The sequence below is a fragment of the Paraburkholderia sp. BR14320 genome (assembly GCF_040948665.1).
GTDB lineage: Bacteria > Pseudomonadota > Gammaproteobacteria > Burkholderiales > Burkholderiaceae > Paraburkholderia > Paraburkholderia youngii.
Map to the genome: position 1 here is coordinate 1 of NZ_JBFPKG010000060.1, position 43,398 is coordinate 43,398.

36 protein-coding genes and 1 pseudogene are annotated in these 43,398 nt (G+C 63.4%); 24 read left to right on the top strand and 13 right to left on the bottom strand.

Annotated elements, in window-relative coordinates; genetic code table 11:
• Positions 1-45: 45 nt before the first annotated feature.
• The 4 genes from AB3X89_RS33830 to tssB form a co-directional block, all read right to left on the bottom strand.
• A complete protein-coding gene (locus AB3X89_RS33830; RefSeq protein WP_368587147.1) occupies positions 46-993 on the bottom strand; it encodes a hypothetical protein in 948 nt (315 codons plus the stop codon).
• A gap of 50 nt (positions 994-1,043) precedes the next feature.
• On the bottom strand, positions 1,044-3,380 hold the full coding sequence (locus tag AB3X89_RS33835) for a type VI secretion system Vgr family protein (RefSeq protein ID WP_368587148.1): 2,337 nt from the start codon (positions 3,378-3,380) through the stop codon (positions 1,044-1,046).
• Between the two features lie 99 nt (positions 3,381-3,479).
• Positions 3,480-5,036 carry a type VI secretion system contractile sheath large subunit gene (gene tssC / locus AB3X89_RS33840; protein ID WP_368587149.1) on the bottom strand — a complete coding sequence of 519 codons (1,557 nt, stop codon included), beginning with the start codon at positions 5,034-5,036 and terminating at the stop codon, positions 3,480-3,482.
• Between the two features lie 76 nt (positions 5,037-5,112).
• Positions 5,113-5,625: a type VI secretion system contractile sheath small subunit gene (tssB, locus tag AB3X89_RS33845; protein WP_368587150.1), complete on the bottom strand. Its 513-nt coding sequence runs from the start codon at positions 5,623-5,625 to the stop codon at positions 5,113-5,115.
• A 607-nt stretch (positions 5,626-6,232) separates the two neighbouring features.
• On the opposite strand from tssB, the gene tssK reads away from it, so the two are divergent.
• The 6 genes and pseudogenes from tssK to tssE all read left to right on the top strand — a co-directional run bounded on the left by tssK (position 6,233) and on the right by tssE (position 13,940).
• A complete protein-coding gene (tssK, locus tag AB3X89_RS33850; RefSeq protein WP_368587151.1) occupies positions 6,233-7,582 on the top strand; it encodes a type VI secretion system baseplate subunit TssK in 1,350 nt (449 codons plus the stop codon).
• Entirely contained in the window at positions 7,582-8,313 is a 732-nt protein-coding gene (locus tag AB3X89_RS33855; protein WP_368587152.1) for a DotU family type IV/VI secretion system protein, read from the top strand. The genes tssK and AB3X89_RS33855 overlap by 1 nt, the downstream gene beginning before the upstream one ends.
• Positions 8,310-10,064: an OmpA family protein gene (locus AB3X89_RS33860; RefSeq protein WP_368587153.1), complete on the top strand. Its 1,755-nt coding sequence runs from the start codon at positions 8,310-8,312 to the stop codon at positions 10,062-10,064. The genes AB3X89_RS33855 and AB3X89_RS33860 overlap by 4 nt, the downstream gene beginning before the upstream one ends.
• A 101-nt stretch (positions 10,065-10,165) precedes the next feature.
• Positions 10,166-10,651, top strand: a complete 486-nt coding sequence (locus tag AB3X89_RS33865; protein WP_018434322.1) for an Hcp family type VI secretion system effector — start codon at positions 10,166-10,168, stop codon at positions 10,649-10,651.
• A gap of 125 nt (positions 10,652-10,776) precedes the next feature.
• A pseudogene (gene tssH / locus AB3X89_RS33870) lies at positions 10,777-13,500 on the top strand (type VI secretion system ATPase TssH).
• Between the two features lie 14 nt (positions 13,501-13,514).
• Positions 13,515-13,940, top strand: a complete 426-nt coding sequence (tssE, locus tag AB3X89_RS33875) for a type VI secretion system baseplate subunit TssE (protein ID WP_368587175.1) — start codon at positions 13,515-13,517, stop codon at positions 13,938-13,940.
• Positions 13,941-14,295: 355 nt separating this feature from the next.
• On the opposite strand, the gene AB3X89_RS33880 is transcribed toward tssE, so the two are convergent.
• Positions 14,296-14,595 carry a hypothetical protein gene (locus tag AB3X89_RS33880; RefSeq protein ID WP_368587154.1) on the bottom strand — a complete coding sequence of 100 codons (300 nt, stop codon included), beginning with the start codon at positions 14,593-14,595 and terminating at the stop codon, positions 14,296-14,298.
• A 691-nt stretch (positions 14,596-15,286) separates the two neighbouring features.
• On the opposite strand from AB3X89_RS33880, the gene AB3X89_RS33885 reads away from it, so the two are divergent.
• From AB3X89_RS33885 to AB3X89_RS33895, 3 genes are all read left to right on the top strand, one after another.
• Positions 15,287-16,579: a cation:proton antiporter gene (locus AB3X89_RS33885; RefSeq protein WP_368587155.1), complete on the top strand. Its 1,293-nt coding sequence runs from the start codon at positions 15,287-15,289 to the stop codon at positions 16,577-16,579.
• Between the two features lie 413 nt (positions 16,580-16,992).
• The gene (locus tag AB3X89_RS33890) at positions 16,993-17,271 is read left to right on the top strand and encodes a DUF1488 family protein (protein WP_368587156.1); all 279 of its coding nucleotides are present in this window, start codon (positions 16,993-16,995) and stop codon (positions 17,269-17,271) included.
• 19 nt (positions 17,272-17,290) lie between these two features.
• Positions 17,291-18,082 carry a phosphate/phosphite/phosphonate ABC transporter substrate-binding protein gene (locus tag AB3X89_RS33895; protein ID WP_368587157.1) on the top strand — a complete coding sequence of 264 codons (792 nt, stop codon included), beginning with the start codon at positions 17,291-17,293 and terminating at the stop codon, positions 18,080-18,082.
• Positions 18,083-18,115: 33 nt separating this feature from the next.
• Here the strand turns inward: AB3X89_RS33895 and AB3X89_RS33900 are convergent, their stop codons facing one another.
• The 4 genes from AB3X89_RS33900 to AB3X89_RS33915 are packed head-to-tail and all read right to left on the bottom strand — an operon-like array spanning position 18,116 to position 23,915.
• The gene (locus AB3X89_RS33900; protein ID WP_368587158.1) at positions 18,116-20,185 is read right to left on the bottom strand and encodes a biotin carboxylase N-terminal domain-containing protein; all 2,070 of its coding nucleotides are present in this window, start codon (positions 20,183-20,185) and stop codon (positions 18,116-18,118) included.
• Between the two features lie 52 nt (positions 20,186-20,237).
• Positions 20,238-21,026, bottom strand: coding sequence for an enoyl-CoA hydratase/isomerase family protein (locus AB3X89_RS33905; protein WP_368587159.1), 789 nt, complete (start codon positions 21,024-21,026; stop codon positions 20,238-20,240).
• A 49-nt stretch (positions 21,027-21,075) separates the two neighbouring features.
• Entirely contained in the window at positions 21,076-22,683 is a 1,608-nt protein-coding gene (locus tag AB3X89_RS33910) for a carboxyl transferase domain-containing protein (protein ID WP_368587160.1), read from the bottom strand.
• Between the two features lie 50 nt (positions 22,684-22,733).
• On the bottom strand, positions 22,734-23,915 hold the full coding sequence (locus AB3X89_RS33915; protein ID WP_184225057.1) for an isovaleryl-CoA dehydrogenase: 1,182 nt from the start codon (positions 23,913-23,915) through the stop codon (positions 22,734-22,736).
• Between the two features lie 248 nt (positions 23,916-24,163).
• On the opposite strand from AB3X89_RS33915, the gene AB3X89_RS33920 reads away from it, so the two are divergent.
• From AB3X89_RS33920 to AB3X89_RS33930, 3 genes are all read left to right on the top strand, one after another.
• Positions 24,164-24,901: a TetR/AcrR family transcriptional regulator gene (locus tag AB3X89_RS33920; RefSeq protein WP_368587176.1), complete on the top strand. Its 738-nt coding sequence runs from the start codon at positions 24,164-24,166 to the stop codon at positions 24,899-24,901.
• Between the two features lie 183 nt (positions 24,902-25,084).
• Positions 25,085-25,864, top strand: coding sequence for a DUF72 domain-containing protein (locus tag AB3X89_RS33925; RefSeq protein WP_368587177.1), 780 nt, complete (start codon positions 25,085-25,087; stop codon positions 25,862-25,864).
• Positions 25,865-26,099: 235 nt separating this feature from the next.
• Complete coding sequence (locus tag AB3X89_RS33930) at positions 26,100-27,218, top strand: 3-deoxy-7-phosphoheptulonate synthase (protein WP_281374985.1); 1,119 nt, start codon at positions 26,100-26,102, stop codon at positions 27,216-27,218.
• A 245-nt stretch (positions 27,219-27,463) separates the two neighbouring features.
• Here the strand turns inward: AB3X89_RS33930 and AB3X89_RS33935 are convergent, their stop codons facing one another.
• Entirely contained in the window at positions 27,464-27,742 is a 279-nt protein-coding gene (locus tag AB3X89_RS33935) for an HU family DNA-binding protein (RefSeq protein ID WP_013092091.1), read from the bottom strand.
• A gap of 350 nt (positions 27,743-28,092) precedes the next feature.
• Here AB3X89_RS33935 and AB3X89_RS33940 point away from each other — a divergent pair, with 350 nt between their 5' ends.
• Both AB3X89_RS33940 and AB3X89_RS33945 read left to right on the top strand, forming a co-directional pair.
• Positions 28,093-28,488 carry a hypothetical protein gene (locus tag AB3X89_RS33940; protein ID WP_368587161.1) on the top strand — a complete coding sequence of 132 codons (396 nt, stop codon included), beginning with the start codon at positions 28,093-28,095 and terminating at the stop codon, positions 28,486-28,488.
• Positions 28,489-28,703: 215 nt separating this feature from the next.
• Positions 28,704-30,677 (top strand): putative bifunctional diguanylate cyclase/phosphodiesterase, encoded by a 1,974-nt coding sequence (locus AB3X89_RS33945; RefSeq protein WP_368587162.1) that lies wholly within the window; start codon positions 28,704-28,706, stop codon positions 30,675-30,677.
• Positions 30,678-30,704: 27 nt separating this feature from the next.
• On the opposite strand, the gene AB3X89_RS33950 is transcribed toward AB3X89_RS33945, so the two are convergent.
• Positions 30,705-31,418, bottom strand: a complete 714-nt coding sequence (locus tag AB3X89_RS33950) for a DUF899 domain-containing protein (protein ID WP_368587163.1) — start codon at positions 31,416-31,418, stop codon at positions 30,705-30,707.
• Between the two features lie 288 nt (positions 31,419-31,706).
• On the opposite strand from AB3X89_RS33950, the gene AB3X89_RS33955 reads away from it, so the two are divergent.
• Positions 31,707-32,654 carry a LysR substrate-binding domain-containing protein gene (locus AB3X89_RS33955; protein ID WP_368587164.1) on the top strand — a complete coding sequence of 316 codons (948 nt, stop codon included), beginning with the start codon at positions 31,707-31,709 and terminating at the stop codon, positions 32,652-32,654.
• Between the two features lie 82 nt (positions 32,655-32,736).
• Positions 32,737-34,017, top strand: coding sequence for an MFS transporter (locus AB3X89_RS33960; protein ID WP_368587165.1), 1,281 nt, complete (start codon positions 32,737-32,739; stop codon positions 34,015-34,017).
• Positions 34,018-34,059: 42 nt separating this feature from the next.
• Here the strand turns inward: AB3X89_RS33960 and AB3X89_RS33965 are convergent, their stop codons facing one another.
• The gene (locus AB3X89_RS33965) at positions 34,060-34,665 is read right to left on the bottom strand and encodes a peroxidase-related enzyme (protein WP_368587166.1); all 606 of its coding nucleotides are present in this window, start codon (positions 34,663-34,665) and stop codon (positions 34,060-34,062) included.
• Between the two features lie 164 nt (positions 34,666-34,829).
• Between AB3X89_RS33965 and AB3X89_RS33970 the strand changes: the two genes are divergently transcribed.
• The 8 genes from AB3X89_RS33970 (at position 34,830) to AB3X89_RS34005 (ending at position 42,505) form a co-directional block, all read left to right on the top strand.
• Positions 34,830-35,246, top strand: coding sequence for a cupin domain-containing protein (locus tag AB3X89_RS33970; RefSeq protein WP_368587167.1), 417 nt, complete (start codon positions 34,830-34,832; stop codon positions 35,244-35,246).
• Between the two features lie 268 nt (positions 35,247-35,514).
• Positions 35,515-36,534 (top strand): VTT domain-containing protein, encoded by a 1,020-nt coding sequence (locus AB3X89_RS33975; RefSeq protein WP_368587168.1) that lies wholly within the window; start codon positions 35,515-35,517, stop codon positions 36,532-36,534.
• Positions 36,535-36,780: 246 nt separating this feature from the next.
• Complete coding sequence (locus AB3X89_RS33980; RefSeq protein WP_233853204.1) at positions 36,781-37,002, top strand: hypothetical protein; 222 nt, start codon at positions 36,781-36,783, stop codon at positions 37,000-37,002.
• A 268-nt stretch (positions 37,003-37,270) separates the two neighbouring features.
• Positions 37,271-38,044: a gamma-glutamyl-gamma-aminobutyrate hydrolase family protein gene (locus AB3X89_RS33985; protein ID WP_368587169.1), complete on the top strand. Its 774-nt coding sequence runs from the start codon at positions 37,271-37,273 to the stop codon at positions 38,042-38,044.
• Positions 38,045-38,072: 28 nt separating this feature from the next.
• Positions 38,073-39,407 (top strand): glutamine synthetase family protein, encoded by a 1,335-nt coding sequence (locus tag AB3X89_RS33990; RefSeq protein ID WP_368587170.1) that lies wholly within the window; start codon positions 38,073-38,075, stop codon positions 39,405-39,407.
• A gap of 49 nt (positions 39,408-39,456) precedes the next feature.
• Positions 39,457-40,914: an aspartate aminotransferase family protein gene (locus tag AB3X89_RS33995; protein ID WP_368587171.1), complete on the top strand. Its 1,458-nt coding sequence runs from the start codon at positions 39,457-39,459 to the stop codon at positions 40,912-40,914.
• Positions 40,915-40,995: 81 nt separating this feature from the next.
• Entirely contained in the window at positions 40,996-41,730 is a 735-nt protein-coding gene (locus AB3X89_RS34000; protein WP_368587172.1) for an alpha/beta fold hydrolase, read from the top strand.
• A gap of 43 nt (positions 41,731-41,773) precedes the next feature.
• Entirely contained in the window at positions 41,774-42,505 is a 732-nt protein-coding gene (locus AB3X89_RS34005; protein ID WP_368587173.1) for a DUF2278 family protein, read from the top strand.
• 49 nt (positions 42,506-42,554) lie between these two features.
• Here the strand turns inward: AB3X89_RS34005 and AB3X89_RS34010 are convergent.
• Positions 42,555-43,398, bottom strand: an 844-nt coding sequence (locus tag AB3X89_RS34010) for an MFS transporter (protein ID WP_368587174.1), incomplete at its 5' end; no start/stop codon positions are given.

The following is a 43,398-nucleotide window of genomic DNA, read 5'->3' on the forward strand; positions in this document are numbered from 1 at the left end:
CAAGGAAGGCATGTCGAACAAGGAAATTCACCGCTGCCTGAAGCGCTATATCGTCAGGGAGTTGTACCCGCTCATTCTGGCCGACTTGGCCGATTCGGCCCGCGCTTCTTGACATAGGAGCGTCAACGAATCGTAGCGCCCAAGATGGCCGATCAGTTCCCCCGCCTTCACCGGGACCACTTCGGACGGGCTAGACAACACGACTACCCGGTCTAGTGAAGAATCTGGCATCACCTCCTTGACTACCGGACCACCGTGTTCTTCCCCAAGAAACATCCATCCGCCCACTGCCGGATGAGCGACGCCACCTGCGGTCCCCGGAAAGGGCGATACACCGCTCGCATCTTTAATCAGCCCCCAGTTGCCATCGCGTTTTCCAACGCTAACCTGTGCCCCGTGCGGGAGGATGCAGAGCACCTTGCCATGCGGCTTTGATACCCGGACTCGCAGCCCCCGCTGATCGGCGGGTGCCGACTGGCCACCTGACCCGATTGCGGGACGGTCCTGCGCATAGGTGGTCACCTCGAAGCGCGGCGCCCAGTACTTCGGTCTGGGAAGATGCGCGTCGTTCTCGTAGTCCGCAAAGTCCTGCAGATGTGCGTACAGGCTGTAAAAGGTCAGTTTCCTGTCTTTGGGAAACTCCATTGAATGGCGCACCAATGCGAAACCCGTGCTGTACGGTGCACTGATCGCAGGCTGCCCGTTTCGCGCAGGAATTTCACTTATCGGGTAGATGCGATCGACGCGCCATGCCACCACTTCGCCATCCGCGATACAGCGCACCCCGCCCTTCAGATCCAGTGATGCGCCTGCGCCCGCTTCGGTCACGTGTATTCCGCCGTGCCACATGCCTTTGCCGCTGACCGCGTAGGCGCCGGAAGGCTCCCGCCTCAACAGTTGGTGAAACTCATGCTCATCTATAAAGTCTGCAGGCGGCCCATCCGTGCCTTGGGCCTTCTTGCGAAACGGATACGCAAAAGCAAGCAGTTTCACGGGCGTGCTGGGTGGATTCGACGGTCGAGTCATATTTGCCATGATTGTGCTTATTCAGAAAACCCGAAATTCATGTTTCCCTCGACGTCTTGAAGGGGTGCAGCAGGCCAGCGTGGGAAGGTGAAATTGCCCTGCGCGGAACCTTCGACATCTAGACCGCCCTTGACCTGGACTTCGCCTGGACTCGCGATCTCGATCTTTCCGTTGGCGATCTTTAGATACGCGCCTGCCCCATCACCCAGCGTGATGCCCTTCGACCCAGTAATGATCACTTCGCCTGTTGACGAGCTGACTGCAACGTTGGTAAGCGCCATCAATTCGAGCGCATCACCCTGAGCTTGAATCTGGACTTTTCCCTTTGCCGCGAACAGCCGGATGCCGAGCTTCGCGGCAAACAACGAAATCGCCTCCCCCGCCGCCGCAGTGATCCTCCTGAGCGCGCCAAAGTCGATTCCTTCACCTGCTGTGACGAACATTTGCTTTGCCGCGGCCAACTGCATATGCTCACCACTCACCAGACCAACGCCTTCAGGTGCGCTCGCCACGATCACCGGCTTCCGTAGTTTTGCGATCTTCTGCTCGACGAGCGAACGTTGCTGATCGACTTCGGCCAGCAACGCCTGCGCGGCTCTTGCTGAATCATTGAGAGAGCGCAGGACTTGCTCCGCTTGCTGGAGCGTTGCGTCCGCGTTAGGCATCGTGAGCTGCTCGCCCGTAGCACCGGGCTGTGCTTCGGCGCTAAGCAACACGCCTTTCGCCGCCCGGGCTGACAGATATCCATCTGTCCTCAGCTCGGCGCCGTGACCCCGCTCCCTCCTCTCCCCATCAACCATATGCCCCAGATTAAGCTCACTAGTCTGAAACGGCGTAGCCAGATGGATATGCTCAACCCCTTCCTTATCCTCCATCCGCAGCTCATTCTGCGCCGCGGTCCGAACGATATTGCGAGTGTTGTTGAGGTTATTGACGAGATCCGGATGCAAACTGTCGTGCATCGCCCCGATGATCACCGGCCGATCCGGATCCCCAGCGGTAAACACGATCGCCACTTCCGCCCCATCGATCAACGGAAAGTGATGCCCATAACCATCTCCGCTATACGGCTTCGCGAACCGCACCGGTCGGCTCGTTCCACCCGGGCTCCACTGGTCGAGGTCGAACGGCAGCACGATCACATACCAACCTTGCTCGGTCAGATACGCATACTTATAGTTGCCAGGCGACGTAACCCGTGCCGGCAAGATCCCATCGATGGCAGGCCGAGAAATCGACGTCATTGAAGTCCGCCACACTCGATCGGACGGGATCCCTTCGAATGTCACCTGATACGCGTGGTCACGAGCGCCCCGTGACTTCACTGAAGTCACGAAGATTCCGTGCCTCACATCGGCTGGATTCGGATGGATCGACATGACCTCACCAGCCTCGAGCCAGAACGGATTCCCCGTGCCCGTAAAAGCAACCTGAGCGGCCAGATGCGCCTCATGCCGCAACTGGGCAATTCGCTGCCCCTCTCCAGGTGTTTCGTAGTGCTCGCCCCAGTGGTAGTCGACCCCGTTCGTCGTGCTGTCGCCGCGTACTGTGTTCTCGTCGACAAGCAACGACACACCGGCCTGGCGATGGTTATAGTCATGCAGCCGCACCGCTTCGGTCACTCGCCGCGTTCGCCGCTTGAGCGAGGTGATCGCATCCGCGCCGACACTCTCGAGCCCCGAATCGCGCCGCAACGGCACGGTTCGCTGCTTGCGTGCGTACGCATCGAGATCGTCGCCGAATACGATCATCGCGCGGTCTTTCTTCTGCTCCCACCGGAACCACATTCCTTCCCGCGCGCAGAGCCTCTGAATGAATCTGAAGGTCGTCTCGTGATACTGCGTGACGTACTCATGGCGCTTGTACTGCCCACGCAACTGAAACACGAAGTCAACCCCGCTGCGATACCCGTAGTGGCGTAACGTATCGGTAATGATTTCCTCGACCGACTGTTTCTGAAACAGCCGGCTCGTCACACCGCGATCGAGATCGGCGAGTTTCGGTTCCAGCACGACCCGATAGCGCGTTTCATCAACCGAGGTGTCGAACTCGTCGAACTGCGTCACGATGCCGTGAATCGTGTGCGCGGGCGGCCTCGCGCTGAACCGCCCGGCGTTCTCGCCAAACATCTTGCGCAGATAGTCGATATCCGGATCTCCCGGTTCAATGGCGAACCGCGCCGGACGTCCCAGCACCTGATCCATCGGAATACCCGCTACCGGGCTTGTGAATTCGATCTCGTACTTGTACAACTGGCTGACCTGATCGACACCACTGAATCTCAAGACGGAGAACGGCGCGGGATGCGGCGCCAGCTTCAATTCATAAGCCTGCAACGGCGATACCATCGACATGGAATTCCTCTTGAATGCGCAGCGTCACGACGTCGCCGGAGGCAACCGCTAACGACCGCTCTGGCAACTCCCCCGAAAACTCTTGCAAAAAACTCCCGCTCAGTTCTTCGCCTTCGGCATCTGCGACACCAATGACAGACCGATATCCATGCCCTCGACCTGGAAGTGCGGGATGATGAAGAGCTTGATGCGGAAGAAGCCCGGGTTGTCGTCGATGTCTTCGACCGTCACCTTCGCTTCACGCAGCGGGTGCGACGCCTGCAACTCATCACCCGGATCCTTCATCTCGGTCACGAGACCCTTGATCCAGTTGTTGAGCTCGAGTTCCAGCAGCCGTCGATCCTTGGTCGTTCCAATGTTTTCTCGCTGAATCAGCTTCAGGTAATGCGCGATGCGCGATAGCAGGAAGATGTAAGGCAACCGCGCGTTGATGCGGCTATTGGCAGTCGCTTCCCTAGTCTCGTACAGCGCCGGCTTCTGTGTCGAATTCGCCGAGAAGAAACACGCGAAGTCGTGGTTCTTGTAGAACGACAACGGAATAAAGCCGAGATTCGCAAACTCGAACTCGCGCGTTTCCGGAATCAGCACCTCCGTCGGGATTTTCGGCTGCACGCCAGTGCCGAGGTCATACAGGTGGACCGGCAGGTCCTCGACTTTGCCGCCCGCCTGCGGACCACGAATCTGCACGCACCAGCCGTTGTTCACGAAGCTACGGGTCATGTTCGCCGCAAACGCGAACGACGCATTCACCCACAGATAGCGGTCGTGGTCCGGGCCCTTCACCGCTTCCTCGTAGTTGAACGCGCGCACAGGCGTCGTGTCCTTTCCGTAGGGCAGACGACCAAGCACGCGCGGCATCGTCAAGCCGACGTAGCGTGCGTCGTCCGTATCGCGGAAGCTCTTCCACTTGATGTACTCGGCACGATCGAAGTAGTTGCCGATATCCTGGATCGCCGCGACTTCTTCCATTGACTTCTTGCCGAAGAACGCCGCGCCGACCGAGCCGATGAACGGCATGTGCGCCGCCGCCGCGACCTTCGAGATATTGCGCAACAAAGCCACGTCCTGCGGCGAATTCGCAAACTCGAAGTCACTGATCAGCGCGCTGATCGGCTGGCCGCCCGGCGTGTCGTATTCCTCGACATACGTGAGGCGATACAGGCCGCTCTGGATCAGCTCAGGCGTGTCTTCGAAATCACGTTGCAGTGCATCTTTCGACACGTCGAGCACCTCGATACGCGCGTTCTTGCGGAAATCCGTGCGCGACACCAGCATCTTCAAACCACGCCAGCGACCTTCGAGCGCCTGGAACTCGGGCGTGTGCAGCACAGCATCGAGCTGGCGGCTGATCTGACGATCGAGCTGGCCGATATGAAAATCGAGCAGCGATTTGTCGAGGCGCTCGACCGGCTGGCTCGATTGCGCAACGAGCTCGAGAAACGCGCCGATGCCGCGCGCGATGCGCTCGTCGGCCGACGCCTCGGACAGCATGTCGTTGTCGCGGAACGCCTCGAGCGGGCGCGCCTCTGAAACGGGCTTCAGGTTGATCTTGTTGCACAGCGACGCGTAAACGCTGTCGCTGGCGAACGACGCGTCCTGAGCGGCATCCAGCACAACGGTCTCGGTCGCGCCCTGACGCGATTCATTCTGTTCCATTTGTATTCCTGTCTGCGTTTTTGCAGCGATGTAGTTGCAAGGCAGCGAAGGACCTTCTTCGCCCCTTCCCCCGGCTTCAGGCATGGCCTTCCGGCCGGGTCGCGGCCGTCGCGATCTGCGCGAGCTCGCCGCGCAGCCTGTCCGACAGACGCTTGTCCTTCAGGACCTTTTCGAACTCGCGGCGGAACGTGCCGTTGTCGAGCAGATTCGACTTCAGGTCACGCAGCAGATTGCGCATCGCCAGCAGCGCCTGCAACTCGGGAATCTGACGCGCCACCTGCTCCGGCTCAAAGTCCTTTATCGCGCGGAACGCGAGCTTGACCGGCAACTCGGACCCGTCACCGGCGAGCGTGTTCTCGGCGGCGATCTTCAGGTCCGGGGCGTAATCGGCCAACACGGCGTCGAAGTTGTTCTTGTCGATGTTGACCTTCGTGCGCTCAGCCAGCGGCGCCTGCTCGCGTCCCGCGCTGAAATCACCGGCGACCAGCAGCTTCAGAGGCAGCTCGACCTTCTTCTGGGCGCCGCCCGTGTGCAGGTCCAACGTGATTGAGACGCGACTCTTCGGTATTTCGCGCTGAAAGCTGTCCATACGTATTCCCCATGTAGTCCGATTCGATGCGCCCGCAGATCTCGCACTGTCCGACGCGGCGGCTCCCTTCGCGCGAATATCCGGGGGCGCGAATAAATAGATATACGCGACTCACAACGGATTGCGACGACACCCTTCTTCAAGGCTTCGACGCGCGCGACTTTTTTAATGCCACCAATATTAAAGCAGATGTATTGTCGCGACGTCAAAGCCTATTGATAACTCAAAAACAGACAAAATGTGAAAAAGAGTGAAGCAATTCCTGATTCGGAATTATCTGACTACAGCGCCGCTGTCAGCCCATATACTTCCTTGCGCACGTTCAGTGAGGAACCCTCGTCCCGACGGCTGCTCCACGAGTTCAGCGGGAACGAACAATTTCCCGAATTTGTTAATTTAGCTTGCATAGTTTTTAACGCTATCCCAATTAAATATCGCCTCCTCAGGATAAATGCATCCCACATCTCAATATAAAATGTTTGAACTTTTGTGATATTTTTAATTTTGATATAAATATGGGTATACGATTTCCAAATAAGACGTATAGAATCCGCAATCCCGGAGCAATCCGGATTAAATGACCAACACGCGAGAGACCAAAACACCTATGCGGATCGACAAACCGCTCTGGCACGAGGGCCTCATCCTCACGCAGCAGCACTTCCAGCAGCAGGAACGCTGGGCCGGTTTCGCGCTACAGCAGTTCGCTACCTGCGCGCTCGCCGAGCCGTGGGGCATACTCGGCGTCGAGGTCGACGAAGAAGCATTGGCGACGGGCCGTCTGAAGATCACGAGGCTCAAGTTGCGCTTCGCGGACGGCACGCCGATCGACACCACGCTTAGCGACGCTCTGCCCGCCGCGCGCGATCTGACAAAGGGCATGGCCGCCGACCTGCAAAGTGTCGTCGTGCTCGCGGCGCTCGCGTTGCCGGATGCGAACGGCAATAACTGCCGGTTTGACGAAACGTCGCTTGCGCGTCCACGCCGCGCGTATCGCGAGTTCGTCAAGGTCGTCGATCTGAACGGCGGCAGCGAAACCGAGATCGCGTCCGAGCGCCACGCAGTGCGCTTGCTGTTCGAATTCGAACCGCATGCCGACGACACGGTCTGCGCGATCGCACGGCTCACGCGCACCACCAGCGGCCAGTTCCAGGTCGATCATCGCTTCGTGCCGCCGTGCCTGACGCTCGGTAGTCACCCTCTGCACCTCGAGCGCATTAATCGTCTGGCCGATATCCTGCAGGCGAAGAGCGTCGTGCTCGGCGCGCGTCGCAACGAACGGCTCGAGCAGGTCGCCGAATATGGTGTCGCCGACGTGCAACTGTTCTGGCTCTTGCACTGCATTCACGCGGCGTGGCCGCAGTTGCGGCTCTATGCGACGCATCCGCGACGCTCGCCCGAGCAGCTGTACATGACGCTCGCGCAACTCGTGGCCACTTTGATCACGTTCTCGACGCGCGCCCAGCTCGCCGACATTCCCCCCTACGACCACGCGCGCGCCGACGAGGTGTTCACGAAGCTCGAGGCCACGATCCGCGAATTGCTCGATGCGATCATTCCGTCGCGTGTCGTGTCGATCGGCCTCACGCGCAAGAGCGCGACCACGTGGGCGGGTCAGTTCCTCGAAGAGCGTATCGTCGAAGGCGCGGCCGACTGGTATCTGTCGGTCAGCGCGCCGATGCCGGCGTTCGAGCTCGCCGAGCAGTTCCCGCGTCTGTGCAAGATCGGCGCGCCCGACGACGTCGAGCACATCGTCAACTCGGCGCTGCTCGGCATTCCGCTCAAGGCGGTAGCGCGCGTGCCGGCCGCGATTCCGGTGCGCCTCGATAACCAATACTTCGCGCTCGATGCGGCGAATGCCGCGCACGCGAAGATGCTCGCCGCGCGCGCTTGCCAGATCTATCTGCCGGCGTCGGTGCCCGACGCATCGCTCGAACTTTACGCGGTACTGCGCTGATGAACGCCCTGCCCCGAAACGCCACCAAAGTGGCGTTGCCCGATAGCATGGCCGGCGCGGCCCGGGTCACGCGTGAAGGCATTCGCGATCTGCTGCGAGACACCGCGCTGCTCGTTACGACCCTCACGCCCGGGGGCCACGTGGAACACGCAACCGACTTCCGCAATCGTTGCGGATTGCTGATCGCGAACTTCTCGACGGAACTCGAGCGGCGCGGCTATGCGGACGAAGTCCGCCGCGAAGCGTTGCTCGCGCAATGCGGGCTGCTCGATGAAGTCGCGCTGCGCTATCTGCCGGCAGAGAGCCGAGCGGCGTGGGAACTCAAACCGCTGCAAGTCGAGCTGTTCAACCTGCACGACGCGGGCGAGCGCGTGTTCGAACGGCTCGAGGCTCGCATGCGTGAAGCGTCGCCGCACGTCGACCTGCTCGAATGCTATGCGGCGATTCTGAGCCTCGGCTTCATCGGCCGGTTTGCGCGCGACGGCGAAGCGGAACGTGCGGCGTTGATGACCTCGCTGCATGCGCAGCTGGAAGACCTTCGCCCGGCGCCCGCATGTACCTTCATTGCCGATCGCCCTGATCGCCGTTTGTCCGACTGGTTTTACCGGCTCTCGCCATGGACAACCGCGGGGCTCGCATCCGTAGTCGCCGCCATCGTCTGGGTGGTGTGGTCGACCGCGCTCGACGCACAGCTAGCGCAACTCGTGGAAACGAAGGTCACCCGGCCGTGAAGTCCGATCTGCGCATCCTGCCTGAGACGCCGGCGCGCACGCCCAAGCGTGCGTATGAGGGGCTTGGTTATCCGTTGCGCGCGATGCTCGTGTTCGCGGCCGCGCTGGCACTCGCGGTGATCTGGTTCGTGCTGCCGGGAGGACGTGGCGTCGCTCCGGTGCTGACGACGGCCGTCGCCTTGCTCGTGTGCGCACTCGTCGGATGGCGCACGCTGTGGCTGTCCAGCGCGCGCGAACGCAGCGCGCAAGTGTTGGCCGCGCTCGGCGCCGCGACCGCCGAGATTCCGCCGAAGCTGCGCACCTGTATGCCGCTTGTGCTCGTCACCGGCGACGGTCTGCCGGCTCTGTTCGATCGCAACGACGAGGAGCGCTTCGCACATGTGGGCGACGGCGCTATCTGGTTGCGAGTCGATGATCCGCAGCAGTTGCCGCGTCTCGCGGTGGCGCTCAGGCAGTGGCGCGACGGACGTGCGCCAGATGGCGTCGTGCTGTCGGTGGCGCCCGCGCTGCATGTCGGGCCCGACATGCTCACCCAGAAGCTGCGCGTCGTGCGCCATTGCGTCGCCGATGCCGCCCGCACGCTAGGCACGAGCCTGCCCGGCTATCTCGCGGTCTATCAGCGGCTGACCACACGCCCGCCCGGTTTGTCGATGCCTGCGTGGTACGGGGTGTCGTCGGCGAAGCGAATCGTCGATGCCGAGCGTTTCGAACTCATCGTCCGCGCGGCCGAAGCCGAGACTCAGCGCCTGCCTCGCGACGCGGGCACTGGCACGGCTGCCACCACTGCTACAGGTGCCGCGCGCGCGGCGGCGCTCGCGTCGCTCGTCGGCTGGACGCAGCGCGTCGTTATCGGCACGTTGACCGACCGGATGCATCCCGCCACGCCGTGGGAATTGTTCGGAGCCGGTTGGATCGATTGCGGTCCGGCAAGCGGTTCGGCCGATCCGTGGGAACGCGACGTGCAGAGGCAAACCTGTGTGACACGCGCCATCGTCGGCGCATCGCCGCTGCCGTGGCCGCTGCCGCAACCGCTGATCGAAGCAACCCCGCGGCGCTACTGGAGGTCGCCGCGCCGCATCGCCGGCGCGCATGCGCTGACCCTGCTCGCCTGCGCGGCGGCCGTCGCATCGTGGTCCGCCGCGGAAAACAACGAAGCGCTGCTCGACCGCATCGGCGCCGATCTCGGCCGTTATTCAATGATTTCGGCCGCGCACGACAACGCGAAACGCGACGCACTGCACGCGCTCGTCGTCGATCGCGATCAGCTCGACCGTTACGCGCGCATCGGCGTGCCGTTGCGACTGGCGTTCGGCATGTATCGCGGTGCACAGGTGCTGCCAGCGCTCGACACCGCGATCGCATCGTACGTGCCCCCGCCTGCGCCGCCGGCGGTCGTCATGCTCGACAGCATGTCGCTATTCGACAGCGGCCGCGCTCAGCTGAAGCCTGGCTCGACTCGCGCGATGGTCGGTGCGCTCGAAATGATCAAGGCGTATCCGGACAAGCGGATTCTGGTCGCCGGGCACACCGACAACGTCGGCAATCCGCAGAGCAATCTGAAGTTGTCCACCGCACGCGCGCAAGCCGTGCGCGACTGGCTGATCGACGTGTCGGGAATCGCGCCGACGCAGTTTGCGATTCAGGGCTATGGGGATACGCGGCCGATCGCAAGCAACGCGTCGGACGACGGACGCGCGAAGAACCGGCGTGTCGAAATCACGCTCGTGCCGGACGCTCGCATCACCCAATAACACTACAGTCTTTCGCCCCCGAAGCATCGCGCTTCGGGATTCAGAAGCTCGGGGGCTGCTCCGGGCGGTTTTCGCAGTAGAAAAATCAAGGAGTGGAAGGTATGGCAATTCCGGCCTACATGTGGCTCAAGGACGACGGCGGCGCTGATATCAAGGGGTCGGTGACGGTGCAAGGCCGCGAAGGCAGCGTCGAGCTCGTCGCGTTCGATCACGGCGTGCATATCCCGACCGACGGCAACACCGGCAAGCTGACCGGCACCCGCGTGCACAAACCCATCACGCTGACAAAGGAAACCGACTCGTCGACGCCGTACTTGTACAAGGCGGTCACGAGCGGTCAGACGCTGAAGTCGGTCGAGATCAGGTGGTACAAGATCGACGACGCCGGCAAGGAGAAGGAATACTTCAACACGAAGCTCGACAACGTGAAGATCGTCGCGGTCAAGCCCAAGATGTTCGACATCAAGAACCCAGACTACGAGAAGCACAACCACCTGGAAGACGTCGAGCTGCGTTACGAGACGATCACGTGGTCGTACAAGGACGGCAACATCATCCACAAAGATACCTGGAACGAGCGTTCCTGATTTCCGCGTGATATGCGAGACCAGCGCGTCGACGCGCCCTTACCGGTCCGCGGGGCGGGCTGGTCCTTTTTCATCGGCGAGTGCACCGCGTGCTCGCCGCTTCCCTCCGTGACCGGACTGCCGACATGAGCTTGCGCGACGACCGAAGAAGCGCCTTTGGGGACACCACTCAGCTGCTGCGCCGACTGAACCCACACTGCGCGCAGGCGCTCGAAGCGGCCGCCAGTCTTTGCCAGACGCGGCTGGCTGACGAGATCACAGTCGAGCACTGGCTGCTGAAGCTGATCGAAGCCGGCGACGGCGACATCCCCGCTATCGTGCGGCATTACACGATCGACATCGACGCGCTGTGGGATGCGCTCCTCGGTGCAATCGATCGTCTGCCGCGCAATCTGCGCGGCAAGCCCGCGCTGTCGCCGCAGCTAGCGGCACTGCTTGCGGATGCATGGTTTCACGCGTCTTCGGAGAGCGACCGCGCGCGAATCCGCTCCGGGAATCTGTTGCAGGCGATCGTCGATACGCCCCATATACTGCGCGCGCAGCATGCGTGGCCATTGCTTGTCGTCAGCAGCGCGCAAATTGAGCGTTTGCTGCCGCGAATTGCGCATCAGTCGTGTGAAAGTGACTTCGAAATCGAAAGCGGAAGCGAAGATGACGAACGGCAACCCACGCGGCCGCAACCTTCGGCGACCGCCTCGGTGGCGAACGTCGTCTCTCGCACAACGGAGGCAACACCTGCCAGCGCCGACGCCCTCGCCCGCTTCGCGCTCGATCTGACCGACAAGGCGCGCCGCGGTGACATCGATCCGGTATTCGGGCGCGACCGCGAGATCCAGCAGATGGTCGACGTGCTCGCGCGCCGTCGCAAGAACAATCCGATTCTCGTAGGTGAGCCGGGTGTCGGCAAGACCGCGCTCGTCGAAGGGCTCGCGTTGCGAGTCGTCGAAGGAAGCGTGCCGAACGTGATTCGCGACGTGCGCATCCTCACGCTCGATCTCGGCTTGCTGCAAGCGGGCGCCGGCGTAAAGGGCGAATTCGAGCAACGCCTGAAGAACGTGATCGACGAGGTTCAGGCTTCGGCCGTGCCGATCCTGCTGTTCATCGACGAAGCTCACACGCTGATCGGCGCCGGCAACGCCGCGGGCGGCGCCGACGCCGCGAACCTGCTGAAGCCCGCGCTCGCGCGCGGCGAATTGCGCACGATCGCGGCGACCACGTGGTCCGAATACAAACAATTCTTCGAGCGCGACGCCGCGCTGGAACGCCGCTTCCAGATCATCAAAGTCGACGAACCCGACGACGACGCGGCCTGCCTGATGCTGCGCGGGCTGAAAGCCCGCTACGCCCAGTACCATCACGTGCACATTCGCGACGAAGCACTGATCGCCGCGGTCAAGCTGTCGCGTCGCTAGATACCCGCGCGGCAGTTGCCGGACAAGGCCGTCGATCTGATCGACACCACCGCCGCGCGCGTGCGCATGGGGCTCGACGCACCGCCGGCCGAGTTGCAACGCGCGCGTGCCGTTGCCGCCGCGCTGCAGCTCGAACACGCGACGCTCGCAGACGACGAACGCGCCGGCATCGACGACGGCGAAGCACGCCGCGGCGCGCTGGGCGCCGCGCTCGCGAACGCGAAGACCGAACTCGCGGCGCTGCAGGCACGCTACGAACAGGAACTCGAGCTCGTCCAAACGCTGCATCGCCAACGCGATAGCGACGCTGTCACGCGAGATCCCACCGCGTTCGCGCAGGCACGTCGCGCACTCACGACCGCACAAGGCAAGGCCCCGTTGATCTTCGCGGACGTCGACGCCCAAGCGATCGCACGTGTCGTCTCTGAATGGACCGGTGTGCCGGTTGGCAGCCTCGTCGAAGACGAACTGCAAAGCCTGCTGACGCTGGAAACGCAGCTCGCGACACGCGTCGTCGCGCAGCACGACGCACTCGCCGCGCTGTCCGAAAGCCTGCGCACCGCCAAGGCGGGGCTCAAGAATGAACATGCGCCGCTCGGCGTGTTTCTGCTTGTTGGGCCATCGGGCGTCGGCAAGACCGAAACTGCGCTCGCGCTCGCCGATCTGCTGTTCGGCGGTGAAGCCGCGCTGACGACGATCAATATGTCTGAGTATCAGGAGTCGCACACGGTCTCACAACTGAAGGGCTCGCCGCCCGGCTATGTCGGCTATGGACGCGGCGGCATTCTGACGGAGGCGGTGAGGCAGCGTCCGTATAGTGTCGTGCTGCTGGACGAAGTCGAAAAAGCGCACCGCGATGTACTCGACATGTTTTATCAGGTGTTCGATCGCGGCATGATGCGCGACGGGGAGGGGCGCGAGATCGACTTTCGCAACTGCGTGATCCTGATGACGTCCAATCTCGGCAGTGCGCAAATCGATGAGACGACCGCGGAAAACCCCGGCGTCTCGCACAACGAACTGCTCGAAGCGATTCATCCGCAGCTCGTCGGCCACTTTCAACCGGCGCTGCTCGCGCGCTTCCAGACGCTCGTGTATCGCCCTCTCGATGCGAGCGCGCTGGCCTCGATCGTGCGCCTGAAGCTCGCTAAAGTCGCGCAGCGTCTACACCGCCAGCACGGCGTCGAACTGAGCTGCGACGAAGCGCTGATCGATGCGATGGCCGAGCTGTGTCTCGCGCGCGATTCGGGCGCGCGCAATGTCGATGCGTTCCTGAATCAGCGCATTCTGCCGACGGTATCGCGCGAACTGCTCGCGCGCATGGCATGCGGAATCGCGCCCGCCAGGATCTTGCTGACCAGTTCCCCCGAAGGCAATCTGACGATCGATATTGTCGATCGCGAAGAAGCCGTCGCTGAACATTCAGCGCACGGCTGACGGTGCGCCACTCGATGCCGGCGGGGCCGTCCCTCTACGACATGCTGCTCGGCCAGATCGGCGGCGAGCCGCTCGACGCCTACGACGACCGCACGCTCGAATGCCTGAGCGTGCAGCAGAACGTGCAGCGCATTCTGAACACGCGCGCGGGCGCGTTGAAGCACCTGCCCGACTACGGTCTGCCGGACATGACGAACATCTACAAGGCGTTGCCGTCGTCGGCGCACGCGCTGAAGCAGCAGATGGAAGCGACACTGCTTAAATACGAACCCCGTATTCGCGCTATCGACATCGACATCCTCGAGGACGATGATCCCGGCGTGCTGGTCAGTTTCGAAATGACGTGTCATTTGAAGAAGGCCGGGCTCGTGCGCTTCGGCACGTATTTCGAGCCGCCAGGGCGGCTGCATGTACGACGGCGGATGCGGGGGCGCGGGTAATCAATGCTACGCGCATCCGATTGAGACATTTGTTCACAACTACTAGGCGGACAACTCGCTATAGTGGGGAAGGTCGATCACGGGTCCGATCGACCTTCCCCGGACAGGCATTGAGTCGGTCCTTCGGCAGCCTCGATCGCGCTTCGCGTTCGAGGCTTTTTTCTTGTCTTTTCTCATGCCGATGTGGCAGTGCGTCGTCGAGCGCCCGCTATTTCAAATGGGCAAAAAAAATCCCGCACAGGGGGAGCGGGATTAAGACAACAGGACGCTGAGGAGACGGGCACGTCCTGCCTGGGACCCACACGCACCGCAGAGATACGCGCGGTTATCTCTTATTTCCACGCTTGCCACGGCCTCAGGCCGCCTTGCGCGCGAGGAGGCCATCACCCATCACGCTCACCACATCGTCAACGACCCGAGTGGCGGCCGCGAATCCAGCCGCCAGTACTTCCCACAAATCGGTCGCCGAACGACCGGGCAGCGGACCGACGCGAAAAGCAGTCGACCACTCGCCGCCGATCAGCCGCGTCTTCAACGTAACGTTCGCCACGTACGCACGCCGCGCAGTGACACCGCCGACATGTGAACACGTATGCGTTGCGTGCAACGCGTTGACCACGATGTCGAATCCACGATAACGATAGGTTTGCTCCATACTCTTCTCCGTCTTCAGCCATTTCTACACAACAGCATTTCGCCATGTGTCGATGCTGCATCATTCTCGACTCGCAATTGTGAAAAATTGTCAGATCTTCGGCGGTTTTCGGTTAGGGCTTTCCCTGTTTTCGGCGTGCCAATTCCTGCGTCACACATGCGCAATAGTGATCTCATCGGACGACAAAAGCGGATTACAAGTGGATAACGCTAATTCAGATCCAATTGAGTAGACCGTGACGAATCAAGCCATGCGAAAGATCTCGAAATAAAAAAGCTATATCCCAAAATAAAGACCGGAACTCGCACGGCGCTTCAGTGGTCCGAACACTATCATTGCCCATCGTGGGCACCCTTCTGGCGGGCCTAGCCCCAACCGGTTCGCCGTCATCCGCTTGTGGTTCGATAAAGTACTTTGCGTCTGATCTCATCGTCCGTGGAGTTTGAATAAAGCGTCTGTAGCGGCACGTCGCTCTATCGCCAGCGGCAACGTTCGTGTCATTGCAGACCGTAGTTGGTTTATCGGATTGAATGAGCCTGAATAAGGAATTGCTGGTGAAACATCTCGCTGGTTCAATATCGCAATCGTGGCGACTTTCTCTACCTGCCTGTCTTATGCCTCGTCGCGTAAGTCACCTCGCTGCGACGATGATCACGCGTTCGCGCCGCCGCGAAGCGTGGGAGCGTGCACGATGAGCGTCTTCCAGATTGCCGGCGCGCTGTTCGCCATCGTCGCGCTGTTCGGCGTGCTCAACTATCGGTTCATCAGGTTGCCCGACACGCTCGGCATCACCGCAGTCGGTCTCGTCGTCTGCGTCGGCATCTCGGCGCTCGGCTTCTACTATCCGGCGATGGCGATCGCCGCGCGCAAGATCGTCGTGCAGATCGATTTCGCCGACATCGTGTTTCACGGCCTGCTAAGCCTGCTGCTGTTCGCCGGCGCACTGCACGTCGATCTGTCGAAGATGCGCACGCAGCGGCGCGCGGTGCTGATGCTCGCGACGATCGGCGTATTGATTTCCATCGCGGTGGTCGGCTTCGGCTTTTACTACGCGGCGCAATGGCTCGGCCAACCGGTCAGCCTGCTGTGGTGCCTCGCGTTCGGCGCGCTGATCTCGCCGACCGATCCGATCGCGGTGCTCAGCGTGCTCAAGCGCGCCGCGGCGCCCGAAAGCCTCGAAACCAAGATCACCGGCGAATCGCTGTTCAACGACGGCACGGCCGTCGTCGCGTTCGTCACGCTGGTCGGACTCGCGACCGGTGCGAACGAGTTTTCCGCGGGCGCGATCGCATTCGATCTACTGCGCGAAGTCGCCGGCGCGCTCGTGCTCGGCGCGGCGCTCGGCTTCGGCGCGTCGCTGCTGCTGCGAGGCATCGACAGCTATCCAGTCGAGATCCTGATCACGCTCGCGCTCGCGACCGGCGGCTATAGTCTCGCCGAAGCGTTGCACGTGTCGGCGCCTCTGGCGGTCGTGATCATGGGGCTCGTGATCGGCAATCACGGCGCGTCGACATCGATGTCGGAGAAGACGCGCGAGCATCTGTTCAATTTCTGGGACCTGCTCGACGAGTTGCTCAATCTCGTGCTGTTCGGGCTGATCGGGCTCGAAATCATTGCGCTGTCGCTGCGCTTCGAGATCGTTTGGCTCGGGCTCGCGGCGATCCCGGTCGTGCTGTTCGCGCGCGGCGTCAGCGTCGCGATTCCGCTGCTCGCGCTGCAGAAGTTCCGGCGGCTCAGTCCGCATTCGGCTGTGGTACTGACGTGGGGCGGTTTGCGCGGCGGCATCTCGATTGCACTCGCGCTGTCGCTGCCCGAGTTTCACGGACGCGAAATGTTCATCGGCGTCACGTATCTGGTCGTCGTGTTCAGCCTGCTGATTCAAGCAACGACCTTGGGTCCGCTGATCCGCCGGCTCAATTTCTCGGGCGCAAACGTAACCCAGCCAGCCGCGCCGAATTCATCGCCTGCACAAAACGCGCGCTAATCGTAAAGTGGATACCTGCGCGGATCTACACCGCGAGGTTGGTGGGAAAATCCCAAAGACAGTCCGAGACCGGCGCGAGCAGTTCGCGCGCCGATTTCAACGTTAGATTGGAGCCCCCGATTTAAGCGTCTTCTGAGCAATGCCCGCCGTGGTTCCGATCCGCGGCGGCCCACCACGAGGCAGGACCGATGGCGAGGCGAATCGCCGCAGTCTTCCTCCGGCCACGGTTCACGCCGCGGCCCTGGCTCGGGCTTGAACGAGTCCGCCGCCAGTTTCTGGCTTACTTTCCGCCAGCTTCCGGACCGTCGCGCCTGCCGCGGCGCCGGGCATTTGGCCGTCAATGCCGGTTCTCCCACATACCTGGCAGGCGCGGTTTGTCATCCTGTCGATTCAGGCGTTGGAAGGAGTTCGCCATGTCGGTCTATGTCGATGAGGGGTTTCGGCCCTGTGTGACGGAATGCGCGACGGTCGCGTTCCGGGTGTGCTGCGACGAGCGCGCACAGGTTTTTGAAGTCAGCGCCGACGCGCTGGTCGAGTTCTGCGGCGCTGAGAGCCGTCGCAAGGAGGACCTGCTGGTCGCGTTCGAGGATGCGCAGGACGAGATTCTCTCGGTCGCCGCGCAGCGCTGGCAGTACACGCCGAGCGAGCCGGTGCGGCTCGGTCTGGACGATTTCAAATTGGTCAGACATTAGGCGTGCGAGAAACGCCTTCATGAGCTGGATCGCCGCCCTGCCGATGTACAACGTGACACCCGCGCTCGACCTCGAATGGCGCGGTTGGCTCGACGACGTGCTGCGCCGGGTCAAGCCCGCGTGCCGCATCGTCGAACCGGACGAGGAATTGCACGGCTTCTGGCGGCGCCCGAACCTGCTGATCTCGCAGACCTGCGGTTACCCGTTGATGCACGGGCTGCACGCACAGGTCCAATTGGTCGCGACACCCTGCTTCGATGCGCCCGGCTGCGACGGCGCGCATTACTCGAGCGTACTGGTCACGCGCGCCGACGCGCGCTTCGACTCACTCGCCTCGTGCCGCGGCGCGCGCGCCGCCTACAACCAGGACGATTCGAACAGCGGCATGAACGCGTTTCGCCACGCGGTCGCGCCGCTCGCTCGCGCCGGCATGTTCTTCGGCTCCGTACTGCGCACGGGCTCGCATCTCGGCTCGCTGCGCGCGGTCGCTGACAATCGCGCGGACGTCGCCGCGATCGACTGCGTGACTTTCGCCTTCGTGGGCGATGTGCTGCCCGAGCTGGCGCGGCGCGTGCGCGCGATCGGCATGACCGCCGCCTCCCCGGGCTTGCCGCTGATCGCCGCGGCCAATGTGCCGCCGGCCACGATCGCCGCGCTGCGCGATGCATTGAACGAGACGCTGAGCATCCGCCCCGAGCGAGCGAAACGCCTGCGTTTGAGAGGTTTTTCGGCGCTGCCGCTGACCGACTACGCGCGCATCGGCGAACTCGAAAGCGAGGCGCGCGCGGCGGGCTACGCGCGGCTCGCCTGATTCACGCCGTCGCTCATCTTCCACTCGGCGCGCTCATTCAGCCGCCGGCTGCACGTCCAGCACCAGCAGCTGTGCGCCGTCGGCGACCTGATCACCGACCGAATACAGCACCTCGGCGACGGTGCCGGCAGCCGGCGCGCCGATCGTATGCTCCATCTTCATCGCTTCCATCACGATCAGCGGCGCGCCCTTTTCGACCACCGCGCCCGGTTCGACCAGCACCGCGATCACCTTGCCCGGCATCGGCGCGGTCAGACGGCCTTCGCCGTGCTCGGCATCCGCGGCATGCGCGAGCAGGTTCTGCCATTCGAATGCGAGCGTCTCGCCGTGGCAGAACACGTGGAACCTGTCGCCGTCGACGAATACGCGCCCCGTCACGCGCGCATCGCCGATCGTCGCGCGGAATTCGTGGGCGCCCGTGCCGACCGACCAGCTGAAGTCCTCGCGCACGCCGTCGTGTTCGAGGGTTTGCACGAGTGCTTGCGTGTCCCCGTTGCGCGCGAAAACGACTGTGAACGACTCGGGGCTGTCGTCGTTGGCGCGGTCGTCGATCACGCGCCAGCCGAGCGTTTGCGTGTAACCGCTATTGAGCCGCCAGTGCGACAGCGCGTCCCACGGTGACGCGCCGTGCGCGGTGCCGCCCTCGCGCGTCAGCAACGCGGCGCACGCGAGCGCGAGCGCTTCCTTGAACGGCTTCTGTGCCGGCGCGAACAGCGCGTCGTGATGACGCTCGATCAAACCGGTGTCGAGATCGCCGCTCGCGAACGGTTCGCTCGCGACGATGCGCCGCAGAAACTCGACGTTCGTATGCGGCCCGACCACCTCGCACGCATGCAACGCGCGGGAGAGGCGCGCCAACGCCTCCTCGCGCGTCGCGCCGTGCACGATCAGCTTCGCGATCATCGGATCATAGAACGGCGTGATCGTGTCGCCCTCGCGCACGCCGCTGTCGATGCGCACCGGCGCCTTGCGTCCCGGCTCCCCGAGTCCGGCCGCGTCGATCGCGAACTCGACGCCTTCGGGCATGCGCAGATGCTTGAGCATGCCGGTGGACGGCAGGAAACCGCGCGCCGGATGCTCGGCGTAGATGCGCGCCTCGATCGCGTGGCCGTCGAGCTTCAACTGCTGCTGCGTGAGCGGCAGCGCCTCGCCCGCGGCAACGCGCAGCTGCCATTCGACGAGGTCCTGCCCTGTCACCATCTCGGTGACCGGATGCTCGACCTGCAGCCGCGTGTTCATCTCCATGAAATAGAACTCGCCGGTCGGCGTCATGATGAACTCGACCGTACCCGCGCCGACGTAATTGACCGCGCGCGCGGCAGCCACGGCCGCTTCGCCCATCGCACGTTTGACCTCGGCCGACAGCCCCGGCGCGGGCGCTTCCTCGAGCACTTTCTGATGCCGCCGCTGGACCGAGCAATCGCGGTCGAACAGATAGACGGCGCCACCGTGCCGATCGGCGAATACCTGGACTTCGACGTGCCGCGGCCGCGTCAGATACTTCTCGATCAGCACGCGATCGTTGCCGAAACTGCTCGCCGCCTCGCGCTTGCACGACAGCAGCGCGGCCGCGAAGTCCGCGCTGCGCTCGACCACCCGCATGCCCTTGCCGCCGCCGCCCGCGCTCGCTTTCAGCAGCACCGGATAGCCGATCGCGTCGGCCTCGCCCTGCAATAACTGCGGCTCCTGGTCGTCGCCGTGATAGCCGGGCACGAGCGGCACCGCGGCAGCGTGCATCAGCGCCTTCGCGGCGGCCTTCGAACCCATCGCGGCAATCGCTTCGACCGGCGGTCCGATAAAGACGATGCCGGCTGCTTCGCACGCATGCGCGAAGTCTTCGTTTTCAGAAAGAAAGCCGTAGCCCGGATGCACGGCCTGCGCGCCGGTCGCGCGCGCGGCTTCGATGATGCGTTCGATGCGCAGATAGCTTTGCGCCGCCGTCGAGCCGCCGATATGCACTGCTTCGTCGCAGGCGGCGACGTGTTTCGCGTTGGCGTCGGCGTCCGAATAGACGGCCACGCTCGCGATGCCGAGCCGCTTGCAGGTCGCCGCGACGCGGCACGCAATCTCACCCCGGTTGGCGATCAGGATCTTGTTGAACATGAGTGTCTCGATGAAATAGGCGGTACGGGGCGGTTGTTGTCAGCGGGGCATGTCAGTGGCGCCAGCCCGGCGTGCGCTTTTCGAGGAACGACGCAACGCCTTCGCGGCCTTCGGTGCCGGCTCGCGTCTTCGCAATCCGCACTGCCGTGTCCTCGATCAGCGCGTCGCTCAATTCGCGGCCCGCGATGTCCTGCACGAGCCGCTTGCAGGCGCGCACCGCTTGCGGGCCGTTCGCGCACAGCGTCTGCACGAGCTGCGCGACCGTTGCGTCGAGCTGCTCGGCACTGGAGACCACTTCGCTGACCAGACCCAGCCGCAAAGCGGTCGCGCAGTCGAACGCCTCGGCGGTGACGAAGTAGCGCCGCGACGCCTGCTCGCCGAGCGCGCGAATCACGTACGGCGCGATCGTCGCGGGAATCAGCCCGAGCCGCGCTTCGGACAGGCAGAAGTGCGCGCTGTCGAGCGCGACCACGATGTCGCACGCGGCTATCAGGCCCATCCCGCCCGCGTACGCGTCGCCATTCACGCGCGCGATCACCGGCTTGTTGCAGCGATATACCGCCGACAGCATGCCCGCGAGACGCATCGCATCGGCGCGGTTCTCGTCGTCCGAGTAGCCGGACATTTTCTTCATCCAGTTCAGGTCGGCGCCCGCACAGAACGCCTTGCCGTTCGCGGCTAGCACGACCGCGCGCACGTCGTCGCGCGTGTCGAGCGCGGTGAATGCGGCAGTCAGCTCGGCGATCATCGTCTCGTTGAACGCGTTGCGCACGTCCGGACGATTGAGCGTGACGGTCGCGATCTGGCCGGCAACCTCGACTTTCAGCGTTTCGTATTGCATGCGTAGCACTCCTTTGGCTGGCTCTCTCGCCGCGCGGCGCCGCGCGCCGTCACATTCTGAATACGCCGAAGCGCGTGTCTTCGATCGGCGCATTCATCGCCGCCGACAGGCCAAGGCCGAGCACGTCGCGGGTCTGCGCCGGGTCGATCACGCCGTCGTCCCACAACCGCGCGCTCGCGTAGTACGGATGCCCCTGATGCTCGTATTGCTCGCGAATCGGCTGCTTGAACGCCTCTTCTTCCTCCGCGCTCCAGGTGCCGCCCTTCGCTTCGATGCCGTCGCGCTTGACCGTGGCGAGCACCGACGCCGCCTGCTCGCCACCCATCACCGAGATGCGCGCGTTCGGCCACATCCACAGAAAGCGCGGCGAATACGCGCGGCCGCACATCCCATAGTTGCCCGCGCCGAACGAGCCGCCGATGATCACCGTGAACTTCGGCACCTTCGCGGTCGCAACGGCCGTCACCATCTTCGCGCCGTTCCGCGCGATGCCTTCGTTTTCGTACTTGCGGCCGACCATGAAGCCGGTGATGTTCTGCAGGAACACGAGCGGAATCTTGCGCTGGCAGCACAGCTCGATGAAGTGCGTGCCCTTTAACGCCGACTCCGAAAACAGAATGCCGTTGTTCGCGACGATGCCGACCGGGTGCCCCCAGATATGCGCGAAGCCGGTCACGAGCGTCGTGCCGTAGCGCGCCTTGAATTCGTCCAACGCGGAATCGTCGACGATGCGCGCGATCACCTCGCGGATATCGAACGGCTTGCGCGTATCGACCGGAATCACGCCGTAGATGCTGTGCGTGTCGTAGCGCGGCGGCTTCGGCTCCTGCAACGCGAGCGGCGCCGGCTTGACGCGATTCAGATTGCCGACGATGCTGCGCGCGATCCCGAGCGCATGCGCATCGTTCTGCGCGAGATGATCGACGACGCCCGACAGACGCGTATGCACGTCGCCGCCGCCGAGATCTTCGGCGCTGACCACTTCACCAGTCGCGGCTTTGACGAGCGGCGGGCCGCCGAGAAAAATCGTCCCCTGGTTCTTGACGATGATCGACTCGTCGCTCATCGCCGGCACATACGCGCCGCCCGCGGTGCACGAGCCCATCACGACGGCGATCTGCGGAATGCCCGCCGCCGACAGATTCGCCTGGTTGTAGAAGATCCGGCCGAAGTGATCGCGATCGGGAAACACGTCGTCCTGATTCGGCAGATTCGCGCCGCCCGAGTCGACGAGGTACACGCACGGCAAGCGGTTCTCACTGGCGATTTCCTGCGCGCGCACATGCTTCTTCACGGTGACCGGGTAGTAGGTGCCGCCCTTCACGGTCGCGTCGTTGCAGACGATCACGCACTCCTGCCCCGCGATGCGGCCGATGCCGGTGATCACGCCCGCGCCCGGCGCGTCGTCGTTGTACATGCCGTACGCGGCCAGCTGCGACAGTTCGAGGAAAGGCGTGCCCGGATCCAGCAGGTATGCGATCCGGTCACGCGGCAGCAGCTTGCCGCGGCCCGTGTGCTTGTCGCGCGCGGCCTGGCCACCGCCCTGCGCGAGCTGCTCGATCTTCGCGCGCAGATCGGCGACCAGCGCTTCGAGCGCCGCCGCGTTCGCGCGGAAGTCGTCCGAGCGCGGGTTCAGTTTTGATTCGATGATCGGCATGACGTGGCTTCTCCAAAGTGCCGCCTGTTGTTAGGGCTCACGCGCATGCGTCACAGCGTTTCGGCAAACAGCTCCCGGCCGATCAGCATGCGACGGATCTCGCTGGTGCCCGCGCCGATTTCATAGAGCTTCGCATCGCGCCACAGACGGCCGACCGGATACTCGTTGATATAACCGTTGCCGCCGAGAATCTGGATCGCCTCGCCGGCCATCCACGTGGCTTTCTCCGCCGTGTACAGGATCACGCCCGCGCAGTCCTTACGGACCTGGCGCACGTGGTCGTTGCCGAGCGTGTCGAGTTGGCGGCCCACCGCGTACAGATACGCGCGGCATGCCTGCAAGGTCGTGTACAGATCGGCGACCTTGCCCTGGATCAGCTGGAACTCGCCGATCGACTGGCCGAACTGCTTGCGGTCGTGGATATACGGCACCACCGCGTCCATCACCGCGACCATGATGCCGGTGGGGCCGCCCGCGAGCACCGCGCGCTCGTAGTCGAGACCGCTCATCAGCACTTTGACGCCGCCATTCAATGCCCCAAGGATGTTTTCCTCCGGCACTTCGACGTCCTGGAACACCAGCTCGCCGGTGTGCGAGCCGCGCATGCCGAGCTTGTCGAGCTTCTGCGCGACCGAGAAACCCTTCATGCCCTTCTCGACGATGAACGCGGTAATGCCGCGTGAATTCGCTTCGGGATCGGTCTTCGCATAGACGACCAGCGTGTCGCAGTCGGGGCCGTTGGTGATCCACATCTTGGTGCCGTTCAGCACGTAGCGATCGCCCTTCTTCTCGGCGCGCAGCTTCATGCTGACCACGTCCGAGCCTGCGTTCGGCTCGCTCATCGCAAGCGCGCCGACGTGCTCGCCCGATACGAGCTTCGGCAGATACTTGCGCTTTTGCGCTTCTGTGCCGTTGCGATGAATCTGGTTCACGCACAGATTCGAATGCGCGCCGTACGACAGGCCGACCGATGCCGACGCCCGCGAGATTTCTTCCATCGCGACCATGTGCGCGGTGTAGCCCATGTTCGCGCCGCCGTACTCTTCGGAAACCGTCATGCCGAGCACGCCGAGGTCGCCGAACTTGCGCCACAGGTCCATCGGAAACTGATCGGTGCGATCGATTTCTCCGGCGCGCGGCGCGATTTCTTTGGCGGCGAACGACGCAATGCTGTCGCGCAGCATTTCGATCTCTTCGCCGAGCGGGAACTGCAAACCGGGCAGATTGGGCATTGCGGTGTCTCCTGAGTTCGTGAGCGGCCGCTGAACGGAACGCGAAGCGGCACGCGAAAACATGTCATGGCGCATTTCACGCCAGATTGACGTAAGCGTCAATAGGTATTTTTGAGCTTTACTCAGAAAATTTGCAAACACGCGCCAGCACGCCTATTCAGTGCTACGATCGCGTTAATCGGGCATATACGCGGCATTCGAACGCCGGTTTTCCCCCAATGTGCATCGAAAATCTGAATCTGACTCATATGACGGTTGCCGAGAAGGCCGGATTACCTGTCTCGCGTCGCCAGCCGGCCGGACGCAAGTCGCAGCAGCGCGTGAAGGAGATACTTCAGGCGGGACGCGACGTGTTTTCCGAAAAGGGCTACGAACGCGCGACGACCGCGGAAATCGCACAGCGCCTCGGCATTTCCGAGGCGACGGTGTTCAGCTACTTTCGCGGCAAGCGCGAGTTGTGCGCCCGGGTCATCGGCGATTGGTACGACGAGATCATCGACGCGATCGAAGCGGGCCTGCCGCGCGACGGCGACGTGCGCCAGCAGTTCGCTTTCATCGTGCGCATGCATCTGCGTCTGATGCTCGTAAACGGCACCGACCTGTGCGCACTCGTGCTGTCCGAAGGTCGCGCGCGGCATCACGAACTGGGCGAAGCGCTGACCGAGTTGCAGCGCCGCTACACCGCGCCGTTGATGCGCGTGCTCGCGCAAGGCCAGCAAAGCGGCGAAATCCGCGCCGACATGCCGCTGCGACTGTTGCGCTCGATGGTGTTCGGCCCGATGGAACACGTGCTGTGGGACGCGACGCTCGCGAACCGGCAGATCGATATCGAGGCCACCGCCGATCAGCTGATCGACGTGCTGTGGGCCGCGCTGACGCCCCCCGATCTTGCGCTCAGTGCATTGCAGCGTTTTCGCGTGGAAGTGGCGGCGGCGAGCCGCCGTTTCGACGAAGCCAGCGCCGCGCACCGCGAAAAAAGCGGCTAATCTACGAGCTTTCCCGCCGCAGCCCGAAGGAGAGCCCAAGTGCCCGCAGCGAAAAGCGCGAAGGAAAGCAGCAAGCAAAGCAACAAGTCCGGCGAAGAACGCGGCGGCAAGCCGAAAGCCGCAACGAAAGCGCCAACGAAAAAATCAACCGGAGCGCCGTCGAAGTCCGCGTCCGCCGCACGCATTCGCATCGGCATCGGCGGCTGGACCTACGCGCCATGGCGCGGCCCGTTTTATCCGGAAGACCTCACGCAAAGCCGCGAACTCGAATATGCGAGCCGGCATCTGACGTCGATCGAAATCAACGGCACGTTCTATGGTTTGCAGAAACCGGCCAGCTACGAAAAGTGGTTTCAGGAAACCCCCGACGATTTCGTCTTCTCTCTGAAGGCGCCGCGTTACGCGACCAACCGCAAGGTGTTGGCCGATGCCGGCGACACGATCGAGCGCTTCTTCGCAAGCGGTGTGCTGTTGCTCAAACAGAAGCTCGGACCGGTCAACTGGCAGTTCGCGCCGACCAAGAAATTCGACGCCGACGATTTCGAGTCCTTTCTGAAGCTGCTGCCCGCGAGCATCGAAGGACAGAAGCTGCGGCATGCGGTGGAGGTTCGTCACGATTCGTTCAGGACACCGGAGTTCATCGCGCTGGCGCGCAAGTACAAGGTCGCGGTCGTGCTCGCGGCCGACAGCGAGTACCCACAGATCGCCGACATCACCGCGCCGTTCGTGTACGCGCGCATCATGGGCACGAGCGAGAAGCGAGCCAAAGGTTATTCGACGAAAGAGCTCGACGCATGGGCCGAACGCGTGCGCCAGCTCGCGGCGGGCACCACGCCGGACGATCTGCAAACCTGCGCCGAGCCGCCCGCGACAGCAGCGAAGCGCGACGTCTATCTGTATGTGATCAGCGGCTTCAAGGAGCGCAATCCTGCCGCCGCGATGGCGTTGATCAACAAGCTCTGAATCCGCCTACCGCCAGGCCGGCGCGGGTGTCATAATCGCGCCAGCGCATCCGTGCGCGGTCGCGCCGGCGTCGCGTGAAGCCGACGCAAACACCTTGCGTCGAAGCTCGCGCGAGGCACGCAGCCAGCCCGCACGGTCCACGTCAAACCCACGCAGCGCCCGCGCGCCCACGTCGCGGCGGCGCTCGCATAGTCAGGCGGCAAGACCGCCTCATCAACCGATTGCGGAGAACATCTTGAGCGCCCTCGACAATCCCCTGCACGATCAGGAAGTCGGCTCGGCCGACGCCACCCAGGACACCACGCGCATCGACGACGTGCGCATCGGCGCGGTCCGTCCGCTGATCTCGCCGGCGCTGCTGCAGGACGAACTGCCCGTGCCGCCCGCGGTGCAGACGCTGGTCGAGAAGACCCGCGTCGAAATCGCCGACATTCTGCACGGCCGCGACGACCGGCTCGTGATGATCGTCGGCCCCTGTTCGATTCACGACCACGACCAGGCGATCGAATACGCGCGCAAGCTGAAGGCCGCCGCCGATCACTACCGCGACGATCTGCTGATCGTGATGCGCGTGTACTTCGAGAAGCCGCGCACGACGGTGGGCTGGAAAGGCTATATCAACGATCCGCGTCTGGACGGCAGCTTCCGCATCAACGAAGGGCTGCGTCGCGCGCGGCAGTTGCTGCTCGATATCAACGGTCTGGGTCTCGCCACCGCGACCGAATTCCTCGACCTGCTGAGCCCGCAATACATCGCCGATCTGATCGCGTGGGGTGCGATCGGCGCGCGCACGACCGAGAGCCAGAGTCATCGTCAGCTTGCGTCGGGACTGAGCTGCCCGATCGGTTTCAAGAACGGCACCGACGGCGGCGTGCAGATCGCCGCCGATGCGATCGTCGCGGCGCGTGCGAGCCACGCGTTCATGGGCATGACGAAAATGGGTATGGCCGCGATCTTCGAAACGCGCGGCAACGACGACGCGCACGTGATCCTGCGCGGCGGCAAGAAAGGACCGAACTACGACAGCGCGTCGGTGCAGGCGACCTGTGAAGCGCTGCGTTCAGCCGGTCTGCGCGAACAGGTGATGATCGACTGCTCGCATGCGAACTCGAACAAGTCGCATCTGCGGCAAATCGAGGTTGCGGACGATATCGCGCGGCAACTGTCGGCGCGCGAAGGCCGCATCATCGGTGTGATGCTCGAAAGTCATCTGGAAGAAGGCCGTCAGGATCTGAAGGCCGGTGTGCCGCTGCGTTACGGCGTGTCAATCACGGATGCCTGCGTGAGCTGGGCGCAGACCGAACCGGTGCTCGCCACCCTCGCCGAGGCAACCCGCAAGCGCCGCGCCGGCTGACAGCGCAACACACTAACCGCGCGACCGCGGTTCGGCGACAGCTCCGCTCGCGACCCGATCTGGACCGATCGAGGACGACAACGCCTGGTCCAAGGAACCAGGCACACGCGCCGCGCCAGCTGCCAGGCAAACCGCCTGGCCGGGTTGGGCGGCGCGTGAACCTCACGCCTATCGCATCATTCACGCGTGCGCCTCACAGAAAGCTGCAAAGCGCACCGCGAATGCTCCGGCGTGAAGCGCGTTGCTTACGACGCGTTGACGGCTTCCTTGAACGCCTTGCCCGCGGTGAACTTCACCGTCTTGGCCGCGGCGATCTGGATTTCTTCGCCCGTCGACGGATTGCGGCCCACGCGTGCTGCGCGCGCGCCGGTCGAGAACGAACCGAAACCGACCAGTTGCACCGTATCGCCGCTCACCACGGCCTTGGTCACTGCCTCGACGATCGCGTCGATGGTTTGGCCGGTTGCCGCTTTGCTTTCGCCCGTCGCTGCGGCGACTGCATCAATCAGTTCCTGTTTGTTCATAGCACTTCCCGTATGGTAATCATGGAACCGGCGCCACTCTAAGGCGCCGGGACCGACACACTAACGCATAGGCGCACCTTCGCGCAAACCCTTGGTGTAAGGCTTGTATCAAGGCCGGAGCGCCGGTTTGACGTTTTTCCGTCGCAAACTGCCATAAGAATCGCGGGCTTATGCGTGCGCGCCGATTTATCCGCGTTCGCCGCGCATCACAATCCGTTGCAATTTCAGTACTTTAGGTCGCGTTACGCGAGCCTGCGCGGCCTTCCCGATGACGATAGCCCTTTTCGCGAAGCGCGGGAGCGCTATTTGCGAAACACGTGATAAGAAAACTTTCGGCAAGACATAAAAAAGTGAGAATTCGCCACTTTGCAACATGCGCACTGCTTTCCGCGTTGTCATCGGCGGCTGCGGCGGCCAGCGACAACGCGTGCGCGACCCTCGTCGGCGCAACCAGTTCGAGTGCCACGCAGGGCTTTTTGCTACGCGACGGCGAACCGGTCGACTTCGTCGGCGGCGGAACAACGGTGCACGGCAAGCTGCTCGTGTTCAGCGACGGCGACGTGTTTCGCGCGTACTGGCAGCCGGACGACAGCCCGGAAAAATACGTGCTCGCGAATGCGGGCGCCGACGCGGTCCGGCTCGTCTCGTCAGCGCCGCGAGGCACCCCTGCGCCAGCCGGCCAGCCAGCTACTGCCATGCCGCCGCAGCGGGTGCTGTCGTGTCCAAACTTTGAGCATGCGCGATAGGCAGCTTTCGTCGAGAGACCGCCATCGGCATCCGGCACAAACGTCTGCTCCCGGCGCCGCCAGGTAGTACTTACCGCACGAAGATTCGTAAACATGCCGTCGGGTTAAGGGACCCCTGGCTGCGATGCGCTTTACCTCCCGGAACGCTCAAGTTAATCGGCTTCGCGCCGATATAAACAGCTGCGTTTAGCGCGCAAACGTTTAAAAGGACGGTGATGGTTTGGCTCGCAAGACTGAAGAAGGTACTGTCGGTCGCCGACGGTGACCGTGCGCTGATGCGTGCGCGCTTGCACGCGTTCAGCCGCCAGGTACCGCTTCTCTACTTCATCCTGCTCGTCAACACGGCGGCGGTCGCGGCGACGCATCTGGACAGCGCGCCGGCCTGGCTGTCGATGTATATGCCCGGCGCGCTCGCCGCGCTGTGTGTGCTTCGCTGCGTGCGCTGGTGGCGCAAACGCAACCGGACGATGACGGACGCCCAGGTGGTCCGCGAATTGCGCGGCGTGACGTGGATCGTCGGCCTGTTCGGCGTCGCGTTCAGCGGCTGGTCGCTGCTGTTGTTCCCGTACGGCGGTGCGTACCAGCAGGCGCAGGTCGCGTTCTATATGGCAACGACGCTGGTCGGCAGCATGTTCTGCCTGATCCATCTGCGCAAGGCCGCGCTTCTGCTGCTTTGCATCGTCATCCTGAGCTTCTCGGGGTTCCTCGTGTCCAGCGGCTCGCCGGTGTTCTTCGCGATGGCCGTCGACATGACGCTGGTCGGCGTCGCGCTCGCGGTGGTCATCCAGCTTTACTGCCGTACGTTTGCGGACGCGGTGCAAGCGCAACGCGAATTGCAGGCAAGCCAGCACAACACCCAACGGCTCAGCGACGACAACTACCGGCTCGCTAACATCGACAGTCTGACCGGCCTGCCGAACCGGCGCAGCTATTTCGCGGCGCTGAGCGCGATCCTGGATCAGGCGCTCGAAACCGGCGGCGGCTTCAACGTCGGGCTCATCGATCTCGACGGCTTCAAGCAGGTCAACGACATATATGGTCACGCGAGCGGCGATCTCGTGCTGCAGGAAGTCGGCACGCGGCTGGTGTCGATCAGCGAGACGGGCCTGATGTTCGCGCGTCTGGGCGGCGATGAATTCGGCGTGCTCGTGCGTCACAAGATGTCGAACGAAGCGCTGGTCGAATTGGGGCAGCGGATCTGCGACGCGCTCAGCAAGCCTTACCAGGTCGCCGACAATGTCGCGGAGCTGTCGGGCACGATCGGCTGGGCCGCGTTTCCCGACGCGGGCACGACGGTCGCGCAGGTGTTCGAACGCGCCGACGCCGCGCTCTATGTCGGCAAGGAAAACCGCCGCGGCATGCCGGTGATTTTCTCGACCGAACACGAAACGCAGATGCGGCGCCTAAGCCTCGTCACCCAGGAGTTGCGCCACGCGGACCTCGAAGCGGAGCTGTTCCTCGAGTTCCAGCCGATCTACGATCTGCTCACCCACCGGCCGATCGGCCTCGAAGCGCTCGGGCGATGGCATAACGCGCGGCTCGGCATGGTCAGGCCGGAGGAATTCATTCGGATCGCGGAGCGTACCGAGCTGATTCTCGGCATCACCGATGTGCTGCTGCGCCAGGCGCTCGCCGAAGTCGCACAATGGCCGGCCGATCTGTATCTGTCGTTCAACCTGTCCGCGATCGATATCTCGACCTCGGCACGCGCCCGCCGCCTGATCGACATCGTCGCGGCAAGCGGCGTGTCGCCGCATCGCGTGACGTTCGAAATCACCGAAACCGCATTGACGCGCGATTTCGAGCAGGCGCACAGTGCGATGACGATGCTGAAGCAGGCTGGCTGCCGCATGTCGCTCGACGATTTCGGCACCGGCTATTCGAGCCTCAGCTACGTGCACCGCTTGCCATTCGACGCGATCAAGATCGATCGCAGCTTCGTCTCCGACGTCGATACCAACAGCGCGTCGAAGAAGATCATCAAATCCGTGATCGACCTGTGCCGCAACCTCGGACTCGAATGCGTGGTGGAAGGACTCGAAACGCCGTTGCAGGCCCAGGTCGTGAAGGCGCTCGGCGCGCGCGCGGTGCAAGGCTATCTGTTCAGCCTGCCGATGCGGGCAAGCGCGGTTGGCACGTTCCTGTGGACCGCGCTCGCGCAAAGCCATGCGGCGGAGACGCATTCGTAGCGCTCGAACGCTGCATGGCAGCGCCGCTCAGTACGCCAGCTTCGGATACCAGTCGGTGCCGCGGCCGCCGGGGGTCATGTCGAGGATTGTCCATAGCGGCATCAGATCGGGCGCGCCGCGCGGGTCTTGGCCGGGGTCCGAAGTCGATGGCCCCATCTCCTCGGCCCAGAAGTGCCGCACGACGCCGCCCGCGCGCGTGAATACGTTGAGCGCGGGAACGTCGTCGCCGGCGGGATCTTCGGCTGCGTAATCGCGATTGAACGTATTGCCGCCCGACGAATAGAGCCGCAGATGCCGCCAGCCGCGCTCCTGCTTGAACGCGACGAGTCTGTCGATCGGCGAGCGGCCGATCACCACGAACGCGACGCGCTGCAGGATATCGGGCATTTCGCCGTCCCACGCACTCAATAGCGACGTGCACATCGGGCACGGCCGCGCGCGTTGCGGTCCGAACATCCAGTTGTAGGTCACCAGTGTGTCGTGCGCGCCGAACATCTGCGATAGCGTGACCGGGCCCGCTTCGCCGTCGAAGCGGTAATCCTCAGGCACGATGCCGCCCGCCGGCAGCGCGCGGCGCTGCGCGGCGACGCGCTCGATCTGGCGGCGCAGCTCGATCTCCTCGGCGAGCAACGCGTTGCGCGCGCGTCGGTATTCGGCGCTCTCGCCGGGAAAGCGTTGAGGCAGGTCGGCCAGTTCGCGGGCCGGTTTTAGCGTATGCATCGATGTGTTTGCGTCGTTCATCAGCCATCTCCTTGTGAGAAGTCGTGCGAAAAACGGACGGAAGACGGGCGGCTGCCTGTGCATTGCCACCCTTCCTACAAGCGACGACGAATGAGACCGCGGAAAATCGACAGGCCCAGCGATGATTTTTAAGCGGCAGCCTTTTGCGGCGGTATTGCCGGCGGTTCGGCAACGCACTCGCGAGGCGCCACCGCAAGGTATGCTTGCGCCAAACAGCACACCCATTACACCCGCCAACACCACGCGGCACGCGCGCCACGCATGACGCGGCCGCCTTGGGGAACGCCCATGCCGCTTCGTCTGCCACCCCTGCCCGCGCTGCGTTTTTTCGAAGCGGCCGGCAGGCATCAAAGTTTCAAGCTCGCCGCCGCCGAGCTGAACGTCACGCCGAGCGCGATCAGTCATGGCATCGTCGGACTCGAGGAAGCGCTCGGCGTCGAGCTGTTCGTGCGCGAGCCGCGCGGCATCTCGCTGACGGCGGTTGGCGCGGATTATCTGTCGTACGTGTCCGAGGCGTTTTCGCTGATCGCGATCGGCACACAGCGTCTGCCCCATCACCGCGCGGAGCGGTCGATCACGCTCAGTTGCGCGCCGACCTTCGCGTCGCGCTGGCTGCTGCCGCGCCTCGCGGGTTTTCGCGCGCGCTGGCCGAACATCAACGTGAGCGTGGATACGTCGCGTCGCCAGGTCGGTTTTCCGGTCGACGGTTTCGATTTCGCGATCCGCATGAGCCGCGCGCCGGTCGCCGGCACCGCATGGACGCGCCTGTTCGGCGAGCGTTTCGTGCCGGTGTGCAGCCCCGCCTACGTAGCGACGCTGCGCGACGAGCAGGGCGTCCCGAGCCTGCGACGCGCGACGCTGATTCACGTGAACGCCGCCAGTGAAGACTGGCAGGCGTGGCTCGATGCGACCTGCACCGGCGGCATCGATATGGACGGCGGCTTGCACGTCGACACGATCCAGCTCGCCTTCGAAGCGGCCAGTATGGGCCTCGGCGTCGCGCTCGGCCGCAAGCCGCTTGTCGATGGCGATCTGGCGAGCGGCGCGCTGGTCGAGGCTTGCGCGCCCACCATCGCATCCGCCACCGCGTACTGGCTGGTCAGCGCGGAGAATGCGGACAGCGCGATCCGGCGCCCCGAGCTCGCCGATTTCAGGCGCTGGTTAGTCGACGAGGCGGCGGCTTTCGACGCGCAAACCGGCGCGGCCGCGGACGGCGACCTGGCAGCGCACAGGTGAGCGGCGTTCACCTGTCGTCGAAATCTTTTCCTTTGCCGGCCACGCGGCGGGCTGCGACGATGGTGGCCAAGGAGAAGCCGCCATGTCGACCACCCGCCCCACGCAACCCAGCCCCGCCCTCGCTCCAGCGACGACCGCCACCGCGACGATCGTGATCGTCGCCGCCGCGCTGATCCTGAGCGCCGCGATGGGCATCCGTCAGACCTTCGGCCTGTTCATCGGCCCGTTCTCGTTCGACCGCGGTCTGCCGGTCACGCTGATCGCCTTCGCGATCGCGCTGCACAACCTCGTGTGGGGCTTCGCGCAGCCGTTCGCGGGCGCGGCCGCCGATCGCTACGGCTCGGCGCCGGTGGTCGCGTTCGGCGCTTCGACGTTCGCGGCCGGCCTCGCGCTGTCGGCGGTCGCGCCGAGCGGCGCGCTGCTGGTGATCGGCATGGGGCTGCTGGTCGGCATCGGCGTCAGTTGCACGACCTTCGGCGTGGTGTTGCCGGCAGTCGGCCGCATCGCGTCGCCGGAGAAGCGCAGCGTCGCAATGGGCCTCGTCAGCGCCGGCGGCTCCGCCGGGCAGGTGCTGATGGTGCCGCTCGTGCAAGGCATCCGGCTGCACGCGGGCATCGCGACCTCGCTATTCGTGCTCGCGTTCGTGATGCTGCTGATCGCGCCGCTCGGCATCGTGCTCGACCGTCGCGCGCAGATACAGGCGGCGGGCCAGGCCCGGTTCGACGACGCGCCCGCAACGCCGTTGCGCGAAGTTCTGTCACAAGCGACGCGCCATCGCGGCTACCGCCTGCTGACGCTCGGCTTCTTCACCTGCGGCTTCCAGCTTGCGTTCATCGCGACGCATCTGCCCGCGTATCTGACGCTGTGTCATATGCCGATCGGGCTGGGCGCCACCGCGCTTGCGCTGATCGGCCTGTTCAATATGGCGGGCAGTTGGGCATGCGGTTGGCTCGGCGGCCGGTTCCGCCAGCATCATGTGCTCGGCTGGCTTTATCTGATTCGCAGCGCGACGATCGCCACGTTCTTCGCGCTGCCGAAAAGCGCGGTGTCCGTGGTGATTTTCGCGGCCGTGATGGGTCTGACGTGGCTCGGAACCGTGCCGCTGACGAGCGGGCTCGTCGCCAAGGTGTTCGGCACGCGTCACCTCGGCAGCCTGTTCGGCGTGTGCTTTCTGAGCCATCAAATCGGCTCGTTTCTCGGCGCGTGGCTCGGTGGCCTCGTGTTCGATCTGACGGGCTCGTACTCGCTGATCTGGGTAGCGACGGTCGCCGCTGGATTGCTTGCAGCGCTGCTGCATTTCCCGATCGACGACACGGCGGTGACGACGCCCGCGCGGCATGCGCCGCGTCCCGCGCAGGCGTGATGCAGATCGCCGCTAGAGACGCTGAAGCAATGCCGGTCGCGGCTACTTCTTCGGCGCATCCGCGGCGGCTTTCGGCACGCGCCCCATCAGATAGAACTCGTCGTTCGGACGCATCGAGATCACATTCGCCATCCGGTTCGATAGGCCGAAAAACGCGGTGATTGCCGCGATGTCCCAAATGTCTTCATCGGTGAAGCCGTGGCCGCGCAGCGTCTGGAAGTCTTCTTCGTCGACCGTGCCGGACGCGCGGCACACCTTCAGCGCGAAATCGAGCATCGCCTTCTGGCGCTCGGTGATGTCGGCCTTGCGATGATTGACCGCAACCTGGTCCGCGAGCAGCGGCGCTTTCTCGTAAATGCGCAGAATCGCGCCGTGCGCGACCACGCAGTAAAGGCAATCGTTGACCGCGCTCGTCGCGACCACGATCATCTCGCGCTCGCCTTTGGTGAGACCGCCCTCTTTCAGCATCAACGCATCGTGATAAGCGAAGAACGCGCGAAATTCATCGGGCCGATGCGCGAGCGTCAGAAACACGTTCGGCACGAAGCCGGCTTTGTCCTGCACTTCGAGAATGCGGGCGCTGATGTCTTCGGGCCACTCGCTCGGCTCGGGGACCGGGTAGCGGCTGATGGGCTGAAGCGTGGCCATGCGCTGTCTCCGTGATCTTGGTCGGGGGTATGCCGATCATTGTAGCAACGCGTTTTGGCGGTCGCCCGCGCTTCACCAGGTCCGATATTGCCGCCCGAATCGTCTAGACTTTCAGTTCGGCATGCATGAAGCCGCCCGGCACGGCGGCGACGAAAGGAGCGACCATGTCAAACGTCAGGCACGACGCGCGGGCCCCAGTGATCAAGGTGCGCCCGGAACGGGAAATGGCGACGATGCAGCGGTTGCCCTATTTCGTCGGCATTTCGTCGGGCACCGCGGGTGCCACCGGACTGTCGATGTATATGGTCGTGGTCCCGCCCGGCGGCCATGCGCAGCCGCACTATCACGCCGACTACGAAACCGCGATCTATATGCTCGAAGGCAAGATCGAGACGCGCTATGGCCCGGGCCTGCGCGAGTCGGTCATCACCGAGCCGGGCGACTTCCTGTTCATTCCGCCCGGCGTGCCGCATCAGCCGTTCAATCTCGATGCGAACGCCGCGGCGCGCGCGATCGTCGCGCGCAATCACGCGGACGAGCATGAGCGCGTGGTGCCCTATGATCCCTCCGAGGATGCGTAAGGCGACAGGCCGCTTTTTGGACCGCCTCGCCTGAAGCGAGGCAAATCCCGCTGCTCAGTCCGCGTTGATCCACTTGCCGCGCGGCGCAAGCACGCGGCATGGCGGTTCGCCATGCGCATTCGTCGCTCGCGCGCCACTTCGTCGGCGCACTTTCATAACGCCGACTCGCCACCTGTGCTTAAATCCGTCTTTCGCGTCGCTAGAGGCTCGTATCGGCCTCGGCGCAGACGATTCTTTTCCCTTTATCTGGCTTATCAGGAGCGCGGTTGTGTGGCATTTCCCGGTCGCTATTCCACCGTCTGCGGGCGTGTGGGCCGTCTTCATGAGCGTGCTCGTCACGCAGCTCGGCATGCCGATTCCGGCCGCGCCGATGCTGATTCTCGCGGGAACGATGGCCGCGGTGGGCGAAGCCTCGTACATCAACATGATCTGCGCGGCGGTCGGTGCGACGCTGATCGCCGACTCGCTGTGGTTTTTTACCGGACGCGCGTATGGCCGCCGTCTGCTCAATTACCTCGTGCGCTTCTCGCTGTCGCTGGACACCACGGTGCGCGTCGCGCGCAATACCTATGAGCGCCATGGCGCGCCGATTCTGACGGTCGCGAAGTTCCTGCCCGGTCTCGGCCTGATTTCCGCGCCGCTACTCGGCACGACCGCGATCGGCGTCGGCGTGTTCTTGTTGTGGGACATGGTCGGTGCGGCGCTGTGGGCGAGCGTCTGGATCATCGGCGGGGCCGCTTTGCACGATGAGATCGTCCAATTGATGCTGTTCGTGCGGCGCAACGGCGGCACGATCTTCGATACGTTCGCGGTGATCTTCGCGGCGGTTCTGCTGTATCGCTGGCTGCGCCGTTTGCAGTTTCGCCGCTGGCTTGCGCATGCGCGCATTTCGCCCGATCAGCTCGACGCGATGATGAAGTCGAACGAACCGCCGCTGATTCTCGACGCGCGCCCGCATTCCGTGCGCGAAAAGGAATCGCATCGCATTGCCGGCGCACGGCCGCTCGATCTGGAATCGCCCGATCCGATTCATCCGGAGTATCTGAAGCGGCCGATCGTCGTCTATTGCGTGTGTCCGAACGAAGCGACCGCGAAGCGCATCGTCAGGCAATTGCATCGCAAGAACATTCATCATGTGCGAGCCCTTAAGGGCGGACTCGACGCATGGGAAAAGCGCGGCTATCCAGTCGAACCACTGCCACCCGACTTCAATACGGCGATGGCGCACATGCTCGAAGACAAGGGCAACGAAGGCGAATACACGGTGCGCGCTCGCCTCGCGGAGTGAGCGAATAGCAGACCAAGCACACGGCATCACGCTTGATGCCGTTTTGCCAAAAACAAAAATAAATTGACTGCATTTTTAGCTCGTATATCCTAGCTATTGGGAGATCGCGTGAGCGGCGCTGCGAATTAAGCCTTTACCGTTTAGTACCGTTTCTTCTCGCTCAACCCGCGTCCTGTTTCTTCAATATCCGCTCTGGATTGGAAACAGACCGTTCAATACCCTCAACTATGCCAGTCGAGTGTCATCGTGAGAGTCCGAGGCCCTTTGGTGAATTGGAATCGCAGTCAGGCGCGTTGTATTTGCGCTGACGGCGCCAGCGCCGACGGCAGCAACGGCAGCCTTGCGTTTCGCCGCTTTCTGTCCGTCATCACAGTTCTGTCGCGTCGCTCCGTTCGACGCCGCAACGTCCTCTCCGCACGCGCGTTCATCGCGGTGCGCACAGACGAAGTCGCTTCGCTGCTGCCGTAGCGCCTCTCTTCTTAAGTCTCTTTTCGCTGTTCGATTCGTCCGTTTGCACGCGTTTTCGCGAGCTGTCTGCTTGCGTTCGCGCGGCGCTGACTGATTGCCGCGCATCGCGACGGATTCAATCGAACCGCTTCTAATCTGATTAGCGCTGCGCGTGATTGCGCGGATTCGCTCTGGCGTCGGCTCGCCTTCGCGATTTCCCATTTCGTCGCGCGCGCTATTTAACGCTGTTCACGTGGTGTGCGGCGTGGGATCGACACGCCTATTCGTTATGCGAAACCAACCAATAGTAGGAATCACCGCCGATAGAACGATGCTCGGCGCTCATCCATCGCACGTCGCCGGTGAAAAGTACATCGCCGCGATCGTCGAGGGCTCGCACGCGCTTGCGATGCTGGTACCGGCTTTCGGCGAACGCCAGTGCAGCGACGATGTGCTCGCCGCCGTCGACGGCTTGCTATTCACCGGCAGCTATTCGAACGTCGAGCCGCACCGTTACGGCGGCGCCTCGAGCGAGCCCGATACATTGCACGACCCTGCGCGCGATGCAACCACGCTTCCCCTAATCCGCGCGGCGGTTGCGGCGGGCGTACCGGTTCTCGCCATCTGCCGCGGTTTGCAGGAAATGAACGTGGCATTCGGCGGCACCTTGCATCAAAGCATTCATGCGGTCGGCGGGCTGAACGACCATCGCGAGAACAAGGACGACTCGCTCGACGTGCAATACGCCACGTCGCATTCGATCGTGCTGACGCGCGGTGGCATGTTGCAGCGCCTTGCGGGCGGCGCCCACGAAGCGCGGGTGAATTCATTGCACGCTCAGGGCATTGCGCGACTCGGCGCAGGCCTCCAGGTCGAAGCACTCGCGGCGGACGGCCTGATCGAAGCAATCAGCGTCAGCGACGCCCGCGCATTCGCGCTCGGCGTGCAATGGCATCCGGAATGGAGACACGCGGACGACGCGTTATCGACCGCGATATTTCGCGCGTTCGGCGACGCCTGTCGCGAGCGCATGAACACACGAAACCCTGCACGCGTGACCTAGGTTGCGGATCAAAACAGAGAGAACAATCATGCATGACATCGACGATTTTCTGAAAAAGCATCACGTCACCGAAATCGAAGCAATTATTCCGGACATGGCCGGCATCGCGCGCGGCAAGATCATTCCGCGCAGCAAGTTCGAGTCGGGCGAATCGATGCGTCTGCCGCAGGCGGTGATGATTCAGACCGTGACCGGCGACTATCCGCAAAGCGATTCGCTGACCGGCGTCACCGATCCCGACATGGTGTGCGTCCCCGACGCGAGCACGATCCGGATGATTCCGTGGGCAGTCGACCCGACCGCGCAGGTGATCCACGACTGCGTTCATTTCGACGGCACGCCGGTCGAAATCTCGCCGCGCTGCGTGTTGCGCCGCGTGCTCGATCTATACAAGGCGCGCGGCTGGAAACCCGTGATCGCGCCGGAGCTCGAGTTCTATTTAGTCGATATGAACCGCGATCCCGACCTGCCGCTGCAACCGCCGGTCGGACGTACGGGTCGCGCGGAAACCGGACGCCAGGCGTATTCGATCGAAGCGGTCAACGAATTCGATCCGCTGTTCGAAGACATCTACGCGTACTGCGACGTGCAGGAACTCGAAGTCGACACGCTGATACACGAAGTCGGCGCCGCGCAGATGGAAATCAATTTCATGCATGGCGATCCGCTCAAACTCGCGGACAGCGTGTTTCTATTCAAGCGCACCGTGCGCGAAGCGGCGTTGCGCCACAAGATGTACGCGACCTTCATGGCGAAGCCGATGGAAGGAGAGCCGGGCTCGGCGATGCACATGCATCAGAGCCTCGTCGATATGGAAACCGGCCGCAACCTGTTTACCGCCGCGGACGGTGAGCCGACGTCGCTTTTCAGCGGCTATATCGCCGGCTTGCAGAAATACACGCCGGCGCTGATGCCGATCTTCGCGCCGTACATCAACTCGTACCGGCGTCTGTCGCGTTTCATGGCCGCGCCGATCAACGTCGCGTGGGGTTACGACAATCGCACGGTGGGCTTTCGCATTCCGCATTCGACGCCGGTCGCGCGCCGCATCGAGAACCGTATTCCGGGTGTCGATTGCAATCCGTATCTGGCGATTGCCGCGACCCTGGCCGCCGGCTATCTCGGCATCACGCAGCGGCTCGCCCCGACCGATCCGCTGGCGAGCGACGGCTATGCATTGCCTTATCAATTACCGCGCAATCTCGAAGAGGGTCTGACGTTGATGAGTGCATGCGAGCCGATTGCCGAAGTACTCGGCGAGCAGTTCGTCCGCGCGTATCTCGCGTTGAAAGAGACCGAATACGAAGCGTTCTTCCGCGTGATCAGTTCGTGGGAACGCCGGCATTTGCTGCTGCACGTGTGAGTGCCGATGGTCAATCGGTCAATGAGAACCTTGAAAAGACGGAGGCAGTATGAGCTATAAGACTGACGACGTAATGTACGCGGAAAAGGATGCACCGCAGCTTGGCGCCGCGATAGACACGCTGACCTCGCAAGCCACGTCGCGCAGCACCGCCGAATACCGCGCACTCGATGCCGCGCATCACATCCACCCGTTCTCGGATATGGGCTCGCTCAATCGCGCGGGCTCTCGCGTGATCGTCAAGGCGCAAGGCGTGTACCTGTGGGACTCGGACGGCAACAAGATCATCGACGGCATGGCGGGACTGTGGTGCGTGAACGTCGGCTACGGACGCCATGAACTCGCCGACGCCGCCTTCCGGCAGATGCAGGAACTGCCGTACTACAACACGTTCTTCAAGACGACGCATCCGCCGGTGATCGAACTGTCGGCGCTGCTCGCCGAGCTGGCGCCCGCGCCATTCAATCACTTCTTCTACTGCAACAGCGGTTCGGAAGGCAACGACACCGTACTGCGCATCGTCCATCAATACTGGGCGACGCAACGCCAGAGCGCGAAGAAGTTCGTCATCGCGCGCAAGAACGCTTATCACGGGTCGACGATCGCGGGCGGCACGCTCGGCGGCATGGCGTATATGCATGAACAGATGCCGTCGAAAGTCGAGAACATCATGCATATCGATCAGCCTTATTTCTTCGGCGAAGCGGCAAGCGGTCAGACGCCGGAAGAATTCGCGCTCGCTCGTGCGCGGCAGCTGGAAGCGAAAATTCTCGAACTCGGTGCCGACAATGTCGCCGCGTTTATCGGTGAGCCTTTCCAGGGAGCGGGCGGCGTGATCTTTCCGGCCGACACTTATTGGCCGGAAATCGAGCGCATTTGCCGCGAGTACGACGTGCTGCTCGTCGCGGACGAAGTAATCGGCGGCTTCGGCCGAACCGGCGAATGGTTCGCGCATCAGCACTTCGGCTTCGAGCCGGACCTGATCACGCTCGCGAAGGGACTCACGAGCGGTTACGTGCCGATGGGAGCGGTCGGCCTGCATGATCGCATCGCCCGCGCACTGATCGACAACGGCGACTTCAATCATGGCCTGACCTACTCCGGGCATCCGGTCGCGGCGGCCGTCGCGGTTGCCAATCTGAAACTGCTGCGCGACGAGAAGATCGTCGAACGCGTCAAAGCGGATACCGGTCCGTATTTTCAGAAGAGACTGCGTGAGACCTTCGCCGCTCATCCTGTCGTTGGCGAGATCAGCGGCGCGGGCCTCGTGGCGGGCGTGCAACTCGCCGAGAAGCCGCTCGAGCGCAAGCGCTTTGCCAATGGCGGCGATGTCGGCGCGCTATGCCGCGACTTCTGCTTCAACGGCAATCTGATCATGCGCGCGAGCGGCGACCGGATGTTGCTGTCGCCTCCGCTCGTGATCAGCCGGCCGGAAATCGACGAAATCGTCGCGAAGGCAAAAGCGGCGATCGATGCGACCGCGCGGCAGATGGGCATGCTATGGTAAAGCGGATGAATGAGCATGCGACGATCGCGTCGTACAGTGTGTCATTTCTTTTATCCGTTCAACGCATCACAGGACCCACCCATGACCCACCACATCGTTTTGCTCCCTGGACTGCTCTGCGATGACGCAGTGTGGGCCGATCAGCGCGGCGCGCTTGGCGCGATCGGCGACTGCTTCGTGCCCGACTACGGCATGCGCGACTCGCTCGGCGCGATGGCCGAACACGTGCTCGAGTCGGTTTCGGGAGACCGCCTGCTGGTCGCGGGTCATTCGATGGGAGGACGGGTCGCACTCGAAGTGTTCCGGCTCGCAACGCAACGCGTCGCCGGGCTCGCGTTGCTCGACACCGGCTGCACGCCGCGGCCCGCCGGCGAGGCCGGCGAAAGCGAGCGCGCGCAGCGGCTGAGGCTGCTCGAACTCGCGCGCACGAAAGGCATGCGCGCGATGGGCAACGAGTGGGCGCCCGGCATGGTCAACGCCGATCGCCACGATGAGCCCGTCTACGAGGCGGTGCTCGACATGATCGAGCGAAGCACGCCAGATAAATTCGCGGCGCAGATCCGCGCATTGCTGGATCGTCCGGATGCGACGGCGCTGCTTCGCGACATCGCGTGCCCAACGATGATCGTGTGCGGCCGCGATGACAAATGGAGTCCGTTGGCGCGTCACGAGGAGATGCACGCGCAGATTCGCGGCTCGAAGCTTCGCGTGATCGAACGAAGCGGTCACATGTGCACGATGGAGCGGCCCGACGATGTGACCGAAGTGCTGGTCGAATGGGCCCGGTGGGCAGCCGGGTTCGAAGCGGCTCGTTGATCTTTCGCTTTCCTTTCGTCAACTTCGACAAGGTCATTCAGTCATGAACGAATACTGCATGTTCAAGGGAAAACTGCTGCGCGCGGCGCCTTTCAAAGATTCGTACGTGGGCAGTCCGCACTATGTGATTACGGTGACTGGCAACGACAACACGCCGTTCAATATCGTCGTCAATTCGGCGTCGACGCAACCGGGCGCAAGCGGTAACGACGACGTGTACTTCTATGCCGATCTGAACTTCGCCGATCCGCTCACCGCGAAACTGCAGGCCCTGAACCTCGGCCTCTACACCAGCGGCTTTCCGCGGCTCGATTACTTCCAGGACAGCAGCCTGCTCGACATTCACCGCATGCGGCCAGTCCCCTACGAAGATCAGAACGGCAATCGCGCCGACGTCAACGACATCATCGACGAAATCCTGACCATCGACGAAAGCAAGCCGTCGCAAAGCCTGCCTTACGACAACGGCGGCGGTCAGTTGCATAACCGCGATTTCTGGACACCGACGACCGCAGGCATCGTCGTCTATGGGTTCGGCTTTCTGTTTCTGCCGAAGAAGGACGGTCTTCACGAAACCCACATGAATCAGGGCAATCCGCGAGGGCCGCACTACAACGAAAACGGCGCGTTCCAGGACGGCGCAGTGATCGTGCAGCGCGCCGATGGATTTGCCGCGATGTTTACCGCGTTCCAGACGCAATATTTGCCGACCGATGCGGCCGGCGATCCGGCCGCGAATGCGGTGGCATTGCCCGTTTATATCCAACGAGGTTGATAGCGTCGCTACGTAAGCCGGGGCATCGCGACGGCCCCCGCCGCATCGATCAGCGCGCGGTCGCGGCGCCTCGCCGCGGAATATGCCGCTGCACTACCGCCAGCGCGATCAGCACGACGACCATCGCGATACCGAGCATCAGCAGATAGCCCGACGCGCCGCCGGCCGTGATCACCGCGGCGCCCGCGAACGCGCTCAGAATCGCGCCGACGCGGCCGACCGCGAGTGCCGACGCGGTGCCCGTTGCTCGCACGCCGGTCGGATAAACGTAGGCGCACAGCGCGTACATCGTCGATTGCACCGCATTGACGAACAGCCCGTGCAAGCCGAGACCGACGATCATCAACGCCGTATGCCGCGTCGCGCTGACGCCGAGCAGCATCCATGCGCTCGCGACGCCGCCCGCGCAGCACAGCAGCAGCGGCCAGCGCGAGCCGTAGCGCCCGATCGCCAGCGCGCACAGCACCGCGCCGATTACGCCGCCGAGGTTGTACGCGCTCAGGCCATAGCCCGCGAGCGACACGCTCAAACCCTCGCTCGTCAGCATCGACGGCAGCCAGCTGAATACCGCGTATACCGCGAGCAGGCACATGAAGAACGCGCCCCAGATCGCGACGGTGTCCCGCGAACGGCCGTCGCGAAACAGCGCGGTGAAGCCGACGTGTTTCTCGGCGCCTTGTTCGCGCACGTCGGTAAAGCTCGCATCGGCCGACACGTCGCGCGCCATGCGCCGCAGCAGCTTCGCGAGTTCGGGCCAGCGATGCGGACGGCGCGCCATAAAGCGCGGCGATTCCGGCAGCGCGGCGACGAGCACGATGCCGAGCACGAGCGGCAGCACCCCACCCGCGACGAACAGACCGCGCCAGCCATAAACCGGCAGCACCTGCCCGGCG

Bases quoted from the DNA above. Each gene is read 5' to 3' on its own strand.
- AB3X89_RS33865 (WP_018434322.1), top strand. From the start codon at position 10,166: ATGGCAATTCCGGCCTACATGTGGCTCAAGGACGACGGCGGCGCTGAT.
- tssE (WP_368587175.1), top strand. From the start codon at position 13,515: ATGCCGGCGGGGCCGTCCCTCTACGACATGCTGCTCGGCCAGATCGGC.
- AB3X89_RS33885 (WP_368587155.1), top strand. From the start codon at position 15,287: ATGAGCGTCTTCCAGATTGCCGGCGCGCTGTTCGCCATCGTCGCGCTG.
- AB3X89_RS33880 (WP_368587154.1), bottom strand. From the start codon at position 14,595: ATGGAGCAAACCTATCGTTATCGTGGATTCGACATCGTGGTCAACGCG.
- AB3X89_RS33910 (WP_368587160.1), bottom strand. From the start codon at position 22,683: ATGCCGATCATCGAATCAAAACTGAACCCGCGCTCGGACGACTTCCGC.
- AB3X89_RS33995 (WP_368587171.1), top strand. From the start codon at position 39,457: ATGAGCTATAAGACTGACGACGTAATGTACGCGGAAAAGGATGCACCG.
- tssK (WP_368587151.1), top strand. From the start codon at position 6,233: ATGCGGATCGACAAACCGCTCTGGCACGAGGGCCTCATCCTCACGCAG.
- AB3X89_RS33965 (WP_368587166.1), bottom strand. From the start codon at position 34,665: ATGGCCACGCTTCAGCCCATCAGCCGCTACCCGGTCCCCGAGCCGAGC.
- AB3X89_RS33935 (WP_013092091.1), bottom strand. From the start codon at position 27,742: ATGAACAAACAGGAACTGATTGATGCAGTCGCCGCAGCGACGGGCGAA.
- AB3X89_RS33945 (WP_368587162.1), top strand. From the start codon at position 28,704: ATGGTTTGGCTCGCAAGACTGAAGAAGGTACTGTCGGTCGCCGACGGT.
- AB3X89_RS33950 (WP_368587163.1), bottom strand. From the start codon at position 31,418: ATGAACGACGCAAACACATCGATGCATACGCTAAAACCGGCCCGCGAA.
- AB3X89_RS33890 (WP_368587156.1), top strand. From the start codon at position 16,993: ATGTCGGTCTATGTCGATGAGGGGTTTCGGCCCTGTGTGACGGAATGC.
- AB3X89_RS33915 (WP_184225057.1), bottom strand. From the start codon at position 23,915: ATGCCCAATCTGCCCGGTTTGCAGTTCCCGCTCGGCGAAGAGATCGAA.
- AB3X89_RS33955 (WP_368587164.1), top strand. From the start codon at position 31,707: ATGCCGCTTCGTCTGCCACCCCTGCCCGCGCTGCGTTTTTTCGAAGCG.
- AB3X89_RS34000 (WP_368587172.1), top strand. From the start codon at position 40,996: ATGACCCACCACATCGTTTTGCTCCCTGGACTGCTCTGCGATGACGCA.
- AB3X89_RS33835 (WP_368587148.1), bottom strand. From the start codon at position 3,380: ATGTCGATGGTATCGCCGTTGCAGGCTTATGAATTGAAGCTGGCGCCG.
- AB3X89_RS34005 (WP_368587173.1), top strand. From the start codon at position 41,774: ATGAACGAATACTGCATGTTCAAGGGAAAACTGCTGCGCGCGGCGCCT.
- AB3X89_RS33895 (WP_368587157.1), top strand. From the start codon at position 17,291: ATGAGCTGGATCGCCGCCCTGCCGATGTACAACGTGACACCCGCGCTC.
- AB3X89_RS33985 (WP_368587169.1), top strand. From the start codon at position 37,271: ATGCGAAACCAACCAATAGTAGGAATCACCGCCGATAGAACGATGCTC.
- AB3X89_RS33990 (WP_368587170.1), top strand. From the start codon at position 38,073: ATGCATGACATCGACGATTTTCTGAAAAAGCATCACGTCACCGAAATC.
- AB3X89_RS33900 (WP_368587158.1), bottom strand. From the start codon at position 20,185: ATGTTCAACAAGATCCTGATCGCCAACCGGGGTGAGATTGCGTGCCGC.
- AB3X89_RS33855 (WP_368587152.1), top strand. From the start codon at position 7,582: ATGAACGCCCTGCCCCGAAACGCCACCAAAGTGGCGTTGCCCGATAGC.
- tssC (WP_368587149.1), bottom strand. From the start codon at position 5,036: ATGGAACAGAATGAATCGCGTCAGGGCGCGACCGAGACCGTTGTGCTG.
- AB3X89_RS33960 (WP_368587165.1), top strand. From the start codon at position 32,737: ATGTCGACCACCCGCCCCACGCAACCCAGCCCCGCCCTCGCTCCAGCG.
- AB3X89_RS33970 (WP_368587167.1), top strand. From the start codon at position 34,830: ATGTCAAACGTCAGGCACGACGCGCGGGCCCCAGTGATCAAGGTGCGC.
- AB3X89_RS33905 (WP_368587159.1), bottom strand. From the start codon at position 21,026: ATGCAATACGAAACGCTGAAAGTCGAGGTTGCCGGCCAGATCGCGACC.
- tssB (WP_368587150.1), bottom strand. From the start codon at position 5,625: ATGGACAGCTTTCAGCGCGAAATACCGAAGAGTCGCGTCTCAATCACG.
- AB3X89_RS33920 (WP_368587176.1), top strand. From the start codon at position 24,164: ATGACGGTTGCCGAGAAGGCCGGATTACCTGTCTCGCGTCGCCAGCCG.